The sequence below is a fragment of the Saccharopolyspora aridisoli genome (assembly GCF_004348445.1).
Lineage (GTDB): Bacteria > Actinomycetota > Actinomycetes > Mycobacteriales > Pseudonocardiaceae > Saccharopolyspora > Saccharopolyspora aridisoli.
The window spans coordinates 1-57,399 of record NZ_SMKV01000022.1; the positions used below are offsets into that span (position 1 = coordinate 1).

General features: G+C 69.9%; 54 protein-coding genes and 3 pseudogenes (1 of these 57 only partly in view). 36 read left to right on the forward strand and 21 right to left on the reverse strand.

The features are described from left to right. On the forward strand, positions 1-127 hold a 127-nt coding region (locus tag E1161_RS17580; RefSeq protein WP_132624608.1), incomplete at its 5' end, for an adenosylhomocysteinase. Between the two features lie 45 nt (positions 128-172). Here E1161_RS17580 and E1161_RS17585 read toward each other — a convergent pair. Beyond that, on the reverse strand, positions 173-742 hold the full coding sequence (locus E1161_RS17585) for a dihydrofolate reductase family protein (protein WP_132624610.1): 570 nt from the start codon (positions 740-742) through the stop codon (positions 173-175). A 224-nt stretch (positions 743-966) separates the two neighbouring features. Then, the gene (locus tag E1161_RS17590; RefSeq protein WP_132624612.1) at positions 967-1,968 is read right to left on the reverse strand and encodes a LacI family DNA-binding transcriptional regulator; all 1,002 of its coding nucleotides are present in this window, start codon (positions 1,966-1,968) and stop codon (positions 967-969) included. A gap of 106 nt (positions 1,969-2,074) precedes the next feature. Here E1161_RS17590 and hisD point away from each other — a divergent pair, with 106 nt between their 5' ends. The 3 genes from hisD (at position 2,075) to E1161_RS17605 (ending at position 5,377) form a co-directional block, all read left to right on the forward strand. Further along, the gene (gene hisD, locus E1161_RS17595) at positions 2,075-3,394 is read left to right on the forward strand and encodes a histidinol dehydrogenase (RefSeq protein WP_132624614.1); all 1,320 of its coding nucleotides are present in this window, start codon (positions 2,075-2,077) and stop codon (positions 3,392-3,394) included. Between the two features lie 448 nt (positions 3,395-3,842). Then, positions 3,843-4,742 (forward strand): DivIVA domain-containing protein, encoded by a 900-nt coding sequence (locus E1161_RS17600; RefSeq protein ID WP_132624616.1) that lies wholly within the window; start codon positions 3,843-3,845, stop codon positions 4,740-4,742. Positions 4,743-4,753: 11 nt separating this feature from the next. After that, on the forward strand, positions 4,754-5,377 hold the full coding sequence (locus E1161_RS17605; protein ID WP_235875106.1) for a class I SAM-dependent methyltransferase: 624 nt from the start codon (positions 4,754-4,756) through the stop codon (positions 5,375-5,377). A gap of 1 nt (position 5,378) precedes the next feature. Here the strand turns inward: E1161_RS17605 and E1161_RS17610 are convergent, their stop codons facing one another. The 3 genes from E1161_RS17610 to E1161_RS17620 form a co-directional block, all read right to left on the reverse strand. Beyond that, positions 5,379-5,924 (reverse strand): type 1 glutamine amidotransferase domain-containing protein, encoded by a 546-nt coding sequence (locus E1161_RS17610; RefSeq protein WP_132624618.1) that lies wholly within the window; start codon positions 5,922-5,924, stop codon positions 5,379-5,381. Between the two features lie 81 nt (positions 5,925-6,005). Further along, the gene (locus tag E1161_RS17615; protein WP_132624620.1) at positions 6,006-6,965 is read right to left on the reverse strand and encodes an adenosine deaminase; all 960 of its coding nucleotides are present in this window, start codon (positions 6,963-6,965) and stop codon (positions 6,006-6,008) included. Between the two features lie 23 nt (positions 6,966-6,988). Continuing rightward, positions 6,989-7,738 carry a hypothetical protein gene (locus tag E1161_RS17620; RefSeq protein ID WP_132624622.1) on the reverse strand — a complete coding sequence of 250 codons (750 nt, stop codon included), beginning with the start codon at positions 7,736-7,738 and terminating at the stop codon, positions 6,989-6,991. Positions 7,739-7,829: 91 nt separating this feature from the next. Between E1161_RS17620 and E1161_RS17625 the strand changes: the two genes are divergently transcribed. From E1161_RS17625 to E1161_RS17640, 4 genes are all read left to right on the forward strand, one after another. Continuing rightward, the gene (locus tag E1161_RS17625; RefSeq protein ID WP_207920285.1) at positions 7,830-8,780 is read left to right on the forward strand and encodes a phosphotriesterase family protein; all 951 of its coding nucleotides are present in this window, start codon (positions 7,830-7,832) and stop codon (positions 8,778-8,780) included. Positions 8,781-8,850: 70 nt separating this feature from the next. Then, entirely contained in the window at positions 8,851-10,029 is a 1,179-nt protein-coding gene (locus tag E1161_RS17630; protein ID WP_132624626.1) for a thiolase family protein, read from the forward strand. Positions 10,030-10,038: 9 nt separating this feature from the next. Beyond that, positions 10,039-10,437, forward strand: coding sequence for a Zn-ribbon domain-containing OB-fold protein (locus tag E1161_RS17635; protein WP_132624628.1), 399 nt, complete (start codon positions 10,039-10,041; stop codon positions 10,435-10,437). A 673-nt stretch (positions 10,438-11,110) separates the two neighbouring features. Next, positions 11,111-12,064 carry a pyridoxal-phosphate dependent enzyme gene (locus tag E1161_RS17640; protein WP_132624630.1) on the forward strand — a complete coding sequence of 318 codons (954 nt, stop codon included), beginning with the start codon at positions 11,111-11,113 and terminating at the stop codon, positions 12,062-12,064. Positions 12,065-12,091: 27 nt separating this feature from the next. Here the strand turns inward: E1161_RS17640 and E1161_RS17645 are convergent, their stop codons facing one another. The 3 genes from E1161_RS17645 to E1161_RS17655 all read right to left on the reverse strand — a co-directional run bounded on the left by E1161_RS17645 (position 12,092) and on the right by E1161_RS17655 (position 13,968). Beyond that, positions 12,092-12,832, reverse strand: coding sequence for an SDR family NAD(P)-dependent oxidoreductase (locus E1161_RS17645; RefSeq protein ID WP_132624632.1), 741 nt, complete (start codon positions 12,830-12,832; stop codon positions 12,092-12,094). Positions 12,833-12,928: 96 nt separating this feature from the next. Beyond that, complete coding sequence (locus E1161_RS17650) at positions 12,929-13,525, reverse strand: helix-turn-helix domain-containing protein (protein WP_132624634.1); 597 nt, start codon at positions 13,523-13,525, stop codon at positions 12,929-12,931. A 62-nt stretch (positions 13,526-13,587) separates the two neighbouring features. Further along, a complete protein-coding gene (locus E1161_RS17655; RefSeq protein WP_235875107.1) occupies positions 13,588-13,968 on the reverse strand; it encodes a DUF5313 family protein in 381 nt (126 codons plus the stop codon). 85 nt (positions 13,969-14,053) lie between these two features. Here E1161_RS17655 and E1161_RS17660 point away from each other — a divergent pair, with 85 nt between their 5' ends. Continuing rightward, positions 14,054-14,515 (forward strand): MarR family winged helix-turn-helix transcriptional regulator, encoded by a 462-nt coding sequence (locus E1161_RS17660; RefSeq protein ID WP_132624638.1) that lies wholly within the window; start codon positions 14,054-14,056, stop codon positions 14,513-14,515. A gap of 3 nt (positions 14,516-14,518) precedes the next feature. Here the strand turns inward: E1161_RS17660 and E1161_RS17665 are convergent, their stop codons facing one another. Next, a complete protein-coding gene (locus tag E1161_RS17665; RefSeq protein ID WP_132624640.1) occupies positions 14,519-15,661 on the reverse strand; it encodes an alkaline phosphatase PhoX in 1,143 nt (380 codons plus the stop codon). A 179-nt stretch (positions 15,662-15,840) separates the two neighbouring features. Further along, entirely contained in the window at positions 15,841-16,596 is a 756-nt protein-coding gene (locus E1161_RS17670) for an enoyl-CoA hydratase/isomerase family protein (protein ID WP_132624641.1), read from the reverse strand. Positions 16,597-16,807: 211 nt separating this feature from the next. Between E1161_RS17670 and E1161_RS17675 the strand changes: the two genes are divergently transcribed. From E1161_RS17675 to E1161_RS17695, 5 genes are all read left to right on the forward strand, one after another. Continuing rightward, on the forward strand, positions 16,808-17,008 hold the full coding sequence (locus tag E1161_RS17675; RefSeq protein ID WP_132624643.1) for a hypothetical protein: 201 nt from the start codon (positions 16,808-16,810) through the stop codon (positions 17,006-17,008). 86 nt (positions 17,009-17,094) lie between these two features. Continuing rightward, entirely contained in the window at positions 17,095-17,499 is a 405-nt protein-coding gene (locus tag E1161_RS17680) for a cold-shock protein (protein ID WP_328591283.1), read from the forward strand. A 149-nt stretch (positions 17,500-17,648) separates the two neighbouring features. After that, entirely contained in the window at positions 17,649-18,677 is a 1,029-nt protein-coding gene (locus E1161_RS17685; RefSeq protein ID WP_132624645.1) for an NAD(P)-dependent alcohol dehydrogenase, read from the forward strand. A 13-nt stretch (positions 18,678-18,690) separates the two neighbouring features. Continuing rightward, on the forward strand, positions 18,691-19,695 hold the full coding sequence (locus E1161_RS17690; protein WP_132624647.1) for an amidohydrolase family protein: 1,005 nt from the start codon (positions 18,691-18,693) through the stop codon (positions 19,693-19,695). Beyond that, positions 19,692-20,390, forward strand: a complete 699-nt coding sequence (locus E1161_RS17695) for an iron-sulfur cluster assembly protein (RefSeq protein ID WP_132624649.1) — start codon at positions 19,692-19,694, stop codon at positions 20,388-20,390. Before E1161_RS17690 ends, E1161_RS17695 begins: the two co-directional genes overlap by 4 nt. Before the next feature lie 143 nt (positions 20,391-20,533). Here the strand turns inward: E1161_RS17695 and ligD are convergent, their stop codons facing one another. Continuing rightward, positions 20,534-22,096, reverse strand: coding sequence for a non-homologous end-joining DNA ligase (ligD, locus tag E1161_RS17700; protein ID WP_132624651.1), 1,563 nt, complete (start codon positions 22,094-22,096; stop codon positions 20,534-20,536). Positions 22,097-22,219: 123 nt separating this feature from the next. Between ligD and E1161_RS17705 the strand changes: the two genes are divergently transcribed. The 13 genes and pseudogenes from E1161_RS17705 to E1161_RS17765 all read left to right on the forward strand — a co-directional run bounded on the left by E1161_RS17705 (position 22,220) and on the right by E1161_RS17765 (position 36,894). Next, positions 22,220-22,738, forward strand: a complete 519-nt coding sequence (locus tag E1161_RS17705; protein ID WP_132624653.1) for a VOC family protein — start codon at positions 22,220-22,222, stop codon at positions 22,736-22,738. A gap of 80 nt (positions 22,739-22,818) precedes the next feature. Next, positions 22,819-23,571, forward strand: a complete 753-nt coding sequence (locus tag E1161_RS17710; RefSeq protein WP_132624655.1) for a lipoate--protein ligase family protein — start codon at positions 22,819-22,821, stop codon at positions 23,569-23,571. 775 nt (positions 23,572-24,346) lie between these two features. After that, positions 24,347-24,547, forward strand: coding sequence for a heavy-metal-associated domain-containing protein (locus tag E1161_RS17715; RefSeq protein ID WP_132624657.1), 201 nt, complete (start codon positions 24,347-24,349; stop codon positions 24,545-24,547). A gap of 28 nt (positions 24,548-24,575) precedes the next feature. Continuing rightward, on the forward strand, positions 24,576-26,804 hold the full coding sequence (locus tag E1161_RS17720) for a heavy metal translocating P-type ATPase (RefSeq protein ID WP_132624659.1): 2,229 nt from the start codon (positions 24,576-24,578) through the stop codon (positions 26,802-26,804). 91 nt (positions 26,805-26,895) lie between these two features. After that, complete coding sequence (locus E1161_RS17725) at positions 26,896-27,135, forward strand: hypothetical protein (protein ID WP_235875108.1); 240 nt, start codon at positions 26,896-26,898, stop codon at positions 27,133-27,135. Between the two features lie 132 nt (positions 27,136-27,267). Then, positions 27,268-27,687, forward strand: coding sequence for a CBS domain-containing protein (locus tag E1161_RS17730; RefSeq protein WP_132624663.1), 420 nt, complete (start codon positions 27,268-27,270; stop codon positions 27,685-27,687). A gap of 1 nt (position 27,688) precedes the next feature. Then, positions 27,689-28,345 carry a response regulator gene (locus E1161_RS17735; protein WP_132624665.1) on the forward strand — a complete coding sequence of 219 codons (657 nt, stop codon included), beginning with the start codon at positions 27,689-27,691 and terminating at the stop codon, positions 28,343-28,345. Positions 28,346-28,449: 104 nt separating this feature from the next. Beyond that, positions 28,450-31,500: pseudogene (locus E1161_RS17740) on the forward strand (HAMP domain-containing protein); the annotation flags it as partial. Positions 31,501-31,652: 152 nt separating this feature from the next. Beyond that, positions 31,653-32,849 (forward strand): four-carbon acid sugar kinase family protein, encoded by a 1,197-nt coding sequence (locus E1161_RS17745; protein ID WP_165939845.1) that lies wholly within the window; start codon positions 31,653-31,655, stop codon positions 32,847-32,849. Further along, entirely contained in the window at positions 32,846-33,838 is a 993-nt protein-coding gene (gene pdxA, locus E1161_RS17750; protein ID WP_235875109.1) for a 4-hydroxythreonine-4-phosphate dehydrogenase PdxA, read from the forward strand. The genes E1161_RS17745 and pdxA overlap by 4 nt, the downstream gene beginning before the upstream one ends. A 23-nt stretch (positions 33,839-33,861) precedes the next feature. Next, positions 33,862-34,644, forward strand: coding sequence for a DeoR/GlpR family DNA-binding transcription regulator (locus tag E1161_RS17755; RefSeq protein WP_235875110.1), 783 nt, complete (start codon positions 33,862-33,864; stop codon positions 34,642-34,644). A 202-nt stretch (positions 34,645-34,846) separates the two neighbouring features. Beyond that, positions 34,847-35,971, forward strand: a complete 1,125-nt coding sequence (locus E1161_RS17760; protein ID WP_132624673.1) for an MFS transporter — start codon at positions 34,847-34,849, stop codon at positions 35,969-35,971. Between the two features lie 134 nt (positions 35,972-36,105). Beyond that, a complete protein-coding gene (locus tag E1161_RS17765) occupies positions 36,106-36,894 on the forward strand; it encodes an endonuclease I family protein (protein ID WP_132624675.1) in 789 nt (262 codons plus the stop codon). A gap of 48 nt (positions 36,895-36,942) precedes the next feature. Here the strand turns inward: E1161_RS17765 and E1161_RS17770 are convergent, their stop codons facing one another. The 5 genes and pseudogenes from E1161_RS17770 to E1161_RS17790 form a co-directional block, all read right to left on the reverse strand. Then, complete coding sequence (locus tag E1161_RS17770) at positions 36,943-37,359, reverse strand: nuclear transport factor 2 family protein (RefSeq protein ID WP_132624677.1); 417 nt, start codon at positions 37,357-37,359, stop codon at positions 36,943-36,945. Next, complete coding sequence (locus tag E1161_RS17775; protein WP_132624679.1) at positions 37,356-37,898, reverse strand: PadR family transcriptional regulator; 543 nt, start codon at positions 37,896-37,898, stop codon at positions 37,356-37,358. Before E1161_RS17775 ends, E1161_RS17770 begins: the two co-directional genes overlap by 4 nt. Positions 37,899-37,912: 14 nt before the next feature. Beyond that, positions 37,913-38,911, reverse strand: a pseudogene (locus tag E1161_RS17780) (NAD(P)H-dependent flavin oxidoreductase); the annotation flags it as partial. Between the two features lie 119 nt (positions 38,912-39,030). Further along, positions 39,031-39,807, reverse strand: a complete 777-nt coding sequence (locus E1161_RS17785) for an SDR family NAD(P)-dependent oxidoreductase (protein ID WP_235875111.1) — start codon at positions 39,805-39,807, stop codon at positions 39,031-39,033. Further along, positions 39,804-41,393, reverse strand: a complete 1,590-nt coding sequence (locus E1161_RS17790) for a long-chain-fatty-acid--CoA ligase (protein WP_235875112.1) — start codon at positions 41,391-41,393, stop codon at positions 39,804-39,806. The genes E1161_RS17785 and E1161_RS17790 overlap by 4 nt, the downstream gene beginning before the upstream one ends. 220 nt (positions 41,394-41,613) lie before the next feature. Here E1161_RS17790 and E1161_RS17795 point away from each other — a divergent pair, with 220 nt between their 5' ends. Both E1161_RS17795 and E1161_RS28145 read left to right on the forward strand, forming a co-directional pair. Beyond that, positions 41,614-42,831: an MFS transporter gene (locus E1161_RS17795; protein WP_132624681.1), complete on the forward strand. Its 1,218-nt coding sequence runs from the start codon at positions 41,614-41,616 to the stop codon at positions 42,829-42,831. 45 nt (positions 42,832-42,876) lie between these two features. Continuing rightward, positions 42,877-43,569: an HNH endonuclease family protein gene (locus E1161_RS28145; RefSeq protein WP_235875113.1), complete on the forward strand. Its 693-nt coding sequence runs from the start codon at positions 42,877-42,879 to the stop codon at positions 43,567-43,569. A 46-nt stretch (positions 43,570-43,615) separates the two neighbouring features. Here E1161_RS28145 and E1161_RS17805 read toward each other — a convergent pair whose 3' ends face one another. Both E1161_RS17805 and E1161_RS17810 read right to left on the reverse strand, forming a co-directional pair. Then, entirely contained in the window at positions 43,616-44,596 is a 981-nt protein-coding gene (locus E1161_RS17805; protein WP_132624683.1) for a TAXI family TRAP transporter solute-binding subunit, read from the reverse strand. Next, positions 44,586-46,646 carry a TRAP transporter permease gene (locus tag E1161_RS17810; protein WP_132624685.1) on the reverse strand — a complete coding sequence of 687 codons (2,061 nt, stop codon included), beginning with the start codon at positions 46,644-46,646 and terminating at the stop codon, positions 44,586-44,588. Before E1161_RS17810 ends, E1161_RS17805 begins: the two co-directional genes overlap by 11 nt. Positions 46,647-47,234: 588 nt before the next feature. Between E1161_RS17810 and E1161_RS28715 the strand changes: the two are divergent. After that, positions 47,235-47,462: pseudogene (locus E1161_RS28715) on the forward strand (zinc ribbon domain-containing protein); the annotation flags it as partial. Between the two features lie 207 nt (positions 47,463-47,669). Continuing rightward, a complete protein-coding gene (locus E1161_RS17815) occupies positions 47,670-48,290 on the forward strand; it encodes an L-threonylcarbamoyladenylate synthase (protein ID WP_235875114.1) in 621 nt (206 codons plus the stop codon). 71 nt (positions 48,291-48,361) lie between these two features. On the opposite strand, the gene E1161_RS17820 is transcribed toward E1161_RS17815, so the two are convergent. Beyond that, positions 48,362-49,474 carry an LLM class flavin-dependent oxidoreductase gene (locus E1161_RS17820; RefSeq protein WP_132624689.1) on the reverse strand — a complete coding sequence of 371 codons (1,113 nt, stop codon included), beginning with the start codon at positions 49,472-49,474 and terminating at the stop codon, positions 48,362-48,364. A 349-nt stretch (positions 49,475-49,823) separates the two neighbouring features. Here E1161_RS17820 and E1161_RS17825 point away from each other — a divergent pair, with 349 nt between their 5' ends. Continuing rightward, a complete protein-coding gene (locus tag E1161_RS17825; RefSeq protein ID WP_125088080.1) occupies positions 49,824-50,027 on the forward strand; it encodes a cold-shock protein in 204 nt (67 codons plus the stop codon). Positions 50,028-50,172: 145 nt separating this feature from the next. Here E1161_RS17825 and E1161_RS17830 read toward each other — a convergent pair whose 3' ends face one another. Further along, a complete protein-coding gene (locus tag E1161_RS17830; protein ID WP_132624691.1) occupies positions 50,173-50,730 on the reverse strand; it encodes an FABP family protein in 558 nt (185 codons plus the stop codon). Positions 50,731-50,836: 106 nt separating this feature from the next. Here E1161_RS17830 and E1161_RS17835 point away from each other — a divergent pair, with 106 nt between their 5' ends. From E1161_RS17835 to E1161_RS17845, 4 genes are all read left to right on the forward strand, one after another. After that, a complete protein-coding gene (locus E1161_RS17835) occupies positions 50,837-51,391 on the forward strand; it encodes a hypothetical protein (RefSeq protein ID WP_132624693.1) in 555 nt (184 codons plus the stop codon). A 408-nt stretch (positions 51,392-51,799) separates the two neighbouring features. Next, positions 51,800-51,925, forward strand: a complete 126-nt coding sequence (locus E1161_RS28415) for a hypothetical protein (protein WP_268951405.1) — start codon at positions 51,800-51,802, stop codon at positions 51,923-51,925. Between the two features lie 185 nt (positions 51,926-52,110). Then, positions 52,111-55,266 carry an arabinosyltransferase domain-containing protein gene (locus tag E1161_RS17840; protein WP_132624695.1) on the forward strand — a complete coding sequence of 1,052 codons (3,156 nt, stop codon included), beginning with the start codon at positions 52,111-52,113 and terminating at the stop codon, positions 55,264-55,266. Positions 55,267-55,452: 186 nt separating this feature from the next. Beyond that, complete coding sequence (locus tag E1161_RS17845; protein ID WP_235875115.1) at positions 55,453-56,439, forward strand: AEC family transporter; 987 nt, start codon at positions 55,453-55,455, stop codon at positions 56,437-56,439. On the opposite strand, the gene E1161_RS17850 is transcribed toward E1161_RS17845, so the two are convergent. After that, on the reverse strand, positions 56,379-57,399 hold the 3' end of the coding sequence (locus E1161_RS17850) for a molybdopterin-dependent oxidoreductase (protein WP_132624697.1). It continues 1,256 nt past the right edge of the window; only the last 1,021 of its 2,277 coding nucleotides appear in the window; its start codon lies off the right edge, out of view — the gene reads right to left on this strand; its stop codon occupies positions 56,379-56,381. The two genes, E1161_RS17845 and E1161_RS17850, sit on opposite strands and share 61 nt — an antisense overlap.

Here is a 57,399-nt window from a genome sequence, read left to right on the forward strand (position 1 = left end):
CGAGAAGGTCGCTCGTCTGCACCTGGACGCGCTGGGCGTGAAGCTGACCAAGCTGACCAAGGAACAGGCCGCCTACATCGGCGTCGACGTCGAGGGCCCCTACAAGCCCGAGCACTACCGCTACTGAGCAACCAGCCGTGAGCCTCCTGGTCTCCCACCACTCCCGGGAGGCTCACGGCTGGCCGTGTCCCGCGCAGGCGTAGCGGTGGAAGGTCATGCCGCAATCAAAACGCCTGTGCTCCAAGAAGTTCAGCGGCACCCGGGCTCTCGATGGGAAGATCCGGGTGCCGCTGCCCACCAGCACCGGCGCGGTGTAGACCTGGACCTCGTCCACCAAACCCGCGTCCAGCGCCTGGCCGCCCAGCACCGCGCCACCGATCAGCAGGTCCTCCGCGCAGGACTCCTTGAGGCGCCGGACCGACTCGCGGTCGAACTCCCTCATCAACCTGGTCCGCGTCGTGGAGACACCGGCCAGGGTGCGCGAGAAGACGACCTTCTCCGCCTTGCGCCACAGGTGCGCGAAGTCCTCCATCAGCGGGCCCTCAGCGGTGAAATCCCCGGTTTCCCAAGCGATCATCTCCTCGTACATGCGTCGCCCGTAGAGGTAGGTGCCCGCATCGCGTTCCCGGTCGTTGATGAACGCGAACACCTCATCGCTGGGGACGGCCCAGTCGTAGCGCCCATCGGCGTCGTTCAGGTAGCCGTCGAGCGAACCGATCGCTGAGTAGATCAGCTTCGCCATGCGCACCTCCTCGTGCAGCCCGGTGGCCCATGGTGCCCGAAAACCGAGTTGATGCGCACCCGGCACCAGAGTTCGTCCTCGCGGGTTCCAGGGGCCTCCGGGACCTGCGAGAGAACCGCTCGGCGCGGTGGTACCTCCTGGTCGCCCAGCGCCGTCGGGAAGGAAGTCATCGCCGACCCTCCGACGACTGCCGAACTACCAAGCCGGGCCTGGCACGGGCTCAGCTAGTGCGCCGGACGTGCGGTGTGCGCGGTCGAGCCGCGCACGAGCAGCTCGCTGGGGAAGCAGTCCCTGCGGGTCGGGAGGTCGCGGTCGCCGATGCGCTCCAGCAGCCGCGAGACCGCTGCGCGGGCCATCTCCGCGATCGGCTGGCGGACCGTGGTGATGTCGTAGGAGTCCCAGGCGGTCATCGCGATGTCGTCGTAGCCGATCACCCACACGTCCTCCGGGACCCGGCGGCCCAGCGATACCGCGCCGTCCACGGCTCCCAGCGCGGTCAGGTCGTTGGCGCAGAACACCGCCGTCGGCGGGTCGGCCCGGTCCAGCAGGTCGCGCATCGACGAGCGGGCGATGTCGTGCGCGAAACCGCCTGGCGCGCTGAGGCGTTCGTCCAACGGGTGACCGAGCTCGGCGAGGCGTTCGCGGAATCCGTGCTCGCGGTGCCGGGCGGTGCTCGGCAGTTCGGGCCCGCGCAGGAAGCCGATGCGGGTGTGGCCGGTGGCCACCAGGTAGTCGGCGACCGCCCGTCCACCCGCGGCGTTGTCGGTGGTGACCTGGTCGCAGTCGAGCTCGTCGAGACCGCGGTGCAGCAGCACGATCGGCTCGGCGCGGGAGACCGCGTCGCACAGCGCCGGGGTCGCCTCGGTCACGGTGGTGAAAATCAGCCCGTCCACCGTTCCCTCGTCGAGGGATTCCAGGGCGCCCGAACCGTCCGGGCCGTTCCACAGCACCATGCGCTGCCCGGCCGCGTCGAGAGCCTCGGCCACGGCTTCCAGCAGCTGCGGGTAGAAGGGGTTGGTGATGTCAGCGACGACGACGCCGACCGTCGCGGTGCGGCGGGTGCGCATCGTGCGCGCGGCGGCGTGCGGCCGGTAGCCGGCCTCCCGCATCGCCGCCAGCACGCGTTCCCGGGTCTGCGGGGCGACCTTGCCGTTGTCCTGCAGGACGCGGGAGACGGTCATCTGCGACACGCCTGCCAGCCGTGCCACGTCCCGGCTGGTGACCACCGGGCACCTCCTTGGGGATCTGCATCGAGGAAGGCCATCCTACGGGGTTTACGTAAACATCCGCGCGCTCTATGGTTGATGTGTACGTAAACATCAGGAGGTGCTCATGACGTTCGCTCTGAAGAGGGCCGAGCAGACCTCGGTCGCCACCACGACCTCGCTGCCCGACGTGCAGGAGAAGGTCGCCGCGATCATCGCCGACATCCGCGCGCGCGGTGACGAGGCGGTGCGCGAGCACTCGGCCCGCTTCGACAAGTGGGAGCCGGAGGCGTTCCGCCTCTCCCGGGCGCAGATCAGCGAGATCATGGCCAGGGTGCCCGAGCAGGTGATCGCCGACATCGAATTCGTCCAGCAGCAGGTGCGCGGTTTCGCCGAGAAGCAGCTGGAATCGATGCGGGAGATCGAGGTCGAGACCCTGCCGGGCGTGCACCTGGGGCACAAGCACATCCCGGTCGCGGCGGCCGGTGCCTACGTGCCGGGCGGCCGCTACCCGCTGCTGGCCTCGGCGCACATGACGATCCTGACCGCCAAGGCCGCCGGGGTGCCGCGGGTCATCGCCTGCACGCCGCCGATCCGCGGCGAGGTTCCCGACGCGACGGTCGCCGCGATGCACCTGGCCGGCGCCGACGAGATCTACCTGCTCGGCGGGGTGCAGGCCGTGGTCAGCATGGCGCTGGGCACCGAGACCATCGAGCCGGTCGACATGCTCGCCGGGCCGGGCAACGCCTTCGTCGCCGAAGCCAAGCGGCAGCTCTACGGCGAGATCGGCATCGACTTGTTCGCCGGACCGACGGAGGTGCTCGTCGTCGCCGACGACAGCGCCGACCCGTTCGTGGTCGCCGTCGACCTGCTCAGCCAGGCCGAGCACGGACCCGATTCGCCCGCGGTGCTGATCACCACCTCGGAATCCCTGGGGCGCGAGGTCATCGAGCACATCGACGCGCTGCTGCCGGAGATGCCCACCCGCGACAACGCCGAGCCGGCCTGGCGCGACCACGGCGAGGTGCACGTCGTCGCCGACCTCGACGAGGCCTATCGGATGGCCGACACCTACGCCAGCGAGCACGTGCAGATCCTCACCGAACAGCCCCGCGAAGCCCTGCAGAAGATGCGCAACTACGGCGCGCTGTTCCTGGGGGAGGGGACCTGCGTGTCCTACGGCGACAAGGTGATCGGTACCAACCACGTGCTCCCGACGCGAGGGGCTGCCCGCTACACCGGTGGTCTGTGGGTCGGGAAGTACCTCAAAACCGTCACCTACCAGGAGGTCACCGACCCGGCGGCCAGCGCGCACCTCGGCGAGGTCTGCGGCCGGGCGGCGCGGGTCGAGCTCTTCGAGGGTCACGCCCGCTCCGGGGACGTGCGAGCTGCCAAGCACGGAACGGCCGACCTCCCATGGGCGCCGAACGCCCTGTCCCGTCCCTGAACGCGAAACCGAAAGGCACACCGACGATGTCGGTCAACGCAACGACGCGTGCCCCCAGCCAGTCCGCGTCGCGCGCGCTCGTCTCCAACATCATCGAGTGGTGTGTTCACGGTGTTCATCCTGATCTGCATCGAGCACCTGGGGTTGGCCGAGCAGGCGGGCGCCACCGTCGAGGCCGGGAACGGGCCCTCGCGCATGATCGGCTGCGAAGGTCAGCGGCACGCCGTCGGCCGGACGGCGCGGCTGGAGAGGAGCGGACGGTCTCCGGCTGAAGTCCGCATCGCGGTTACCGCGGTCGGCTCAACGCGAATGGGCTGGGCTGCGCCTTGCTCTGGCGGCCGGGTTTGGGCAAGCTTGAGCCCGCACAACGGGCGGTCGGGGGCCTGGCGGGACAAGCCGGGTATGCGTCCGAGACGAATGATGCGGACGCCCTGTGGAGGCCGGAGAAATGCTCACCCCTGATGACGTGCGGAATGTCGTCTTCGGCCGGGCTTGGCGCAAAGAACGCGGATACGACGAGGCCGAGGTCGATCGCTTCCTCGGGCGGGTCGAGGCGACGCTGCGCGGCAAGCAGCTGGTGACCGCTCGTGACGCGCTGACCGCGAAGTTCAACCCGCGCCGGCGCGGCGGTCGCGCCTACAAGAAGGCCCAGGTCGACGAGTTCCTGGACAAGGTCGCGCTGACGCTGATGAAGCTCGAAGTGCGCGCCGACGAGCGTCGCAAGTCCCGCCCGGCGGAGGAACCCGGCCCGGTGCGCAAGCCCGTCGAGAACCGCGAGGAGCCCGCTGGAGAACCGCTGCCGAAGCGCCCCGCGCCCGAACCGGCCCCGGACGTCGGAGCCGCTGCCGCGGCGACGCCGTCCGAGCAGTTCCGCGGTCTGCAGCCGGCGACCTCGCAGAACTCCGCGTTGGACAAGGCCGAGGTCGACGCCTTCATGGACCGGGTCCAGGCCACGCTGCGGGGCATCGATCACCTCACGCCCACCGACGTGCTCAACGCCCAGTTCAACCCGCCCGCTCCGGGAATGCCGGGCTACGACGAGGCGGGCGTGCTCGCGTTCCTGGAGCTGGTGTCCTCGAGCATCCGCAACATCAACCGCCACACCGGCACCAACATGCGCCCGGTGACGACCACGAGCGCCAACATGCACCCGGTGACCGCGAGTGGAACGCACATGCGTCCGGTGGTCCCCACGGGCACCAACCTTCCCCCGATCGCCGCCCAGACCGGCGCGTTCCCGATGCACGTCGGGGACGACCGGCCGGCACGGCAGCGGATGATCGATCCCCGGACGCCGCCGCCCGCCGAGGCGGTGAAACCACCGGTGCGCGATTCCTCGGTCCGGTAGCGTTACCGGCCGTGAACGGCGATCGCGCGAAGAAGCTGCGGCGGCACTGGGACAAGTCCGCGCCCTCCTACGACGGCGTCATGGCCCGCTTCGACCGCCACCTGGCCGGCGACAGCAGGCAGTGGGTCTGTTCCCGCGTTCGCGGTGAGGTGCTCGAAGTCGCGGTCGGGACCGGTCTGAACCTGCCGTTCTACCCGGCGGGCACGCCCCTGACCGGGATCGAGTGGAGTCCCGCGATGCTGCGGCTGGCTCGGCAACGCCGCGACGCGCTCGGCCTCGACGTCGAACTGCGGGAGGGCGACGCGCGCTCGTTGCAGCTCCCCGACTGCGCGTTCGACACCGTGGTGTGCACGTTCTCCCTGTGCGCCATCCCCGACCACGAGCAGGCGATCGCCGAGATGCACCGGGTCTTGCGGCCCGGCGGGCGGCTGCTGCTCGCCGATCACGTCGTGAGCACCGCGTGGCCGGTTCGGCTGATCCAGCGCGCCGCCGAGGTGGTGACGGTGCCGACGGGCGGCGAGCACTTCCGCCGCCGCCCCTCGCAGCACCTCCGCGCCGCGGGGTTCGAGGTGCAGGAGTCCGAGCGCTTCAAGCTCGGAATCATCGAGCGCCTCGTCGCGGCCAAGCGCGCCTGAGTCAGCTCGACGCGATCGCCTTGATCACCGCTTCCTGGAAGGCGGGCAGGTCATCGGGATTGCGGCTGGTCACCAGGTTGCCGTCGACGACGACCTGCTGGTCGGTGACCTCGCCTCCCGCGTTGCGGATGTCGGTGCGGATGCTGGGGAACGACGTCAGCTGCCGTCCCTTCACCACATCGGCCTCGACCAGCGTCCACGGGCCGTGGCAGATGGCGCCCACGGGTTTGCCCGCGTTGACGAAGTCGCGCACGAACGCCACCGCGGTCCCGTCGCGGCGCAGCTGATCGGGGTTGATGGTGCCGCCCGGCAGCACGAGCGCGTCGTAGTCGGTCACCGAGACCCGGGCGACCTCGTGGTCGACCGGGAAGCGGTCGCCCTTGTCGATGTCGCCGTTCATCGCCTGGATCTCCCCGGCGTGCGGTGACACCACCTCGACCTGCCCGCCCGCGCGTTCGATCGCGTCGCGCGGGCCCTCCAGCTCGACCTGCTCGACGCCGTCGGTGGCCAGGATGGCGACCTTGCGGCCGCTGAGTTCGTCAGCCATGGTTGAACCTCCGTTCACGGGTACCGCTCGATGAGGTACCCGCGAGCGGAGGTGTCCCAAACGCGTCCACTGAGGACGGCGTCAGCCGGCGATCTCCGCCTTCCACGCCTTCTTCTGCTCGTCGGTGGCGAAGCAGGCGTCGAACGAGTTGCGCGCCAGCGTCTTCAGCTGCTCGTCGGTGAGGCCGAGCTCGCTGCGCAGGGCCGCGAAGTTGTCGTCGACGTAGCCGCCGAAGTACGCCGGGTCGTCGCTGTTGACGCAGGCCAGCAGGCCCGCGTCCAGCATCGCCGGAAGCACGTGGTCGGAGAGCTTGTCGACGGTCCGCAAGGCCACGTTCGACAGCGGGCAGACCGTCAGCGGGATCTGCTCGTCGCGCAGCCGCGCCACCAGCTCCGCGTCCTCCATCGCGCGGATGCCGTGGTCGATGCGCTCGACGCCGAGGACGTCCAGCGCGTCGCGCACGTAGTCCGGTCCGCCCTCCTCGCCGGCGTGGGCGACGCGGTGCAAGCCCTCGGCCGCCGCGCGCTGGTAGACCTCGGCGAACGGTGCCGGCGGGTGCCCGACCTCGGCGGAGTCCAGGCCCACGCCGATGAAGCGCTCCCGGTAGGGCAGCGCCAGCCGCAGCGTGTCGGCTGCTGCCTCGGGTCCCAGGTCGCGCAGGAAGCACAGGATGAGGTCGGTGGACACCGGGGAGTCGCGCAGCGCTCCGGTGATGCCCTCGAACACCGCGCCGATCGGCACGTCGTTGTTGAGATGCACCTGCGGGTCGAAGAAGATCTCCGCCCGCCGCACCCCGGCACGGTCCGCTCGCGCCAGGTAGGCGCTGGTGAGGTCGTAGAAGTCCTGATCGGTGCGCAGCACCGGCAGGTTCGCGTAGTACAGGTCCAGGAACGACTGCAGATCGCTGAAGTCGTACTTCGCCCGGAGCTCGTCGAGATCGCTGGTCGGCAGCGCGATCCCGTTGCGCTGGGCCAGCTCGACCAGCATCTCCGGTTCGAGCGTCCCCTCGATGTGAATGTGCAGTTCCGCAGTCGGCAACATGTGAATTCCTCCCCGGCACAAACCTACCGGGGCTCGTCGGCGCCGAGCGGTGCGGCCGGGGGAGCGGGTTCGCCGACGATCTCGGTGCAGGTCAGCCCGTCGGAGGCGGCCGGGACCCCGGTGAGGTCGCGCGCATCGCGCTGGCCGAGGGCGCTGCAGGGCACGAACCGGGCGCCCACCAGCAGCGGGCGGCGGATCTCGCCCAGCGCGCCGTAGGCCAGCACGTTCGCTGCGGGTCCGGTGTCGAGCTCGATGCGCTCGGGACCGTGCAACCGCACCAGCCGGTAGCGCTCGCCGCGCCCCTCGCACTCGTCGAGGACCCGCCGCTGCTCGGCGGTGGCCAGCCACACCGCGTGGTGCTCAACGACGCCGGGAGCCGAGACGAGCACGGCCGGCCGCTGGCCGTCGCGAGCGCGCACCCCCGAGGCCCACACCGCGGACAGGCCCGTGCAGGTGGCGCTGAGGACCACGACCGGGCCTCGGAGGCCGAGCTCGGAACGCAACCAGGTGATCTTGCTCGGGCAGGCGTTGGAGCCGTAGGCCAGCACCGGCCACCGGGCCGACAGCGGCTCGGCGCCCGCGCCGGTCAGGAACTCGTCCAGGCAGCCCGCGCCCACCCGCCAGCCCGAGGGCAGCGAGGCGTCAGGCGTCAGGCACCAACCGGTTCCGTCCAGGTGCAGGTAGGAGTGGGCGGGACGTGCACCGGGGTAGGGATCGGCGGGGAACTCCTCGTCGCGGAACGTCGCGGCGCCCAAGGTGTTGACCACGGTCACCGCTCCAACATGCCCACCACGGACGGGTTCGCGCAAGCCGATCGGGCATCTAGGGTGCCGGGCACGCTGCCGTTCCTCGAGGAGGACGATGATGGTTGAGACAGTGCGCGGACAGGTACGAGCCGATCAGCTGGGCACGGTGCTCATGCACGAGCACGTCTTCGTGCTGAACGAGGAGATCCGCCGCAACTACCCCGAGTTCTGGGACGAGGAGGAGCGGGTCGCCGACGCGGTCGAGCGCCTGCGCGAGTTGGCCTCGCGCGGTGTCGACACCATCGTCGACCCGACGGTGATCGGGCTCGGCCGTGACGTCGAGCGCGTCGCGCGCATCAACGCCGAGGTCGACCTCAACATCATCACCGCCACCGGCCTCTACACCTACGACTCGGTGCCGTTCTTCTTCCGCCTGCACGGCCCCGGGACGCCGCTCGGCGGCGACGAGATGATGGTGCGGATGTTCGTCAAGGACATCACCGAGGGCATCGCGGGCACCGGCATCAAGGCCGCGTTCCTCAAGTGCGCCATCGAGGAGGAGCTGACCCCGGGCGTGGAACGCGTGCTCAACGCCGTCGCCGAGGCGCACCGGAGGACCGGTGCGCCGATCATGGTGCACACCAGTCCCGCCCACCGCACCGGCCTCGTCGCGCAGGAGGTGTTGCGGCGCAACGGGGTCGACCTCGGCAGGGTCGTCATCGGGCACAGCGGGGACACCACCGACACCGACTACCTGCGGGAGCTCATCGACAACGGTTCCTACATCGGCATGGACCGCTTCGGGATGGACGTCCTGCTTCCCACCGACGAGCGGGTGGCCACCATCGCCGAGCTCGCGGAGGGCGGACTGGCCGATCGGATGGTGCTGGCCCACGACGCGTCCTGCCACATCGACTGGTTCCCGTCGGGCGTGGCCGAGCAGGCCATGCCGGACTGGCACTACACGCACATCCACGATGTGGTGCTCCCGGCGCTGCGCGAAGCGGGCGTCACCGACGAGCAGCTGACGAGCATGCTGGTGGACAACCCGCGCCGCTACTTCGACTGAGCCCGCGGGCGTTTACAAACCTGATGCCCTGACCTACTTTCGGATCGAGATCGTTCCGCAAGGGGGGCAGATGAGCAGTCGCAGCGACCTGCCTGCGCGCCGGAGGGCGGCGATCGCCGGTCTCGGCATGACCGACATGGGCAAAGTCTACGGCCGCAGCGCGCAGCAGTTCGCCGCCGAGGCGGTTCGCCGGGCCGTGGCCGATGCCGGGCTGCGGCTCGGCGACGTCGACGGCCTGCTGGTCTCGGCGGGCCTGGCGGGCGGTGTCGACCTGAGCCTCCAGAACGACCTCGGGCTGGAGGACCTCCGGCTGCTCAGCCAGATGCAGTCGTTCGGCTCCACCGCCGGAGCGATGGTCCAGCACGCGACGATGGCCGTCGAGGCGGGCATGGCCGACACCGTGGTCTGCGTGTTCGCCGACGCCCCGCTGCGCGAGGGGACCTCGACCGGTGCGGCGTACGCCGCCGACCGGTACTCGCCGAAGGGCTGGGGCGGGATGGTCGCCAGCAGCGGGTTCATCGGCCCCAACTCGTTCTACGCGCTGGCCGCGCGCCGACACATGCAGGCGTACGGCACCACCAGCAAGCAGCTCGGCGAGATCGCGGTGGCGCAGCGCAAGTGGGCCGCGATGAACCCGCTGGCCCGGTTCCGCGAGCCGGTGGACATCGCAGACCACCAGGAGTCCCGGCTGGTCGCCGAGCCCTTCCACCTGCTGGACTGCTGCCTGGTGTCCAACGGCGGAATCGCGGTCGTCGTGACCCGCGGAGACCGCGCCGCGTCGCTGGCCCAGCCACCGGTGTCGGTGCTGGGCTGGGCCCAAGCCCACCCCGGCGGCTCGCTGCGCCGCGATGACGACCTGGGGCTCGTCAGCGGTGCGGCCCGAGCGGGCCCGCAGGCGCTGCGGATGGCCGGGGTGTCGCTGGCCGACATCGACATCGCCGAGCTCTACGACTGCTACACGTTCACGGTCCTGCTGACCCTCGAGGACTACGGCTTCTGCGCCAAGGGCGAGGGCGGCGAGTTCGTCTCGACCCCCGGCGTTCTCGGTCCCGGCGGATCACTGCCGGTCAACACAGGAGGCGGGCAGCTGTCCTCCTACTACATGTGGGGCATGACGCCGCTGTCGGAGGCGATCATCCAAGCCCGCGGTCAGGCGGGCGCCCGCCAGGTCCCCGACCACGAGCTGGTGCTGGTGTCGGGCAACGGCGGCATCTTCTCCCACCACAGCACGCTGGTGCTGTCCGCCTGAAAGGACTCCATGGCCCTCGTCCCGGTCGCCCGAGACCACGCCAGCGCGGAATTCTTCGACGGAACCCGCATAGGTGAACTCCGCCTGCCCCGCCGCCGCGACACCGGCGAATACCTGAGCCCGCACACCCCGATCGCCCCGGGCGACGACGTCGAGCAGGTCGCGGCGTGCGGAACCGGCCGCGTGGTGACCTGGAGCGCGGTGCACCACAAGCTCCCCGACGGCGGCGCGTTCCGGCTCGTCGTCGGCATCGTCGAACTCGACGAAGGTCCCTGGTGGTGGACCCGGCTCGCTGAGGTCGACCCCGATGCCGACCTCAGCGACCTTCGCGTCCAGGTCGCCTTCGAACCCTCGGGCCCGGAACCGGAGCACGAGGCCATCCCGTACTTCCGCCCGGAGAGGAGTTGACGGTTCCCACCATCGGACGCATGACAGCCCATCCCCTGCGACCGGCACTGGGCGATCCGCGCAGTCGGTGGAAGGCCCGTGATGCCATCGGAGTCGCTTGGCGCCCGTGCTCCCCGGGTGCTGCTCTCCCACGACCCACCGCGTGTCGGCGACGACGGTCCGGCCCCGGCTGCTCGGCAGGACCTCGCGCCGCGACCACGGTTCGGTCGCGGCGCGCACCCCTGTCCTCGCCGGGCCGGACGTCGCGGATCCGCCAGCTCAGCTGCTGATCCCCCACAGCATCGCGGCCGCCCGGCGATCTCGGGCGGAACCGCCGCGTCCTCGCAACCGCCAACCGTCGCCCGACGGCTCGGACGACACGCGTCCGAGCGCGGTCAGCCCGCGGCGGCGTCGATCGAGGCCATCGCGCGGCGCAGTTGTCTTCGAGAGCCTCAGGCGCCCCGAGGGCATTGGGTTGGATGCTGGTGAGATCGTCAGCCCCTCGACACCCTCTCATCGGTGGGAGTTCCGGGCTCGAGATGGCTGATGTGCCATCGCCGATGCCGCGCGATGGTCCGTTCGCGGGAGATCCGACTCGGTCCCAGGTCGTCCACAATGGACAACCCGACCCGATCGCGCGTTGCACCGTGCGAGTGACTAACGTGCGGGGGCAGGAGTGCTGGGGAGGCGCGTTGTGATCGGGATCGAGGACGTCGAAGCCGCTGCGCGGGTCATCGAAGGGCACGTGGTGCGCACACCGACGGTGACCAGTCCGGGGCTGTCCGAGCTGCTCGGCGCACCGGTGACCGCGAAGCTGGAGCTGTTGCAGCGCACCGGGTCGTTCAAGGCTCGCGGCGCGGTGGCCAAGCTGCTGTCGCTGACCGAAGCCGAGCGCGCGGCCGGAGTGGTCGCGGTCAGCGGCGGCAACCACGGCATCGGCCTGGCGGTGATGGCCGGTGCCCTGCACGTCAAGGCGACCGTCGTGATGCCGCGCTCAGCGCCGAAGCGGGCCGTGGAGGTCGCCGAGTCCGCCGGGGCGGCGGTCCACCTGGCCGACGACATGGCAGGTGCGTTCGCGCTCACCGAGCAGCTCCGGGCCGAGGGCAGCACGCTGGTGCACCCCTTCGACGATCCCGCGGTGATCGCCGCGCAGGGCACGGTCGGGCTGGAATTGGCCGAGGACGCCGGTGAACTCACCGACGTGCTCGTCAGCATCGGCGGTGGCGGCCTGATCTCGGGCGTGGTCACCGCGCTGCGCGCGGAGCGCCCCGACGTGCGGATCTGGGGCGTGGAAACCGAGGGGGCCGAGGCGATGACGGCCGCGCTGGCGGCTGGCGGCCCGGTGGCCGTCGAGCTTTCGTCGATCGTGTCGACCCTCAGCGCGCCGGCTGTCTCCGAACTGACCTACCGGCACGTTCGCGAGTTGGTCGAAGACGTCCTGGTGGTGCCTGATTCCGAAGCGGTGCAGGGCGTCCTGGACCTCGCCGGGCACGCGAAGCTGTGGGCCGAACCGGCCGCCGGGTGCCTGCTCCCGGCCGCCCGTCGGATCCTCGCCGAGCGCGGCGACGTCAAGCTCGGCCTCGTCGTCTGCGGCGGCAACGCCACCCCGGCCGATGTCATGGCCTGGGCCGACCGCTTCCGGGGCTGAACGCGCAGCGCCCAGCCCCGGTGCCGGTCACTCCGAGCGGTTGATCACGCGCGCCGAAGTCTGGTCGCGGGCCAGCAGCAGGATCTGGTCGACGTTGACGTGCGGGGGACGGGTCGCCACCCACGAGACCGTCTCGGCGACGTCCTCGGCGGTGAGCGGGTTGGTGCCCTGGTAGACGGCGTCGGCCTTCTCCTGGTCTCCGCGGAAGCGGACCAGGCTGAAGTCCGTCTGGACCAGGCCGGGGTCGATCTCGCACACCCGAATCGGCTCGCCGAACATCTCCAGCCGCAGCACTCGGGTCAGCGCCGCGACCGCGTGCTTGGCCGCGTTGTAGCCGCCGCCTGTGGCGTAGGGCTCGCGGCCCGCGACCGATCCGATGTTGATGACCTGCCCGTCACCGGACTCCAGCAGCTTCGGCAGCAGCGCGCGGGTCACCCGCAGGGTGCCCATCACGTTGGTCTCGTACATCCACTGCCAGTCCTCGTCCTTGGCCTCCAGGATGGTCTCGGAGCCGACCGCCCCGCCCGCGTTGTTCACCAGCAGGTCGCAACGCTCGACGGCGTCGGTGAACGCGTCGACCGAGGACTGGTCGGTGACGTCGAGCTCCAGCGCCCGGCCCCCGGTGGAGTCGGCGACTTCCTGCAACCGGTCCAGCCGGCGCGCACCGAGCACCACCTCGAAGCCGGCCTGGGCCAGGGCCCTGGCGCTGGCGGCACCGATCCCGCTGCTGGCCCCGGTGACCACCGCTACCGGCGTTGGCTTGCCCATCGAAACTCCTCCTCGAACCTCAGCCGTCATCGCTCAACCTAACTCGCGGAGGAAGATCGGGTCGCTCGTGGTGACCGCGGAGGTGGGAGGGCACGATCACTGGCCGTCGGGACCTTGCTTCGGGCGGGCGCGGAGGTGGGCTCGTTCGCCCTGCTTGCCGAACAAGCTCAGGAACTCCACGGCCTGGTCGTCGGCGGCGCCGAACCAGTGCGGGACCCGGGTGTCGAACTCGGCGGCCTCGCCGGGGGAGAGCACCACGTCGTGCTCGCCGAGCACCATGCGCAGACGTCCGTTGAGGACGTAGAGCCACTCGTAGCCCTCGTGGGTCTGGGGCTCGGGCTCGTTGCGGCCGCTCCCGGCCGGGAGGACCAGCTTGTACGCCTGGATGCCGCCCGCTCGCCGGGTCAGCGGCAGCATCGTCAGGCCGCCCCGCTTGACCGGCCGCATGTGCACCCGCGGGTCGCCGGTGGGTGGGGCGTCGACGAGCTCGTCGAGCGTGACCCCGTGCGCCTTGGCCAGCGGAAGCAGCAGTTCGAGGGTCGGTTTGCGCGAGCCGGACTCCAGTCTCGACAGGGTGCTCACCGAGATCCCGGTGGCGTTCGAGAGGTCCGCGAGGGTGGTCTCCCGCTGCCGTCTCAGCGCCCGCAACCTCGGTCCGACGGCGTCCAGCGCTCGCCCGAATTCCGCGTCCACGCCTCAACCTTGCCACTGCGGCAAGCGGGATTGCCACCGGGCTCACCCGGGCGCACCAGCGCTCAGCCGTTGTTGCGGTAGATCTCGTCGTAGCGGGAGGCCCGCTGGGCGCGGGCTTCGGCGTGCGCGGCTTCGCGCGTCGCCCGGCCGGTGCCGATGGGGTAGCCGTGCTTGTGCAGCCGGTACTCGCAGGTGTGCTCCATGTAGGACAGCGAGTACCACAGCGCGAGCATGACGCCGCCGAGCACCGACATCGCCCGGATCCAGAGCGGGCCCGGGAGCAGCAGGAACAGCAGCCCGGGAGAGATCTGGACGAGGCTGCGCGCAGTGTGCCGCAACACCCAGGTCCGGCAGGTGACGTCGTGGAGCACCCACGCGCGATGCCGTGCGGGCAGGCGGCCGCCGAAGGCGTACCAGGTCCACCGCAACGGATCGGGTCGCACGAGTCTGGCTTCGGGGTGTTGGCTCACACCCAATACTTAGCACACCAACTATTAGCGCGTAGTGCAAGGTGAGTAAGCTGACCCCGTGCAGACTCCCGACCTGGGTGAGGACCCGCTCGCCCTCGACCGCCAGGTGTGCTTCGCGCTGTCGGTCGCCTCCCGCAACGTCATCTCGCTGTACCGGCCGCTGCTGGCGCCGATGAACCTCACGCACCCGCAGTACCTGGTGATGCTGGCGCTGTGGGAGCGTTCGCCGCGCTCGGTGACCGATCTCTGCGACGTCCTGCACGCCGACGCGGCCACGCTGTCCCCGCTGCTCAAGCGTCTGGAATCGGTGGGTTACGTGCTGCGGACCCGCAGCCGCAGCGATGAGCGCAGGCTGGAAGTCGCGCTGACCGAGGAAGGCACGCGGCTGCGGGCTGATGCCGAGAAGATCCCGTACGAGATCGTCGAGACCCTGGGCGTGGAGCTCTCCGAGCTCGAAGAGCTCCACGCGGCCTTGACCAAGGTCATCTCGGCCAGCCGTCGGGCCCTGGACGCCAGGTGACGATCACTGCCGGAACGGACCGGAGATCTCGTAGGTGTAGCCGTCGAAGCTGCTGCCGGACGGGCCGCGCTGCGAGGAGAAGTACAGCCGGTCACCCGCGGGGTTGAACGCCACGCCGCACAGCTCGGACTCGTCCTGGCCGACCACTCGCAGGAACGGCGCCACCACGTCGTCGGGAGTGATGATGCAGATCTCCATGTTCCCGCCGTCCTCGGCGACGTAGAGGTCTCCGGTCGTGGTCCCGGTGATGTTGTCGACGCCGGTCAGCGGACCGTCCTGGGTGAGGTCGTCGTCGTAGGCGATGGTGAGCGCGTTGGCCACCGCGTCGTAGGCCCAGACCCGGTTGTCGCCCTTGGTGGTGAAGAAGCAGGTGCCGTTGCGGTAGTAGGCGCCCTCGCCGCCGTCGAAGACGCGCGCGGTGTCGACCTGGTGGCGGGTGCGGACCGTGGCGCCCGTCGGGTCCGGAACGTCGACCCAGGTCAGCGCGCCGTCAGCCTCGGCGAGCACCTGCAGCGTTCCGGCCGACATGTCGCCCCAGGTGGTCGGAACGAAGCGGTAGAAGTTGCCGTCGGACTCGTCCTCGGTCAGGTAGACGACCTCGCGGTCCGGGTCGGCGGCAGCGGCCTCGTGCTTGAACCGGCCCATCGGGTCGCGGCGGACCGCCTCGCCGCCCCACGGGTCGGTCTCGAAGACGTAGCCGCGGTCGGTCTCTTCGCAGGACAGCCAGGTGTTCCACGGGGTCGCTCCACCTGAGCAGTTCTGCGTCGTGCCGGTCAGGATCGGGTAGGCGCCGGTGATGGTCGCCGCGGCGTCGAAGCGCAGCGCGCTGACGCCACCGGCGCCCAGCGGGAGCTCGGAGTTGGACACGTAGATCCAGCCGTCGCCGTCGGCGAAGCAGGCGCCGCCGTCCGGTGCTCCGTGCCAGGTGTGGCCGGTTCCGCTGACGGTGTCGCCGGTGTGGGCGAGCACCCGGCTGGTGAAGTTCGCGGGCAGTTCGAGTCCGTTGGCGTCGGCGGCCTGCAGCGGGCCGTACGGGCTGGGGCCGGTCTGCGCCGGGTAGGCGATGGCCTCGCGGGTCACGCTGAAGCCGAGCGCGACAGCGGCGCCGCCGGTCACGGCGGCGCGCAGGAAGGTGCGACGATCCACGGTTTTCCTCCGGGCGGTGGGAGTGCGTTGTGCTCGGGTCCCGCGACGGTAGATCGGCGTGCGTGGACTGATCACCGCGAGAAGGATGAACAGTGCGTGCAGGGCGCGGTAACGGGCGGTTCCGCTTCACCGTCCACAGAGGAATCGACTGCGATATGGAGCTCGGACGAGGAGTTCGGCTAAGCGAAGGGGAACACCGGCATCCGGCGTTCGAGGAACGCGCCGACGCCCTCGGCGGTCTCGCCGGTGGTCACCGCGACGTCGTGCCAGTGCTCGGCCCGCTCGGTCAGCGGCGCGCCGCGTCCGGCCAGGTCCACCAGCTCCTTGGCGGCGCGCACGCTCAGCTGGGAACGGCCCGCGATGGTCCCGGCCAGCTCGGCCACCCGCTCCGCAGGGTCGGCGACGACCTCGTCGACCAGTCGCATGGCCAGCGCGCGCGGCGCGCTGAAGAGATCCGCTGAGAACAGCAGCAACTTCGCCGCCGACGGTCCGACCAGCTCGGTCAGCCGGGCGATGCTCGAAGGCGGGTACACCACGCCGAGCTTGGCCGGCGTGATGCCGAAAACGGCGGATTCGGCGGCGACGCGCAAATCGCAGGACGCCGCCAGCTGGCAGCCGCCACCGATGCAGAGGCCGTTGATCAGCGCGATCGTCGGCAGCGGGCACTCCAGCAGCGCCCGCTCCGCCGGTTCGGTGACGCTCCCTCCGGGGCCTTCGATCTCGTGCAGCTCGGAGATGTCGGCACCGGCGCAGAACGCGTCTCCGGCACCCGTGAGCACCACGACCCGAACCTCCGGGTCGGCGGTGGCCTCGGCGAGCAGTACGGGCAGCCGTCGCCACATGGCGGCGTTCATCGCGTTGCGCTTGCCGGCGTTGTCGATCGTGATCCGGGCCACGGTCTGATCGACTCCCAGTCGCAGCTCCCCGTTGCTCATGCCACCTCCGCGCCGTTGCCGCCTGCTGCCGGCGGATCGTATCCGCAGATCGTCACGTGACCCCGGGATCGTGGCGGGGCTAACGGCAGCGCGGTCCTCACCTGATCGGGATCGGTCGGGGCTCGGGGCTAGCCTGGCCGTCGGCCGTGCGAAGAACGTGAAAACCAGTGAGGATCTCCGGAGATGTTCACGCGGAAGGATGGCGCACAGGATGGATGAGGAGACCCGCAGCCGGTTGGTGGAGATGCGTTCGCTGGCGGAGGAGCTGCACCCGGAGACGATCGAGGCCGAGATCGGCCGCGCCCGGGTGGAGGCGTACCAGGCGGGGATCAAGTTCGCCGCGGACTTCATCGAGCACGGTCCCAAGGAGCGCAGCCGGCCGGACACCGACATCCCGATGCCGCGCCGGTAGTGCCGAGGCCCGCATCGCCGCTGGGTTCGCCTCGCCGATGTGACCGCGAGTAGAGTGCCTGGCTGCGGTGCGGGTACGGGGTGAAGGTGGGTGCGGCAGAGATGGTCACGGGCAAGGTCGTCCGGTTCGACGAAGTGCGCGGATACGGTTTCGTGGCACCCGACGGCGGTGGCGAGGACGTCTTCATCCACGTCAACGACCTGACCTTCGACAAGCGGCTGGTCGCCCCCGGTGTGGTCGTCGAGTTCGACCTCGAGGACAGCGATCGAGGCCCCAAGGCCTCCAACGTCCACATCCTGCGCCAGTCGTCCCCGCCCGGCGAGCAGCCGCCGGAGGAGGAGCTCTTCGACGTGCTCTCGGCGAAGGAGTTCCACGAGACCGTCACCGAAGCGCTGCTGACCTCCGCGCCGACGATGACCGCCGAGCAGGTCCTGCAAGTCCGCCAGAAGCTCACCCAGATCGCCGTCCGCCACGGCTGGGTCGACGCCTGAACCGCTCTGCGCGGCGAGTGCGCCCACCTCAACGGCATGGCTGATCGCGCGACCTGACCGAGTCAGACGGCACGGCCCGACGGGCGGTCATGGCCGCTTCGGCGCAACCTGGGACGGACCCGTCCTGGTCGAGCCGGAGGTGGTCGGCGGTGCGAGCGGTACGCGTGCACGAGTACGAGCAGAAGCCTGTCGTCGAATCGGTCCCGGACCCCGAGGTCACCGGTCCCTGGGACGTGCTGGTGGAGGTCAACGCCGCCGGGGTGTGCCGAACCGACCTGCACATCATCGAAGGCCAGTGGCAGGACAAGAGCGGCGTCGCGCTGCCCTACGTCATCGGCCACGAGAACGCCGGAACGGTCCGCGAGGTCGGCTCCGCCGTCAGCAACACCGCTCCCGGTGACCGCGTCATCCTGCACCCGCTGGTGACCTGCGGGCTCTGCCGAGCATGCCGCTCCGGCGACGACGTGCACTGCGCGAACTCCAGCTTCCCCGGCATCAACGCCGACGGCGGCATGGCCGAGCTGATGCTGACCAACGCCCGCTCGGTGGTGCGCCTCGACGACGGTCTGGAACCCGCGGACGTCGCGGCGCTGGCCGATGCCGGGCTCACGGCTTACCACGCGGTGCGCAAGGCCGTGCCGCTGCTGCACGCTGGCACCCACGTGATCCTCATCGGCGCAGGCGGCCTCGGCCACATCGGTCTGCAGTCGTTGCTGGCCATGACGCCCACCGAGATCACCGTCATCGACCGGTCGCAGGAGGCGCTGGACCTCGCGACGCAGCTGGGAGCCCACCACGCCGTGCTCGCCGACGGCTCGCAGGTGGACACCGCGCTGGAGATCACCGGAGGTCAGGGCGCCCACGTGGTGCTGGACTTCGTCGGTGAAGGCGGTACCGAGTCCGATGGCGTCGCGCTGACCAGGCAGGCGGGCTCGTACTTCGTCATCGGCTACGGCGGGAGGGTCGACGTCCCGACAATCGACGTGATCTCCCGCGAGATCAACGTGATCGGCAACCTCGTCGGCTCCTACAACGACCTCGACGAGCTGATGGCGCTGACCGCGCGGGGCCAGGTTTCGCTGCGCACCCGCAAGTACGGGCTGGACGAGGCGCTCGACGCGCTCGCCGATCTCGAGGCCGGCCGCATTCCCGGCGGTCGAGCGATCCTCGTGCCATAGGAAGGAAGCGGACATGTACGTCAAGGGCGACGAGCAGTACTTCATCGTGGACGGGCACATCCACTTCTGGGATGGCACGCCCGCCAACCAGGCCAACCGCTACGGCACCGGGTTCCTCAACTGCTTCTACGACTACCACTCCAACCTCAGCCCGGAGGAGGACAAGTGGTCGCTGGAGCACTTCCAGCTGCAGAGCGAGCAGGACGTGCTGCACGACCTGTTCGAGGTCGGTTACGTCGACAAGGCCATCTTCCAGCCGACCTACCTGACCGACTTCTTCGTCAACGGCTTCAACACGACCGAACGGGACGGCACGCTCGCCGAGAAGTACCCGGACCGCTTCATCGTCAACGGCAGCTGGGACCCGCGCGACGAGGAGGATGGGCTGACGGCGCTGGAGCGGCAGGCGGAGCGCTGGAACCTGCGCGGCGTGAAGCTCTACACCGCCGAGTGGAAGGGCGCCTCCAAGGGCTGGAAGCTCTCCGACCCGTGGTCCTACCGGTACCTGGACAAGTGCCAGGAACTGGGCATCCGCAACATCCACGTGCACAAGGGGCCGACGATCTACCCGCTCAACCGGGACGCCTTCGACGTCGCCGACGTCGACGACGCGGCCACCGAGTTCCCGGAGCTGAACTTCATCGTCGAGCACTGCGGCCTGCCGCGGTTGGAGGACTTCTGCTGGATCGCCACGCAGGAGCCCAACGTCTACGGCGGTCTGGCGGTGGCGATGCCGTTCATCCACTCCCGGCCGCGCTACTTCGCCCAGATCATGGGTGAACTGCTGTACTGGCTGGACGAGAACAGGCTGACCTTCGCCAGCGATTACGCGATCTGGACGCCGAAGTGGCTGATCGAGAAGTTCGTGGACTTCCAGATCCCGGAGGACATGCAGTCCGAGTACGGCGTGCTCACCCCGGACATCAAGCGCAAGGTCCTGGGCCTGAACATGGCCGAGCTCTACGACATCGAGGTGCCGGTGCAGATCCCGTCCGCGCGGGAGGTGGTGGTCCGATGACCGCGGCCTCCGCTGTGGACTCCGACGTGGTGGTGCGGGCCCTGGGCTCGGTGGTCGATCCGGAGCTGGACCGGCCGATCACCGAGCTCGGGTTCGTCGCCCGGTGCGAGGTGCGCGGCGATGGGGTGGAGGTCGACCTGCGGCTGCCGACCTACTTCTGCGCGCCGAACTTCGCCTACCTGATGGTCGCCGACGCCCACGACGCGTTGAGCTCGTTGCCCGGGATCGGCCGCGTCTCGGTGCGCCTGCTCGATCACTTCGCGGCCGAGGAGATCAACACCGGCGTGGCGGCGGGGGAGGGCTTCGGCGCCGCGTTCCCCGGTCTTGCCGCCGGTGAGCTCGAGGAGCTCCGCGCGGTCTTCCTTCGCAAGGCCCACGCGGCGGAGCAGGAACGGCTCGCTGGAATGCTGCTGGAATCCGGCAGCACACACGAAGACCTGACCGCCCTCATCCTCGCCGACCTCCCCGACACGACGGCGCTCCGCCGCCTCCGCCGACGTCTCGGCCTCCGCGACGACGACGGGGCACCGCTGCTCACCGACGACACAGGCGTTCCGCTCACCCAGGACGACCTCCCGCTCCGCCTGCGAATCGCCCGCACCACCCGGATCAGCATCGAAGCCAACAAGACCTGGTGCGAAGGTCTCCTCGACACCCGCTACCCGAACGCCTCGGAGCGCACTCGCCAGGAGTGACGCGATCACCGCCGTAAGCCGCTGCCTCTGAGGCTCGAATGAATGTTTTTGTTGTAGCGATGGGTTCAGTGTGGACTGAAGTGAACGTCCCGGACACGGGTGCAGGATGTGCCCTTGCAGGCAGGAACCGCCGCGAGGCGACGTCAGACAGGAGGGAGGCGCTGTGAGTGGTTGAGGAGGTCGGCGAAGGGGTCGCCGGTGGTGGCGACGCGGTCGAGGACCGTGCGGATGGTCCAGCGGTCCGGGGTGAGATCGGGGTCGTCGAGCTCATCCCATTCCAGCGGGACCGAGACCGGGGCGCCGGGCCGGGGGCGGGCGCTGTAGGGGGCGACCAGCGTCTTGTTGAGGACGTTCTGCGTGTAGTCCAGCCGCGCCAGGCCGCGCCGCTCGGTCTTCGTCCACGCCCAGCTGACGAGTTCGGGGACGGTGTTGCCGACGGCGCGTGAGACCTTCTCCACCCACGCCCGGGTTTCGGCGTAGCTGTAGCGCGGCTCGATCGGAACCCAGATCTGGATGCCGCGCTGGCCGGTCACCTTCGGCTTCGCGACGACGCCCAGGTGATCCATCGCCGCCCGGTGCAGCCTGGCCAGCGTCAGCACCTCGTCGAAGCTCGTCTGCTCGCCGGGATCGATGTCGAACAGCGCCCAACTCGGATGTTCCACGTCGCTGGTCGGCGATGTCCACGGGTGCAGTTCCAGTGCCGCGTAGTTGGCCAGCCACGCGAGCGCGGCAGGGCTGTCCGGGACGATGTAGCGCTGCACGTCGTCGGCGTCGGCACCCGGGTACTCCCATGTCGACAGCCACTCCGGGGCGTGGCTCGGCGCCTGCTTGTGCCAGAAGCCGGGGGAGTCCACGCCGTTGGGGAACCGGTGGCTGTTGAGCGCCCGTCCGGCCAGGTACGGCAGCATCACCGGTGCGATCCGCGCGTGGTAGGCGATCAGCTCGCGCTTGGTGATCGGCTCCTCGTCGTCGCGGCCCGGGAAGAGGACCTTGTCCAGGTTGGTCAGCGAGATCCGGTGGCCCTGCAGGTCCCAGGTCCCCTTGGACTTGAGCCCCTCCAGCTCGGAGAGCTCGGAATCGCTCGGCGGTTCCCAGCTCGGGCGGAGCCGGACCTCGGCCTGATCGGCGGGCAGGTCCGCGCGCCACATCGCCTCGGGGTCGGCGGCGACCTCCTCGTTGGTGCGGCCGCTCTTGACCGACCTCGGGTGCTGCTCGGGATCCCAGCCGTCCTCGGCGTGCTCGTCGCGCTTGTGCAGCAGCAGCCACTGCTTCTCGCCGCGCCGGACCAGCACGAACCGCCCGCGCAGCTTCTCGCCGTGCAGCTCGAAGTGCAGGGTGCCTGCTTCGAGCGCGGCGGCCGTGTCGTCCTCTCCTGGCGTCCAGGTGCCGCGGTCCCAGACGACCACGTCGCCGCCGCCGTACTCACCCGCCGGGATGGTGCCCTCGAAGTCGGCGTACTCGAGCGGGTGGTCCTCGACCTGCACGGCCATCCGGCGCACCGACGGGTCCAGCGTCGGCCCCTTGGGCACCGCCCAGCTCAGGAGCGCGCCGTCGAACTCCAGCCGCAGGTCGTAGTGCCTGCGGCGAGCTCTGTGGCGCTGCACGACGAACCGGTCGCCTGTCCCGGTGGTGCCGTCGCCGCGGGGCTCGGTGGTGCGCTCGAAGTCGCGCATCCGACGGTAGGTCGCCAGTCGGCCTTCGTTCACGGGTTCAGCCTGACACGTGCGAGCGCAGGTCAGCGCGTCGTGACGAGCGGCTCGCCGGAGTTCGGCTGATCACCGGGTCGCCGGCGTGGCCTAATATTGGTTGAAACCGAAAGGAGTTTGACCATGCCGCAGCCGCAAGGGGCCGAGCTGGAGGCCATCCGAGCCCGCCGCGACGAGCTTCGCGACCAGTACCTGATGCCGAGCGGGAAGCGTCCGGCGCCGACCGTCAAGGGCTTCCACCACGTCGCGCTGATCTGCAAGGACGTCGAGGAGACCATCCGCTTCTACCAGGAGTTGCTGGGCTTCCCGCTGGTCGAGCTGGTGGAGAACCGCGACTACGCGGGTTCCAGCCACTTCTTCTTCGACGTCGGCAACCGCAACCTGCTGGGGTTCTTCGACTTCCCCGGCCACGACCACCAGCCGTTCGAGGAGACGATCGGCGCGGTGCAGCACATCGCGCTGTCCACCGACGCCGAGAACTTCGCCGCTGCCCGCGAGCGGCTCGACGAGGCCGGCGTCAGCTACGTCGGCCCGGACCGGGGCATCGACGACAGCCTCTACATCCGCGATCCCAACGGGATCGGCCTGGAGTTCTACCGCGAGGAGCTCGCGGTGTTCAACGGAACCCCGCTGCTGGACTGATCGTCCACCGCGTCGAGCGGATGTCGGCCGGCCCGGTTTCCGCTGAGATCGCGGAGTCGTGCGCTGCGTAGACTGTCGCCGTGGAGTTGTTGCGCGGGGCGTTGGGCGTGGGCGGGGATCAAGCGCTGGAGGTGGCCACGGCGCACGCGATGCTGCGGCGGATCAGCGCGGGGGAGACCGGAGCGGCGCTCCGGATCTACCGGCCCGAGGCGCGGGTGGTGGCCTTCGGCCGCCGGGACAGCCTGCTGCCGGGATTCCCGGACGCCGTCGCCGCCGCGCGCGACGCCGGGTTCACGCCGGTGCTGCGGGCGCCTGGGGGCCGGGCCGTCGCCTACACCGAGAACTCCCTGGTCGTCGACCACACCGGGCCCGATCCGGGGCGACTGGCGGGCTTGGAGGAGCGGTTCGTCGGCTACGCCGAGCTGTGGTCCGGGGTCCTCGCCCAGCACGGCATCGACGCGCAGGTCGGGGCGGTGCCGGGGGAGTACTGCCCCGGCGCGCACAGCGTCAACGCCCGTGGGCAGGTGAAGCTCGTCGGCACGGCGCAGCGGATGGTGCGCGGCGCGTGGTTGTTCAGCGCGGTGGCGATCCTCGACGACGCGGACGTGCTGCGGCCACTGCTCACCGAGGTCTACCGCGCCCTGGACCTGCCCTTCGACGACGACTCGGTCGGCTCCATCGCCGATGAGGTCCCCGGCCGTTCGCTGAACGGCTTCGAGGACTCCGTCATCGCCGCCTACGACCAGTGCTTCGGGCTCGATCCGGCGGCGCTGCCGGAGGAGTTGCTGACCCGCGCCAAGGCATTGGCCGAGGACCACCGCGTCACCGCGTGACGGGCATCGCACGGGTCTCCAGCGTCCGAGTGCTGCTCGAACGCTAGTCCACCGGGGGCAGGGCGCCGAGGCTCGCAGTGCACAACCGACCATCGCCGCGCTCCTGCAGCTGCCGGAAGTTCTGTGTCGAGAGTGAACACGCGGCGTCCGGGCGTTCGGTTCGAGAAGGGTGTGGAACCGAACTCGCCGGACTCTCGTGTTCGAGCGCATGACTGATGGCGAACGCTCCCGCCGTAGCGTTCTCGCCGCCGGTGGCGCCCTCGCCGGGTGTCCGTCCTGTCGGCCTGCGGTGCCGAGCCCGGCGCCGCAGCCGCCCGACCAGCCGCTCGCGCCGCCGGGACCGCTCGTGCCTCCGGCGGGGTGCGGTCCCGGTGCAGGCGCCGGAGGACAGGCAGGTCATAGTGGCAGGCCGAAACGACTCCGCGGTGGTGGCCTTCGCCTGCACGCACGCCCGGTCAAGCCGAAGGCGCAGAGCTGGAGCGTCCTTCCCGCGGTTCGGTCTTCGACCCCTGTCGGGGTCGGTGGAGAAGGGCCCGGCTGACCGCCCGCTGGCTCCGGTCCCCGTCCGGGTGGAGGCGAAAAGATCGTCACCGCCTGATTCCGCCGGTGGGCCGGGCGTTACCGACTCCCGGCTTCACCGCAGGTGGCACTACCCCTCTGGGGTATTCTGAATTGACATCGGACCTCGCTTGAAGAGGTACCCCCCGGGGGTATAAGTTGGTGGTGTCGGCGCGACGCGTCGGCGTGCGATCCGCGAACCGAGAGGGATGGACCGATGAGCGAGACGACCTACCACGTGACCGGGATGACCTGCCAGCACTGCGTGGCTTCGGTGACCGAGGAGGTCGGTGCCATCGACGGTGTGACCGACGTGAAGATCGACCTGCCCAGCGGCGCGGTCACGGTCGTCGGCAGCGCGGAGGAGACCGCCGTGCGCGCCGCGGTCGAAGAGGCCGGCTACGAGCTGGCCTCATGACGGACCGGACGGCGCGAAGGGAACTGGCATGACCACGGTAGAGCACTCCGCAGGCCGGACCGTCGAGCTGGCGATCACCGGCATGACCTGCGCCTCGTGCGCCAACCGGATCGAGCGCAAGCTCAACAAGCTCGCCGGCGTCGCCGCCAGCGTCAACTACGCCACCGAGAAGGCACAGGTCACCGCGCCTGACGGCCTGGACCCGCAGCGGTTGGTCGAGGTCGTCGAAGCGGCCGGTTACGGTGCCGCGCTGCCCACCACCGAACCCGAGCAGGACGAACCGGCCGATGCGCTGCGGCAGCGGCTGCTCGGTTCGCTGGCACTGTCGGTGCCGGTCGTGGTGCTGGCGATGGTGCCGGCCCTGCAGTTCACCTTCTGGCAGTGGATCTCGCTGGTGCTGGCCGCGCCGGTCGTGGTCTGGGGCGGCTGGCCGCTGCACCGCGCGGCGTGGCTGAACCTGCGGCACGGCGCGGCGACCATGGACACCCTGGTGTCGATGGGCACGCTCGCGGCGTTCCTCTGGTCGCTCTACGCGCTGCTGTTCGGGCACGCGGGCATGCCCGGCATGACCCACCCGTTCGCGCTGACCATCGAACGCGGCGATGCCACGAGCTCGATCTACCTGGAGGTCGCCGCCGCGGTCACCACGTTCGTGCTGGCCGGGCGCTACTTCGAGGCGCGGGCCAAGCGTCGTGCCGGAGCCGCGCTGCGGGCGCTGCTGGAACTGGGCGCCAAGGACGTGGCGGTGCTGCGCGGTGGCGAAGAGGTCCGGGTCCCGACGGGGCAGCTGGCCGTCGGCGATCGCTTCGTGGTCCGCCCCGGCGAGAAGATCGCCACCGATGGTGTGGTGGAGGAGGGCGGTTCGGCCGTCGACGCCTCGATGCTCACCGGTGAATCCGTTCCGATCGAGGTCGGCCCGGGGGACGCGGTCGTGGGTGCCACCGTCAACGCCGGTGGTCGGCTGGTCGTGCGCGCCACCCAGATCGGGTCCGACACGCAGCTGGCGCAGATGGCGCGGATGGTCGAGGAGGCCCAGACGGGCAAGGCGCAGATCCAGCGGCTCGCCGACCGCGTCTCGGCGGTGTTCGTGCCGATCGTGATCGGCTTGGCGCTGCTGACCCTGCTGGGCTGGCTGGTCGCCGGGCAACCGGTGACCGCGGCGTTCACCGCGGCGGTGGCGGTGCTGATCATCGCCTGCCCGTGCGCGATGGGTTTGGCCACGCCGACCGCGCTGCTGGTCGGAACCGGTCGCGGCGCGCAGCTGGGGGTGCTCATCAAGGGCCCGCAGGTCCTGGAGTCCACCCGGCGGATCGACGCGGTCGTGCTGGACAAGACCGGAACCGTGACCACCGGGCGGATGCGGCTGCTCGACGTGCACACCGCCGAGGGCACCGCCCGCGACGAGGCGCTGCGCGTGGCCGGAGCCGTGGAGAACGCCTCCGAACACCCCATCGCCCGCGCCATCACCACCGGCGCGCTCCAGGAGGTCGGTGAACTCCCGGTGGTCGTGGAGTTCGCCAACCTGGAAGGGCTCGGCGTCCAGGGCGTCGTCGAGGGGCGTGCGGTGCTGGCCGGTCGCGCGGCGCTGCTGGAGCAGTGGGGCCTGCACCTCGACGGACCGCTCGCCGAGTCCAAGTCCGCGGCCGAGTCGGAGGGCAAGACCGCGATCGTGGCGGCCTGGGACGGCGCGGTGCGCGCCGTGCTGGTCGTGGCCGACACGGTGAAACCGACGTCGCAGCAGGCGATCTCGCAACTCCGCGAGCTCGGCCTGACCCCGGTCCTGCTCACCGGTGACAACGCGGCGGCGGCCGCTGCGGTCGCCGCGCAGGTCGGCATCGACGAGGTCATCGCCGAGGTCATGCCCGCCGACAAGGTCGAGGTCGTCAAGCGCCTGCAGGGCGAGGGCAAGGCGGTGGCGATGGTCGGTGACGGCGTCAACGACGCCGCGGCCTTGGCCCAGGCCGACCTCGGCCTGTCGATGGGAACCGGCACCGACATCGCCATCGAGGCCGGTGACCTGACGCTGGTGCGCGGTGACCTGCGCGCCGCGGTGGACGCGATCCGGCTGTCGCGGCGCACGCTGAAGACCATCCGGGGCAACATGTTCTGGGCGCTGGCCTACAACGTGGCGGCCCTGCCGCTGGCGGCGGCCGGGCTGCTCAACCCGATGATCGCCGGCGCGGCGATGGCGTTCAGCTCCCTGTTCGTCGTCGGCAACAGCCTGCGCCTGCGTCGCTTCCGCACCACGGCGCGGTGACCGGCGCTCGTCGCCACAACGCCCACCCGGTCCTTGATCGGGTGGGCGTTCGCGCGTGCTGAGCTTGACCGGGTGGGGTGCAATGGGGGGCATGGCGGAACTCAGCACAGCAGCAATCCTGCAACCAGGGCAGATCGAGTCCAACGACCAGGGCGAGCGCATCGGCAGGTCGGCCGGCGGCCGGATGGTGCAGCTGCGCCGCCGACGAGCCGACCGGGGCTTCGTCGTCACCGTGGACGCCGAGCCGCGTTCGGAGGTTCCCGCGGAGGTGCTCACGCATGAGTGGTCGGCGGCCAACTCCGCGTTCGACCGCCTGATGCACGAGTACTGAGCTCGACCCGCAGGCGTCGGGTCTGCCGCGGGCTCGGCGCCGATGCGGTTTCTGCATCCGATCACGCGGGTTTCGGTCACAGGGGCCTCGGGTAGGGCGGGAGCGACCCCACAACGAAGAGGAGGCCGGATCATGACCACGGCACGCGACATCATGCACCCCGGTGCGCAGTGCATCGGCGAGGACGAGACCCTCTTCAAGGCCGCGCAGATGATGCGTGATCTCGACGTCGGGTCGCTGCCGATCTGCGGGCAGGACGACCGGCTGCACGGCATCATCACCGACCGCGACATCGTGCTGCGCTGCTGTGCGGAGGGCCGAGACCCAGCACAGGTCAAAGCGGGCGAGTTGGCGCAGGGAGCGCCACACTGGATCGATGCGCGATCGGAGGTCGACCAGGTGCTGACGCTGATGGAAGAGCACAAGATCCGCCGGATCCCGGTGATATCCGACCACCGGTTGGTCGGCATGATCAGTCAGGCCGACCTCGCCCAGCACATCGGCGACGACCAGCTCGCCCACTTCGTGGAGACCATTTGCGCCGGGAAGTGAGATGACGACACGGGTGTTCGTGGTCGATGACCACGACGTGATCAGGCGCGGCATCGCCGCGCTGGTCGATGCCGAGCAAGACCTGGAGCTGGTGGGAGAGGCGGGCAGCGTGGCCGAGGCGCTGGCCTGGGTGCCGAAGCGCAACCCCCAGGTGGCGGTGCTCGACGTGCGCCTGCCCGACGGCAACGGCGTCGAGCTGTGCCGCGAGCTGCGCTCCCAGATCCCTGAGCTGCGCTGCCTGATCCTGACCTCCTTCGACGATCACGAGGCCCTGATGGACGCGATCATGGCCGGCGCCAGCGGTTTCGTGCTCAAGGGCGTGGTCAGCCAAGAGCTGGTCAGCGCGCTGCGCACGGTCGGCGCGGGCAAGTCGCTGCTGAGCCCGCAGCGGACCGAGGCCATGCTCAACTGGCTGCGCAAGGAGCAGGAGAAGGCCGATCCGCTGCGGGAGCTCACCGCCCGCGAGCGGCAGGTGCTGGAGCTCATCGGCGAGGGCATGACCAACCGCGAGATCGCCGAGCGGATGGTGCTGGCCGAGAAGACCATCAAGAACTACGTGTCGCAGATGCTGGCGAAGCTGGCGATGCGGCACCGCAGCGAGGCCGCAGTGCTGGCCACCGAGCTGCGGCTGGACCGCGATTCCCGCAACAAGCACTGAGGCGCCGGAGCGGGAGGAGGCTGGCGATGTCACAACCGCCGGACCGCGATGACGCCGAAGAGGTGCTGGCCCGATTGCTGCCCGCTCTGCGGGAGCTGCGCGACGGCAACTTCCGCCGCCGCCTGGTGGTCACCGGAGACGGTGCGGCGGCGGAAGCGGCCGCGATCTACAACGAGGTGGCCGAGCGCAACCAACGGCTGGCCGGTGAGTTGCAGCGGGTGGGGGAGTCGGTGGCGCGCGGCCAGCTGCCGGTCGCCCCGGTCACCCTCGACGGGGAAGTCGAGGGAGGGTGGGCGCTGTCGGCGGACTCGGTGAACTTCATGGCCGACAACCTCACCAGCCAGGTGCGCGACATCGCCCAAGTCGCCACGGCGGTGGCGGCGGGTGACCTGACGCAGAAGATCGACGTCGACGCCCAGGGCGAGATCCTGCAGTTGAAGAACACGATCAACACGATGGTCGATCAGCTCTCGGCGTTCGCGGCCGAGGTCACGCGGGTGGCTCGCGAGGTCGGTACCGAGGGCAAGCTCGGCGGCCAGGCGCGGGTGTACGGCGTGGCGGGGATCTGGAAGGACCTCACCGACAACGTCAACATCATGGCCGACAACCTGACCAACCAGGTTCGCGGGATCGCCCAGGTGACCACGGCCGTCGCGCGGGGTGATCTGTCGAAGAAGATCGACGTCAACGCGCGCGGCGAGATCCTCGAGCTCAAGACGACGATCAACACGATGGTCGATCAGCTCTCGGCGTTCGCGGCCGAGGTCACGCGGGTGGCTCGCGAGGTTGGCACCGAGGGAAAGCTCGGCGGCCAGGCGGAGGTCGCCGACGTCTCGGGCACGTGGCGGCGGCTGACCGAGAGCGTCAACCGCCTCGCCGGGAACCTGACCACCCAGGTCCGCGCCATCGCCCAGGTCGCCACCGCGGTCACCGAGGGGGATCTGACCAGGCAGATCACCGTGGACGCCTCGGGTGAGGTCGCTGAGCTCAAGGACAACATCAACGCGATGATCAGCAACCTCAAGGAGACGACCCGCGCCAACCAAGAGCAGGACTGGCTCAAGACGAACCTGGCCAGGATCTCCGCGCTGATGCAGGGCCAGCACGATCTCGACGCGCTCGCGCAGCTGATCATGTCCGAGCTCGCGCCGCTGGTGTCGGCCCACTACGGCGCGTTCTTCCTGACCCGCACCGCCGAGGACGGCCGCCGCTACCTGGAGCACACCGCGGGCTACGGCAGGCCGCCGGCGCGGGAGGGACCGCCGCTGCGGTTCGACTTCGGGGAATCCCTGGTGGGGCAGGCGGCCGTGGACCGCAGGTCGATCCTGGTGGAGGACGCGCCGCCGGACCACATCTGGATCACCTCGGGGCTGGGCGAATCCGCGCCGACCAGCGTGGCCATCGTGCCGGTGCTGTTCGAGGGCGCGGTGCTCGGCGTCATCGAGCTCGCCGGGATCCACCGGTTCAGCTCGGTGCACCTGGACCTGCTGGACCGGCTCAAGGAGTCCATCGGCGTCGAGGTCAACACCATCGTGGTCAACACGCGCACCGAAGCGCTGCTCGGCGAGTCCCAGCACCTGGCCAGCGAGTTGCAGGCCCGTTCCGAGCAGTTGCAGAACCAGCAGGACGAGCTGCAGCGCTCCAACATCGAGCTGGAGGACAAGGCCGCACTGCTGGCCAGCCGGAACAAGGACATCGAGCTCAAGAACATCGAGATCGAGCAGGCCCGCCAGGAGATCGAAGAACGCGCCCACCAGCTCTCGCAGGCATCGGCCTACAAGTCCGAGTTCCTGGCCAACATGTCCCACGAGCTGCGGACCCCGCTCAACAGCGTGCTGATCCTGGCCAAGCTGCTCGCAGACAACATGGACGGCAACCTCACCCCGCAGCAGGTGGACCTGGCCAAGACCGTGCACCAGGCCGGATCGGACCTGCTGCAGCTGATCAACGACGTGCTCGACCTGTCCAAGGTGGAAGCCGGCCAGATGAACCTGCTGCCCGAGGACGTCGTGCTCGGCGAGCTGGCGCGCAGCCTGGAGTCGATGTACCGGCCGGTCGCCGCTGAGAAGGGCCTGGAGTTCCGGGTCGTCGTCGCACCGGCGTTGCCGTCGAGCGTGCACACCGATCGCAGCCGGCTGGAGCAGATCGTGCGCAACCTGCTGGCCAACGCGGTGAAGTTCACCGACCGCGGCAGCGTCGAACTGCGAATCCGACTGGCTCAGCCAACCGAGGTCAACAGCGGGGCGCTGCGCCGGGCCCGGCAGCGCATCGTGTTCTCGGTGCTCGACACCGGGATCGGCATCCCCGCCGACAAGCTGTCGCTGATCTTCGAAGCGTTCCAGCAGGTCGACGGCACCACGGTGCGCAAGTACGGCGGCACGGGCCTGGGACTGTCGATCAGCCGGGAGCTGACCACGCTGCTCGGCGGTGAGCTGCAGGTGCGCAGCGAACCCGGTGAGGGCAGCACCTTCAGCCTCTTCCTGCCGAGCGAACCCACCGTCGACAACCCGCCACAACCGGTGGAGCCCGCGGCGGTCGAGACGTCTGCGGTGGAAGCGCCCGCGGTCGAGACGTCTGCCGAGGAAGCGCCCGCGGATGAGAAGCCGCCGCTGCCGCGGGTGCCGACCGACGCCGCGAGCACCCTGGACGTCTCCGCCGAAGGCATCGATCCGCCGCTGCGCTCCAGCGAGCTGCTCAACCGGGAGACGCGGCCGCACGCGTACGGCGCCGTCGAGCCCGGACAGCGCGGGGCGCTGCAGTTCAACTCGGAGAAGGTGCTGGTCGTCGACGACGACGAGCGCAGCGTGCACGCCATGCGGGTGCTGCTGGAACAGCACGGGCTGCTGGTCGTCAACGCCGACAACGCGCTGGGGGCGCTCCGGGAACTGCGCACGCACAACGACATCGTCATCGTGCTGATGGATGTGATGATGCCGCAGCTGGACGGCAACGAGGCCATCCGCATGATCCGCGAGATGCCCCGCTACCGCGACCTGACCATCATCGCCGTGACCGCCAAGGCGATGAAGGGCGACCGCGAGCAGAGCATCGCGGCAGGCGCCACGGAGTACCTGACCAAGCCGGTCGACGCCGACCGGCTCCTGGAGCTGCTCTCAGAACACCTACCAGCGGGAATGGTCACGGAAGCCGAATAGCAGGCGGCCCCGCGACAATCGCGCACGACGTTGCGCACTGCGCACTCGCTGGATAAGACTATTGCGTGCTTCGCGCAGCGATCTCTATGGTTGGACCAAGCCCGACGGGGGGTGCTCGTTGGGTGTTTCGGCGAGCAGAAGAGCAGGTGATCATGGGATCGCGAGTCCTGGTCGTGGCCGACGACCTCAGCGGTGCCGGTGATTCCGGAGTCCCCTTCGCGCTGCGCGAAATGCGCACTCTGCTGGCGTTGGACGACACCGGTGACGCCGAGGTGTTCGTGGCCGACACCGACAGCAGGCACATCGAACCCGATCTCGCCGCCAAGCGCGTGCACGAGGCACTGGACGGGCACGCGCAAGGCCGCGTCGTATTCAAGAAGATCGACTCCACGCTCCGCGGCAACGTGGCCGCCGAAGTCGGTGCTATCGTCGAGCACGCCGACGGAGCGGGGGTGCTGCTGTGCCCGGCCTCGCCGGCCACCGGTCGCACCGTGCTCGGCGGAGTCGTGCACATCAACGGGATCCCACTGCACCACACCGATTCCTGGAGCGCCGAACCCGGCGATCCGCCGGTCGACATCGCTTCCGCCCTGGACGGGCTGAAGGTCCGCCACGTCGCACTGGCTTCGGTGCGCGGAAAACCGGCGCGGCTGCGCGAGCGGGTCGCGGAACTGCTCACCGAAGCCGAACTGGTCATCTGCGACGCCGTGTCGGAGAGCGACCTGCGCGCGGTGGCCACCGCGGGCTCTGCCGCGGCCACCCCGCCGCACTGGGTGGGCGCAGCCGGCCTGGCCGACGCGCTGGCCGAGCTGCTGCGCCCGGGATACGACATCGAACCGCCGCCCCCGGTCGAGGGACCCGTGCTGGCCGTCGTCGGCAGCGTCCACCGCGTCTCCCGTCAGCAGGCCGACTACCTCGCCGAACGATTCGGCCACACCCGGCGCCTGTCGGCGCGCGCTCTCGTCGACGCCGAGCCCGCCGTGCTCGCGCGCATCGGCGAACAGCTCAACGACGCGCTGTGCACCGGTGACGTGCTGGTCACCGTGGACGGACCGGTGGAAGCAGGCCTGGCGCGAGAGCTCACCGCCGCGCTCGCGGAGGTCTGCGCACCGGCGACCGAACGGGCAGGATTGCTGGTGCTCACCGGCGGCGAAACCGCCCGCGCCGTCCTCGGCAGACGCGGGGTCAGCGGGTTGCGGCTGCTCAACGAGTTGGAACCGGGCGTGGTGCTGGGTCGGACCATCGAGGAGGAACCCGGCTACGTCATCACCAAGGCCGGCGCGTTCGGCGCGCCGGACACCCTGCACCGCGCCGTGTCCGCGGTGCGCTGCGGAAGGGCCGTCGCGTGACCTTGCCTGCCATCGCCGTCACCATGGGCGACGCCGCCGGAGTCGGACCCGAAGTGGTCGTGCGCGCGCTCGCCGAACCCGAGCTGCGGGGCCTCGCCCGCCCGGTGGTGATCGGCGACGCCGCCCGGTTGACCAGGGCCGCCGAGATCTGCGGGATCGACGTGCGCGTCAAACCGGTCTCCGGACCCGCCGAGGCCACCGAGGACCCGGACACCGTCGAGGTGCTCGACCTCGGTGGCATCCCGCCGGACCTCCCCTTCGGGGAGCTCTCCGCGGTGGCCGGTGAAGGCGCCTACCGCTACGTCGCCAAGGCCGCCGAGCTGGCGATGGCAGGACAGGTGCAGGCGATCTGCACCGCGCCGCTCAACAAGGCCGCGCTGCATTCCGCCGGGCACCGCTACCCCGGGCACACCGAGCTGCTCGCCGAGCTGTGCGGCGTGCCGGAGGTGTCGATGATGCTGTCCACCGGGACGGTGCGGGTCATCCACGTGACCACGCACATCGGACTCATCGACGCCATCGAGCGGATCGAGCCCGGACTGGTCGAGCGCACCGTGCGGCGCGGGCACCGCACGCTGGTGGACTCCGGTGTCGCCGCGCCCCGCATCGCGGTGTGCGGCATCAACCCGCACGCGGGGGAGAACGGCCTGTTCGGGCACGGCGAGGAGGAAGTCAAGATCGAGCCGGCGCTCGCCGCCTGCCGCGCCGACGGCATCCACGCGCAGGGCCCGCTCCCGGCCGACACGGTGTTCTTCCGCGCCGGACGAGGTGATTTCGACCTGGTCGTGGCGATGTACCACGACCAGGGGCACGGGCCGGTGAAGATCCTCGGCCTGGAAGCAGGGGTGAACATCACCGTGGGGCTCCCGGTCATCCGGACCTCGGTGGACCACGGGACGGCCTTCGACATCGCGGGCACCGGCACGGCCGAAGCGGGGAGCATGCTGGAGGCGCTGCGCCAAGCAGCGGCACTGGCCGGAACACCATGATCCGCTTCTGGGAGGATCGCGGCGTGAGCGCGGAAGTCGAAGGACGCCTCTCGGCAGGGCAGCGGCGGGCGTTGATAGAGCGGCTGGTGACCGAGCAGGGCGCGGTCCAGGTCGAGGAGCTGGCCGCGTCGCTGGCGGTCACGCCTTCGACGATCCGGCGCGACCTGCAACTGCTGACCGACCAGGGCAAGCTCGCCCGCACCTACGGCGGTGCCATGCCGGCGACCAGCGCGGAACCCTCGTTGGGGCAGCGCACGGCGCTGGCCTCGGCGGAGAAGGGCCGCATCGCCGCGTGGGCGGCCGACCAGGTCTCCATCGGTGACACGCTGATCCTCGACGCAGGCACCACGACCGGGAAGCTGGCGTGCCGGCTGCGCGATCGCGCAGGCCTGACGGTGATCACCAACAGCGTGATGGCGCTGACCGAGCTGGTCGACGCCGACCCGGTGCAGGTGGTGTCGCTGGCCGGCGAGCTGCGGCACATCAGCCAGGGCTTCGTCGGCCCGCTGGCGGAGCTGACGTTGTCCCGGGTGACCGCCGACAAGGCGTTCCTGGGGGCCGACGGCCTCGATTCCCGTCATGGCATCTGCGAGGCGAGTCTGCTGCAGACCCGCCTCAAGGAGCAGATGATCGCCCAGTCCCGCGAGGTCTTCATCCTCGCCGACAGCAGCAAGCTCGGTGCCAAGCCCTTCAACGCCTGGGCGCCGCTCCCGGCGACGTGGACGCTGGTCACCGACACCAACGCGGACGAGACCGACCTGGCTCCGTTCCGCTGCCTCAGCGGGGTCACCATCATCACCGTCTGACCTCCCGGGATTCACGACGTCGCGACGGTGGTGCGCAGGGGCGGTTCCGGTCCGAACCGACCATGATCGATGTTTGTCATGCCCGGTCGGTGGGACCAGAACTGCTCGCTGCCCGGGCTCTCGGCCACAGTGGACTTCGCGGTCGCGTTCCCGGTGCTACCGTTCGCGCGGCTAACGATCGTCGCGGTGTGGAGGTGGCGCGGTGAACCCGCGGGTCGCGCTGTACATCGGAGGGCTCCTCGGACCCTTCGGCGCCGGCATCGTCGCCGCGATGCTGCCGGAGCTCAGCGCCGACTTCGCCGTGACACCGAGCGTGGCCGCGACCACCACCACCTCCTACCTGTTGCCCTTCGCCCTGGTCATGCTCGTGTCCGGCAACCTCGGCGAGAGGTGGGGGAGCAGCCGCACCATCCGGGTCGCCTACATCGGATACGCCGTGGTCGCGGCGCTGGGGGCCATCGCACCGTGGTTCTGGTTGTTCCAGCTCACCCGCGCGCTGCAGGGCGTGGCCAACGCCTTCACCACACCGCTGCTGCTCTCCAAGATCGCCGCTGGGGCACCCCAGGAACGGCTCGGCCGGGCGATGGGCACCTACGGCGCGATGCAGGCCATCGGCCAGACCACCGCACCGCTGGTCGGCGGGCTCGCCGCGGAGAGCGCATGGCAGCTCGCCTTCGTCGGCGTCGCCGTCGTCGCCGCACTGCTCGCCGTGAGCCCGCTGCCACCCGACTCCGAGCCCGCGGCCACGCGCGCCCCTTCGGCGCTGCGCGACGCCTGGACGCCCGTGGTGATGCTCAGCGGCGGAATCGCAGGCGTCGCCTGGATGTGCTCGGCCGGACTGCCGTTCCTGGTCTCCTTCCGACTCGACGACGCCTTCACCCTCAGCCCTGGCGCACGCGGCCTGGCGCTGACCGCCTACGGCATCGCCGGCGTGCTCGGTGCCCGGCTGACCGGCAGCGCCGTCGACCGCTTCGGCGTGCGAGCCATGCTGATCACCGGGATCCTGGCCGCCGCGATCGCCGTCGCCGCGATCGGCCTGGTCGACTCGCTGCCCGTGGTCGTGCTGGCCTGGGCAGCAGCCGGGGTGTGCGGACAGCTGATCCTGGTCGCCGTGCACTCCACCGTGCTCGGCGGGAGCGGCGGTGGCGGAGCCATCTCGGTGGTCACCGCATGGCGCTTCCTCGGGATGTCGGCCGCACCCGCGGTGTTCACCGGGCTGTACTACCGCGACCCAGCGCTGGGATTCGGCGTCGCGGGTCTGCTGCTGGCACTGATGATTCCCGTTGTTTCCACTTGGTGGCCGCGGACGCCCCGCGCCGCTGACTGACTCATCGCAGCTCGCTGCGGGTTTCGGGCATCGGAGCGTCCACTCCACGCCATCTCGTCACCAGATTTGTGTCACCCAATGGTGATCGTTTCTGTGTCACGCTTCCCGCGACTCGACCACGGGGAGAGGGAGACATGGAGATCACCCGCTGGAAGCCCTTAACGCTGTTGTGCGGAGCGGTTCTGGTGGCCGTGCCCACCGCCGCCGTCGCAGTGGCCTCGCCCGCCCAGCCCGCCGCCGAGGACTACTACCAGGACGCCATCGGCAAGACCGGGCCCGAGCTGGAAGCCGCGCTGCACGGCATCATCAGCAACGGCGTCACCACCCTGAACTACGACGACGTGTGGGAAGCCCTCAAGGTCACCGACGAGGACCCCACCAACACCAGCAACGTCGTCCTGCTCTACACCGGCCGCTCGCAGCCCGAGGACACCAACGGCGGCGACGCCGACCAGTGGAACCGCGAGCACGTCTGGGCCAAGTCCCACGGTGACTTCGACACCGTGCCCGGACCGGGCACCGACGTCCACCACCTGCGGCCCACCGACGTCACCGTCAACTCCGACCGAGGCAGCAAGGACTTCGACATGGGCGGCTCCGAGTCCGCCGAAGCCCCCGGCAACTTCACCGACGACGACTCGTGGGAGCCCCGCGACGCCGTGAAGGGCGACGTCGCCCGGATGATCTTCTACATGTCCGTGCGCTACGAGGGCACCGACGGCTTCGCCGACCTCGAGGTCAACGACCAGGTCGGCAACGGCAGCGCCCCCAACATCGGCAAGCTCTCGGTCCTCAAGCAGTGGAACGAGCAGGACCCGCCGGACGCCTTCGAGCAGCGCCGCAACGAGGTCATCTTCACCGACATCCAGCACAACAGGAACCCGTTCGTGGACCACCCGGAATGGGTCGAAGAGATCTGGTGATTCCCTTCCATTCTCGGTGATCGGCTCGCGCCACTCGTTGTTTCGAGGTCAGCTCGGGAGGACTCCGTCTTGGACGAGGCCTCGGTGGATGGCTTCGCTGACGGCCTGGAGTGAGGACAGGGGCCGGATCATCACCGTGAAGGTGGTGATCCGGTCGTGCGCGTCGAGGTGGATGAGGTCGATGCCCTCGACCTGCTTGCCTTCGACGACCGTGCGAAAGTGCAGGACGTGGGCCCGGGTGTTCTCGCCGTCAGGCCCCTGCCCCTCGCCGGGGAAGTCGCCGACGTAGCGGAAGTCCTCGAAAGTCCGCTGCAGCACCCGGAAGAGCGCGCGCACGGTGTCGATGCCCTCGAACGGCGTGAACTTCACCGGGCTGAATAAGCGGATGTCGTCGGTGAACTCCTCGACCGCTGCGTCGAAGTCGCCCGCTTCGACGGCTGCGCGAAAGCGTTCTGCGGCGTTCATGTCCCTCGATCCTGGTCGTCGTCGAGTGCTCGGATCGTCTCCTCGCACCACTCCAGCAGCGCCTGCTCGGTGCGAATCCCGCCGCTGAGCACCAAGTGCTGGTGCAAGGCCTGGCCGGACAGCTTCGCGATGTCGGGGAAGTCGCGCCGCTCGATCTCGCGGTAGATCGCGATCCGCGCGGCGTGCTGGTCGCGCTGCCGCGCCATCTCCTCCCGCACCCGCGCGACGTCGCCGAACGACGCGCCGCGCAGCTTGACCGTCAGGTCGTTGCGCGTGGAAGCAGGTTCGGCGATCCAGCGCGCGAGCTCGTCGGCGCCGGTCTCGCTGACCCGGTAGACCTTCTTGTCCGGTCGCTTCTGCTGGGCGACCTCGTCGCAGTCGACCCAGCCGAGCTCGACCATGCGCTTGAGACTGCGGTAGATCTGCTGGTGACTCGCCGCCCAGAAGTACCCGATCGACTTGTCGAACCGCCGCGCCAGCTCGTAGCCCGAGCCCGCGCGCTCCCGCAGCGACACCAGGATCGCGTACTCCAGAGACAACGGCAGCCTCCCTCTCAGCCGGCGACGAGCTTCCCGAGCCGGTCGTGGATGAGCTCGCCCGCCTCGGTCACGATGCGGGCGACCAGATCCCCGACGGTTGGAACGTCGTTGATCAGTCCCTGGACCATACCGACGCTCCAGATGCCCAGTTCGGTGTCGCCCTGCTCGTAGACCTGACGGCCCCGGGCACCGGCGACCAGCTCGCGGACGTCCTCGAAAGCGCCGCCGTCGTCGAGCTTGGCGACGACCGCGCGGCTGACCGAGTTGCTGGCCACCCGCGCGGTGTTGCGCAACGGGCGGAAGATCAGCTCGGTGTCGCGCTCGCCCGCCTCGGTGATGCGCTTCTTGACGTCGTCGTGGATCGGCGACTCCTGGGTGCACATGAAGCGGGTGCCCATGTTCACCCCGTCGGCGCCGAGCGTCAGCGCGGCGACCAGGCCGCGGGCGTCGGCGATGCCGCCGGAGGCGATGATCGGGATGGTGAGCACGTCGGCGGCCCGGGGGATGAGCACCAGACCTGGGATGTCGTCCTCGCCCGGGTGTCCGGCGCACTCGAAGCCATCGATGCTCACGCCGTCCACGCCCAGCTGCTGGGCCTTGAGCGCGTGTCGCACGCTCGTGCACTTGTGCAGCACCTTCACCCCGGCGGGCTTGAACGCCGCGACCTGCTCGGCCGGGTTTGACCCGGCGGTCTCCACGACCGTGACGCCGGATTCGATGATCGCCTGCCGGTACTCCGCGTAGGGCGGCGGCGTGATCGCCGGCAGAATAGTCAGGTTGACGCCGAAGGGCTTGTCGGTGAGGTCGCGGCAGCGCGCGATCTCCTTGACCAGATCTTCCGGCGAGGGCTGGGTCAGCGCGGTGATCATGCCCAGGGCGCCGGCGTTGGCGACCGCCGCCACGAGCTCGGCGCGGCCGACCCATTGCATGCCGCCTTGCACGATGGGGTGCTCGACGCCGAACTCCTCGGTGAACCTGGTCCGCAGCACGATGCTCACTGCCCTTCTGAAGTCAGAACACTTCGGCGAAGCTCGACGGTACTATGCACCGAGTTGCAATGCAACGGGTTGCATAGGCGCGATCGAGCGAACTCGGCGGAGGTCGCTCGCCGGACGGTGCGACCCTCCGCGGGCTAGAAGTTCACGTAACCGCCGTCGACGGTGAGCTCGTCGGCGGTGTGGTACGCGCTGGCAGGGCTGGCCAGGTACACCGCCAGCGAACCGAAGTCGCCCGGCTCGCCCCAGCGGCCGGCCGGAACCCTCGGTAGCACCTTGCGGTGGAAGGCGTCCGAGTCGAGCATCGGATCGGCCAGCGGGGTGCTCACCCAACCCGGCAGCACCGCGTTCGCGCGAATGCCGTGGCGGGCCAGCTCGATCGCGATCGACTTGATCATCGACACCAGAGCGCCCTTGCTCGCCGCGTAGGCCTGCCCGCGCGGCTGGCCCTGCCGGGCAGCCAGGCTGGAGGTTCCCACCAGGCTGCCGCCCTCGCCCTGCGCCAGCATCTGCCGCGCCGCCGCCCGCAACGTCAGGAACGCCCCGTCCAGGTCCACCCGCGTGACCCGCCGGAACTCGCTGAGCTCGGTGTCGACGAAACGACTGCCCACCCCGCCGATCCCGGCGTTGGCGAAGCAGGAGTCCAGCCGCCCGAAGGTCTCCACCGTCCGCGCCATCGCCTGCGCGACCTGCTCCTCGTCGCCGACGTCGCACCGCACGGCGAGCACCTTCCCACCGTGCCCTTCGAGCTCACGCACCGCGGCCTCGTTGCGCTCGGCGTTGGTGCCCCAGACGCACACCGAAGCCCCGGCCGCCGCCAGCGCGTCGGCCATCGCCAGGCCGATTCCGGAGTTGCCGCCGGTGACCAGCGAAACGTGCCCGGTCAGGTCGAACGGGTTGGGCTTCTCGCTCACGGGGTGCCGCCTCCCTGCGGGGTGTGGGACTGCTCGCGGTACTGGCTGCGCAGCGTCGTCTTGAGGACCTTGCCGCTGGGGTTGCGTGGCAGCTGCTCGACCACGCGGATCTGCTTGGGCCGCTTGTAACCCGCCAAGCGCGCGCGGCACCAGCTCTCGATGTCCTCGTCGGTCGGCGGATCGGCGGGATCGCGCGGAGCGATCACCGCCAGCGGGGACTCGCCCCATCGCGGGTCCGGGACACCGATCAGCGCCACCTCACCGACCTTGGGGTGTCCCGAGAGCGCTTCCTCGACCTCGGCGCAGTAGATGTTCTCGCCACCGGAGATGATCATGTCCTTCTTGCGGTCCACCACGTAGATGTAGCCGTCGGCGTCCTGGCGCACCAGGTCACCGGAGTGGAACCAGCCACCGCGGAAGGCCTCCGCGGTCTCCTCCGGCTTGTTCCAGTAGCCGCTCATCACCGTCGGTCCCTTGTAGACGATCTCGCCGACCTCGCCGGGTGAGACGTCGTTCATCTCGTCGTCGACGATGCGCACCTCGACGTTGAGCAGCGGCGTTCCCACCGAACCGATCTTGCGCAGCGCGTCCTCGGCCCGCAGCGCCGTCGTCACCGGGCTGCACTCGGTCTGCCCGAACACGGTGCTCAGCTCCGCCTGCGGGAACGTCGCCATGATCTGCCGCAGCAGCGTCGTCGACGCCGGTGCCGCCCCCCAGCTGATCCGCCGCAGCGCTGAGAGGTCGTACTCGGCGATGTCGGGCAGCGAGCAGATCGCCTGCCACTGGGCGGGCACGAAGAAGCAGCCTGAGATCCGCTCCCGCGCCAGCATCTCCACCGTCTCGCGGGGGTCGAACCGACCGGAGGACGACAGCACGATCCGGCCACCGCGCAGCAGCGGCCCCATCAGGCCCGACACCCCGGCGATGTGGAACAGCGGCACACCGACCAGGTACACCCTGTCGTCCTCGGAAACCCCGTTGTGGATGAGCAGGCTGCAGGTGTGCATCAGCAGGTTGTAGTGGGACAGCACCGCGCCCTTGGGACGTCCGGTCGTGCCGGAGGTGTACATGATGAAGGCGGGGGAGTGCAGGTCCACGTCGAGCTCGTCGTGCTCGGGCGAGGCCGCGGCCAACGCCTGCTCGAAGTCCACCGACTCCGCACCGGCGTCGCCGTCGCCGATGACCAGCGCGAACCGCGCCTCCGGAACTCGCTGGCGGGCCTCGGCCACGGTCTCGGAGAGGAACGAGTCGGTGATCACCGCGCTCGCGCCGCTGTCGGTGAGGGCGTAGGCGATCTCGTCGGCCACCAGCCGGAAGTTGACCGGCACGCAGATCGCCCCGATGCGCGAACCGGCCACGAACGCCTCGATGCTCTCCAGGTGGTTGAGCGTCGCGACCGCGAACCGGTCGCCCGCGCCCAGCCCGCGGTCGTGCAGGGCGTTGGCCAGCCGCGTGACCCGCTCGTCGAACTCGGCGTAGCTGCGGGAGATCTCGCCGTGCCGCAGCGCGATCTCGTCGGGGATCTTGCGGGCGTGGCGCGCGAGCTGGTCGCTGAGCGTCATGCCCTGGCCGGGATGTGCGGACATCGTCACCTCGCCGTTGAGGGGATGGGCCAACTCATCGTGCGGGCGCGGCTGGAAGTGGTCAAGGCGATGGCTGGACGTTTTGTCCACACCGGCGTAATGAACTTCACGCCGTGCGAAGGGGTTTCGGCAGCTCCTCCTGTTCCAGGCCTGCTCTCCGGCGTGCGAGGCTGATCGCGGAGCAAGTGGTCGAGCCAATGTCGCGGCGAGGTGTCAACGAAGCGTGACCGAGAGGGAGAAGCCCTTCGAGCTGAGAACCGTTGCCCTCGCGGCATTCGGCCCCACCCTGCTCTTCGCCACCGGCGAGGGCGCGATCCTGCCGGTGCTCCCGCTGGTCGCCGCCGACCAGGGCGCCGGACTCGCCGCGCTCGGCCTGATCGCGGCCATGATCATGGTCGGTGAGCTCATCGGGGACCTGCCCAGCGGCGCTCTCGTGCACCGGCTCGGCGAACGCCCCGCGATGATCCTCGCTTCGCTGGTGTCGATCGCCGGACTGCTCGGCTGCTACTCCTCCACCAACCCGTGGCTGCTCGGCGCCAGCGTCTTCCTCGTCGGGCTGGCCACCGCGGTGTTCGCGCTGGCCAGGCACGCGTTCATCACCACCAGCGTCCCGCTGCGCTACCGGGCCCGGGCGCTGAGCGTGCTCGGCGGGCTGTTCCGCGCCGGCTACTTCATCGGCCCCTTCGTGACCTCGCTGGTGCTGGCGATCAGCCCCGAGAAGCGGTCGGTGTTCCTCATCCACGTCGGCTTCGCCGTCGCCACGCTCGTGCTCCTGCTGTTCACCGGCGATCTCACCCCCGCCGACGACCCCGGCAGGCGCGAAGCCCACCACGGCCTGCTGCCCACCATGGTCCGACACCGCGGCGTGCTGCTGCGGATGGGTTCCTGCGCCGCGCTGCTCGGCGGACTGCGAGCCTCCCGCAACGTGGTGCTGCCGCTGGTCGCCGTCGCGGCGGGACTACCGCCGTCGACCACGGTCCTGGTCATCGGCATCGCGGGCGGTGTCGACTTCGCGCTGTCCTACTCCTCCGGGCAGATCATGGACCGCTGGGGACGCCTGTGGGCGGCGGTGCCGTCGATGACCGGTCTGGCCATCGGGCACACGCTGCTGTTCGTGGTCATCGACGTGCCCACCTTCGCGGCGGTGGCGGTCCTGCTCGCACTGGCCAACGGCACCAGCAGCGGCATCCTGATGACCCTCGGCGCCGACCTCGCCCCGCACCCCGCGCCGGCCCCGTTCCTCGGCGCCTGGCGCTTGACCGGCGACTTCGGCCAGGCCGTCGGACCGCTGGTCATCTCCGGGCTCACCGCGCTGGCCGGCGTCGGGTTCGCCGGTGCCGGCATGGGAGTCCTGGGATTGCTCGGCTCGGGCCTGCTGCTGCGGTACACGCCGCGCTACGTGCCGCGGCAGCCCGCGCTGGGCCTGGAGGGTGATCGTTAGCTGGGACACATGACCCAGGTGGTGGAGTGATCGCTGGACAGCCTGATGATCGAATCATTCGAACACCTCGCCGAGAAGGGAAGTCCGGTGTCGGCCAACGAGAAACCTGTCTGGATGTCGGTCGCGGCAGCGGTGCTGCTGGGCGCGATGTGGCTCGTCTTCGAGTCCGGGCTGCTCGATCCGAAGGTCAGCGCGGCGACCGGTCCCGCGAGCGACCAGCTCGCGGAGCTCACGGTCGCTCCGGCCGGCTCGATGACCGGGTACTCGCGGGAGAGGTTCAAGCACTGGATCCCGCAACCGGACGCCGGGAAGAACTGCAACACGCGCGAAGCGGTGCTGGCACGCGACGGCGAGAGCGTCAAGGCCAATGCGGCTTGCGAGGTCACCTCGGGTTCGTGGACGAGCCTCTACACCGGGGAGAAGGTCGCGCAAGCCAGGGGCGTGGACATCGACCACATGGTTCCGCTGGCCAACGCCTGGCGCAGCGGTGCCAACGAGTGGGACGACGCCAAGCGCCAGCAGTTCGCCAACGACATGAGCCTGCCGCAGCTGGTCGCGGTGGATTCCAGCTCCAACCGCAGCAAGGGCGACCAAGACCCCTCGACCTGGAAGCCCACCGCCCGGGGCCAGTGGTGCGTCTACGCCACGGACTGGATCACGGTGAAGAAGAGCTACGGCCTCACCGTCACCGACGCCGAGAAGAAGGCGCTGACGGAGATGCTCGCCACCTGCAAGTGAGTCGCGCGGGTGGGGGGTTGAGCTGATCTCCCCCCACCCGCTGCGCTCAGCCGCCCAGGGCCTGCTTCGCGCCCGGGTGCAGCGGCACCGGGTCGCTCGCGGTCGCCTGGTCGCGGTTGATCTGCTTCGCGGAGGGGTGCACGGCTTCCAGGTCCGCCTTCCGGTCGAACAGCAGCTTGGTCACCGCGCAGGCGTTGTTGGGCGCGAAGTCGTCCCGCACCACCAGCAGGTTCGGCACCTCGACCGTGGGCACGTCCGCCGGCAGGCCGTAGGTCGCCGCCGGGATGGTGCCTTGCTCGTAGACCGGGCTGATCTTGTTCAGCTCCGGCAGCAGGGGCGTGATGTCGATGAACTTCACCGCACCGCCCAGCGTCGTGGTCAGATCGGTGATCTCCGGCGTTGGCAGACCGCCCGACCAGAACAGCCCGTCGATCGTGCCCGACTTCATCCCGTCCACCGACTTGCCCAGCGCCAGCCGCTGCGCCTGGACGTCGGCGTCCGGGTTCAGGCCCGCGGACTCCAGCAAGCGGTTCGCGATCACCTCGGTGCCCGACTTCGGCGACCCCGTCGAGATCCGCTTCCCGCGCATGTCCGCGACGCTGTTGATGCCCGAATCCGCCTTGACCACGACGTGCGTGGAGTTCGGGTAGATCCTGCTCAGCGCCTGGATCGACTGCTGCTGGCCGTCGAAGGCGCCCTTGCCCGCCACCGCGTCGGCTGCGGTGTCGGCCAGGGTGAAGGCGATGTCGTAGTCCCCGGCCACCAGTTGCTGGATGTTCTGCACCGAGGCACCGGTTTCGGCGGCCGTGGCGCGCAGCTTGGTGTTCTGACTGATCACCTGCGCCAGGCCACCGCCGAGCACGTAGTACACGCCGCCGGTGTTGCCGGTGGCGATGGTCAGCCGGCCGTCACCGGCCTCGCAGGACGCCGCCTGCCCGGCGGGTGCTTCCTGGACCTGCTTGCCGCCGCAGCCGGTGAGCACCAGCGCCGCCGCGGCCGCGGTCGCCAGCAATGCCTCAATCCGCATCGAGCTCCTCCTTGAACTTCGCCTTGCGGCGCAACACCAGCTGGGCGAGCAGGCCCAGCACGCAGAAGCCGAGCCCCGCGGCGACCACCGGGGGTTCGAGGTAGAGAAGGCACAGCGCGCCCGGCGCGAACAGCACCCGCACCAGGGCGGGCACCGGGCCGAACAACCAGCCGCCGGTGACCACGCTTAACGCGCCCACCGCCACGACCGACACCGCCAGCACCCAGAGCACGGTCACCGCATCGGCCTGCAGCAGCAGCGCCGCGCCGTTGTCGGTGAGGACGAACGCGATCGGCACCAGGAACGCCGGCAGCGTGTACTTCCAGGCCTGCATCATCGTGCTGATCACCCGGCCGCCGGTGATCGCGGCGGCGGCCACCGCCGCCAGCGCCGTCGGTGGCGTGACCTCGGACAGCACCGCGTAGTAGAAGATGAACATCGCCCGCTCGGCGTCGGCCACCCCGAGGTCGCCGAGCGCCGGGCCGATGACCACCCAGGCGATGATGAACGACGCCGTCACCGGCACCGCCAGGCCCAGCACGCCGACGGCCAGCGCCGAGAACACCACCGTGAGCACCAGGACCACCGTCGGGTCGGACGAGATCGCGTTGGCCGCCTGCACCAGCGCGTCGGCGAGCTCCTGGCCGAGGCCGGTCTTGGTGATCGTCGAGGTGATGATGCCGGCGGCCGCGCACACCGCCACCACCGGCAGCGCCCCGCGCACCCCGAGCGACAGCGCGTCGACCATCGTCCGCGCCCAGTCCAGCACCGCCCGACCGGGACCGCCGGTGGCGCTCACCAGTTTCGAGACCAGGGCGAACAGCGCCGCGACCCCGGTGGCGTAGACGACGGCGGCGAACGGCGGGATGTTCATCGCCAGGAACACCACGATGATCACCAGCGACAGGAAGTGGTACCCGCCGCGCAGCAGGATCCGCCACGCGCTGCCGTGCCCGGTGTCCACTGCCTCGGCGCCGAAGCGGCGCGCGTCGGCCTCCACCGAGAACACGATGCCGAGGTAGTACAGCAGCGTGGGCACGCACGCCCAGATCAGCACCGTCAGGTAGGAGGTCTGCAGGTACTCGGCGATGATGAACGCCGCCGCGCCCAGCGTCGGAGGCGACAGGATCGCCCCGATCCCTGAGGCCGCGAGCAGACCACCGGCGTTCTCCTGCGGGTACCCGGCGCGGCGCAGGATCGGCCAGGTGATCGATCCCAGGCTCACCGCGGTCGCCGTGCCCGAACCGGACACGGTGCCGAGCAGGAAACCCGACAGCACCGCGGTGCGGCCGGGAGCGGTGCGCGAACGCTTGAACGCCGCGAAGGAGAAGTCCACGAAGAACTGCCCGGCGCCGGATGCCGACAGCACCGCACCGTAGAGGGTGAACAGCACGATGTAGCTGGCGGCGACGTCGAGGGGAGTGCCGTAGAAGCCGCTGGCGTCGTTGTAGAGCGCGTTGACGATTTGGCTGAAGTCCACTCCGGCGTGCGCGATCCCCCAGTGCTGCGGGAGGAAACCGCCGTAGTAGGCGAAACCGACGAAGGCAACGCAGATCACCGGGAGGATCCAGCCGGTGGTGCGCCGGGTCGCCTCCAGCACCAGGAGGAGCAGCAGCGATCCCGCGAGGATGTCCAGACCGGACAGGTTGCCCTGCCGGTCGAGGAACGCGTCGAAACCGCCCGAGCTGAACGGCAGCACCGGGTAGAAGCCGACCAGCAGTGCCAGCGCGGACAGGACCCAGTCGTACCAGCCGGGATCGTCGCGTCCGCCGGAACCGCGCCTGCCGCCGGGGCGGTAGGACAGGAACACCAGCGGCAGCGTGCATCCGAGGAAGATGACCAGGTAGAACTGGTTGCCCTTGGTCAGCGGGAAGAACACCTGCCGGAGCACCAGCAGCGCGACCGCTAGGGCCGCCACGTAGACCAGAAGTTCCGGTCTGCGGGAGAGCCGGCGGGCCGGTTTCTCCTCGTCGTGGGTCGCGGCGATCTCGCCGGGATCGGTGGTGTCTTCGGGGATTTCCTCGCGATCAGGCCGCGTCGCCCGGCTCATGCTTCGCCCTTTCGGCCCGTTTCCTCCGGCGGGATGTAACCGAGGTCACTTCCCAGGGCAACAGGATGCGCGGGCGAACGGGGGATGTCCATAGATCTCTCGGCGAGGGCCCCGCTGCTTCGGCTGCGGGGTGGACCGGCTGCGGTTTGCGACCTTCGGTCGAAACCTGCGCTGGACCGCGCCTCCCCTCCTTGAGCAGTTCTGCCTACGTCGTCCGCACATCGAGGGCGTGTCCGCTGCTGAGGAGTTCCGCGGTTTCCGTCGGCGCGTACGGCTTGGTGCTGCACGTGGTGTGGTGCCCGAAGGCACCGCCGCTGGGTCCTCGGTGGGTGGGTCGCGGAACGCTGGTGTGGGGTGTGACGTTGGTGTCGGCTGGTGAGGCATGAGGATGGGGACGGGTCTTTCGGCGGCACGGCACAAGGTGCGACCAACTCGTCCGCCGACCAGGGAGACCGATGCCCGCTGCCGCGAACCATGCTTGCGCTCGTTCCCAGCACGCGTGGCGGTGGTTTTCGTCTCGCAGGGCAGGGTTTCGGTGTGGGCCACCTCCTGTGATCATGCAGTGGGTGTGCAGGTGACATCAGCGGCATGACCGCCGCGGCGCAACCCGAACCAGGTCTGCATCGGCCTTCCTGCCCAACGGGGCGGCGGGTCCGTATTGAGCGGGTCGATCCTCGACGCGGGTTGGTGGCAGTCCCTCGTGAGGCGGACAAGGCTGGAAGCGCTGGTCGCCGTGTGCTCCGAGTGGACGCCCGCAACACCTCGCGCACGTGCGCCCAGTGCGGGCACGTCACTGAGAACCGGCTCGAACAAGCCGAGTTCGGTCTCCAACGCTGCGGGCGCACAACGGCAGACGTCGAGGCGGCGAGGAACATCAACCAGGGCGGTCCGGGCTGGTCCTCCCCGACCCTGCTTGAGCAGCACCGGAGGAAACCGCGGGTGCGCGCACGTGGGGCGTCGCAGATCGACTCGCCGGGTTCGGTTGCGCTTGGCAACCGCGGTGCGCCTCCTATGCTGGGTCGCATGGCGAAGTACTTCGACGTTCATCCGGACAACCCGCAGCCGCGCTCGATCGGGCAGGTGGTGGACATCCTCCGGGGCAACGGGTTGATCGCCTACCCGACGGACTCCTGCTTCGCCCTCGGCGCCCAGCTGGGCAACAAGGACGGCATGGACCGGATCCGCTCGATCCGCCACCTCGACGACAAGCACCACTTCACGCTGGTGTGCCAGAACTTCGCGCAGCTCGGCCAGTTCGTGATCATCAACAACGCGGTGTTCCGGGCGATCAAGGCGTCCACTCCTGGCAGCTACACCTTCATCCTCCCCGCCACGAAGGAAGTCCCGCGCCGACTGCTGCACCCCAAGAAGAAGACCGTCGGCGTGCGCATCCCCGACCACGTCGCCGCCCAGGCCCTGCTGGCCGAGCTGGGTGAGCCGATGCTGTCGAGCACCCTGCTGATGCCGGGGGAGGAGGAGCCGATGACGCAAGGCTGGCAGATCAAGGACGAGCTGGACCACGTCCTGGACGCGGTCATCGACTCCGGTGACTGCGGTGTCGAGCCCACCACGGTCGTCGACTTCTCCTCCGACGAGCCCGAGGTGGTGCGAGTAGGTGCGGGAGATCCATCGCGGTTCGAGTGATCGAGGACCGCTCAAGGGACCGCGCTGCTCGGTGGTGCGGTCGGCGGAATCCGGAGGGGTAGCTCCCGCTTTCACCTCCGCGCGGCGAGCGGGAGCCGGATCCCCTTGGCCTCCAAGCGCGGTAGCACCTCGGCGACGAAGTCCTCGAGTTCGCTGACGTAGTCCAGGAACGCCAGCGTCATGCCCGAGAGGCCGGCCTGGGCGTAGCGCTCGATCTCGTCGGCGACCTCCTGCGGGGTTCCGATCAGCGGGCAGGTCCCGTGTCCGGCGGCGAAGCGGGTGCGCAGGGTGTCCATGATGTCGTTGGCGAAGGACTGGGCGTACATGCCCTGCAGCCGCATCAGCTCCTCGACCGCGTCCCAGTCGGCGTTCTCCTCGGCGTAGTACCGCAGGAACTCCTCGGCTTCGGCACGGGTCTTGCGGCAGACCACGAAAGCCGGCGCCATCACCCCGACGTCGCGGCCGTGGTGGTCGCGCGCGTCCCGCCGCAGCTCGCTGACCACTTCGGAGCCGTGGTCCGGGTCGCTGAGCGCGGTGAAGACGAAATCGGCGTTGCGCGCGGCGAACGCGCGACCCTGAGGGCTGGATCCCGCGTTGATCAGCGGCAGGGTGCCGTTGACCGGTTTGGGAGTGGCTCCGACTCCCTTGAGGTCGAAGAACCTGCCGGACAGGTCGAACCGACCCTCGCGGGTCCACAAGGCTCGAACGTGGTCCCACCACTCCTGGGCGAAGGCGTAGCGGTCGTCGTGGGATTCGGGCAGTTCCAGGCCCATCGCCTGGTATTCGGGCTGGTTCCAACCGGCGACAACGTTGAGCCCGGCGCGGCCTCCACCGACGTGGTCGAGCGTGGCGAGCTGCTTGGCGCTGACCACCGGGTGGTTGAAGGCGGTGTGGACGGTGGCGAACACGGTGATCCGCCGGGTGGCGGCGAGCAGGCCCGCGGCCCAGGGGATGGGTTCCAGAACGCTCTCGTGGAAGCCGGATCTGCCCGGATAGCCGATGAATCGGGCGATGGGCAGGATGAAGTCGATTCCGGAGTCGTCGGCGAGGCGGGCGAGCCGGAGGTTGTCGGCCCAGCTCGCACCCCACCTGTCGGCGACGTTGGTGATGGCGAGACCGCCGGAGCAGTTGGGGGAGAAGAGGCCGAGCTTGAAGTCCCGGCCGGTGAGCAACGTGCTGGACATGGTTCTCCTCATTCGATTGTGAATGGATTTCACCTCGAACGGGATCGCCGGGACAAGATCCTCTTCTTCCCGTAACAGCGTTCCAGCACGCCTTCGGGCTACCGAGGCAAATGTGACGCCGGTCACCGCACGGCCGGGGGATAGAGGCAGACGTGTCCACGAGGGACCGTGTAGTGTTCGTGGCGGTCGTATTTTTCTGGGGTCGTGTTCGCGCACACTCGCAGGATGGTGATGCGAGCGTGCTGCTTTCTGGTTGTAGCTGGACAAGTCGCCGTTCGATCTGCGGCCCAGGCCGTCACGCAGTGTGACGGTCTGAAGTAGTACCGGCTCCCAGAAGGAGAGAGCAAGCATGGCACAGGGAACCGTGAAGTGGTTCAACTCGGAAAAGGGCTTCGGCTTCATCGCCCCGGACGACGGTGGCCCGGACGTTTTCGTCCACTACTCGGCCATCGACGCCCGCGGCTTCCGCAGCCTCGATGAGGACCAGAAGGTGAGCTACGAGGTCAGCCAGGGCCCGAAGGGCCCGCAGGCGGCCGACGTCCGCGTCATCTGAGCACGGCGTCTCACGTAATACCGGAACGAACTGCCGTCTGAGGTAGGCCGTTCCACTTCAAAGAGCCGGTCACACGGCCCGCAGACAAGAAGCCCCGCACTTCGGAAACGAGTGCGGGGCTTCTTGCGGTTCGACCCGGTTGGCCTCAACTGCGGGAGCGCACCCGGTGCAGGGTCGCGGAGACGTGCGGGGTCATCGGCTCGCCGACCATCTCCCGGCTCTCGGCGTAGTCGAGGACGTCCCCGCGCAGCGCGTAGGAGCGTTGCGCGGCCCGCACTTCCTTGGCGGTGGCCGTCGCCAGCACGGTCTCCGTCTCCAGCGTCCAGCGCCCCGGTCGGGCGCTGCCGTAGAAGGCTTCGAGCAGACCGGTGGCGTGCGTCAAGAGCAGTTCCAGGCGTCCCTCGGCGCCGGGGCGCCACCAGCCGGTCTCCCAGGCGGCCGGGCGCAGGACCTGACCCTCGGCGTCGAGCAGCCACGCCTGCGCCTGGTGGCGCAGGAAGGGGCGTCCGTCGTGGGAGATCGTCACCTGCTGGCCGAAGCGGAACGGGCCGTCGATGGTCGGGTAGTCCACCTCGCCCTCGCCGCGCCACACGCCGACCAGCTCCCGCAGCGGTGCGCACGCGTCGTGCAGCGGCGGTCCGCTGCCCGGCTCGGTGGTGTCGGTGGGGATCGGCAAGCGGGTGAAGTCGTCGGGAGTGCTCACCCCGGCAGCCTAGGAGCCGGTCCGAGCGGTGTTCGCACCGACACGTCGGGTGATCCGCATCCGGGAGATCCGCAGTGGTGACGTCGCTCGTGGTAGGTGATCGTCCTTGTCGTCACGGGCGGCGTTGTGCTTGTCTTCGGGTGTGTACCGGATCTACTGCTTCGAGAAGCTCGCGGTGACCGTGGAAGGCGTCGACTTCGCCGACCCGGCGCTCGCCGATGAACCCGACGTGCGCGAACGGGGTGTTCGCCTCGAACTGCGCGGCCTGTCGGAGTCCGCCGAGGCCGGCTCGATCTACTCCTCCAGGGCGGCGTGGCTCAGTCGTGGCATCTGCCGCTTCGACCTGCTGGAATCGCGGCCGCACGCGGCCGACCGGATGCACTGGCACCCGGAGATGTCCGACGGTGAACCCGGCGAGCGCGTCTTCGACGCCGAGCTGTCCGCCGACCCCATCGCCTGGATGTCGCGCGCCCTGCGCGACGTCGGCCCGCTGCTGCGCCGCGCGGGGCTCGATCCCGCCGCGCACGCCGACGACGTGATCGCGATGGCCGAGTCCGCCGGCGAGATCACCGACGTGGTCGCGAAGATCCTCGCCGAAGCCCGCAAACCGTGGCCCGAAGTGGCTCGTGACGAACGCGGATTGGCGCAGTTCACCATGTGACCGGCCGTTGCATCGCGCATTTCCGGTTCTGAGCGGAAGGTCAATTCCGAGCGCTTTTCGCGATGCTTTCCCGAGAGGGTGACATCACTCAACCGGTTGCGAAATGTCCGCATGAGAGGCACGGCTTCGGCCGGGTGGCGGTCTGGTCCCGAGACCGGATCTCGCGCATGCGGGCAGCTCACCGAGGTCCTTCGCCGCACGCCCCATCGGGCACCGACTACTTCGTTCGCGGGTCGACGAGATGACCGACCGTGATCGAATGCTTGCGAGGGGTGGCGTGGTTGGTCGTTTAACTGCCGGTTATCGTTCGTGCAACGGCGCTGCCACCCGACGGGTTGAGCATTTCCCCATGAGAAGCAGGTAGTCGGGTCCAGTGGATCAGGCGCCGCCGAGAAGAGGAAACCTCCCATGGTGCGTGCTGTCGGAACGTTGGCTGTCCTCGGTGCCGGAGTCATCGGGTTCTGGGTCGGATACTTGTTCGACGCCCGGCGCAACCCGGTGACCGGCGACGTGGAACCGGCCCTCGCGGCCTGATCCACCGCTCGTTCCGGTGGCCGGTCCGCTCGTCGGTCCTCGGCGGGAGCCGGGTGACGAGGATGCGCCCTCGATGCTCGCCTGACCACGCAGGCTCCCTGTTCTTCACCCGCCAGGGGTAAGGCGACCGCCGTCACCGTTTAAGCTCTGCGAGGAGCAGTCCTGCGAGGTTAGGTGGCGAGCGCGTGAGTCAGCGTTCGACGCGGTTCACGCGTCGCGACCCGGCGCGGCGAGGCGCGCGCATCGTGGCCGCGGTACTCGGTCTGCTGTCAGCACTGCTGGCGGTCGCGGTACCGCTGCTCCCGGTGAACCACGAGGTCACCACACTGAAGTGGCCCACGGCCGAAGGCACCCGTTCGGTCTCGGCTCCGCTGCTCACCCACGAACCGCTCTGGCTCAACGCCACCGTGCCCTGCGCGTCGGCCCGCAGCCTCGACGACCGCACCAACGGAGCCGGCGAACTGCTGGCCACGAACGCGCCATCGGGCACCTACGGCGGCCTGACCGGCATGCACCTGCAGATCGACAACGGCCAGCTCAGCTTCTTCTCGCGCGGCCACCAGATCGGCTCGGCAGCCCTGCCGGCCGGGGACTGCGCGATCACCGTCAACTCCGACGCGGGGCAGACCCGGGCCGACGTCGCGGGCGTGCCGCTGGGTTCCGCGGGCGGCGACCAGCGGCCCCAGCTCACCGGGATCTACTCGCAGCTGGACGACCAGCGCGACGACGTGCGCGGGCTGGACTTCCGAGCCGGGGTCGACACCCGCTTCGCCACGACTCCGACGGCAATGAAGACCACGGCCATGGTGCTGGCCGTGCTGTGCTTCATCGGCTCCCTGCTCGCGCTGCGCGAGCTGGAGATCCGCGCACCCGTGCGGCGGCTGCCGGTGGGCTGGTGGCGGCTGGGAGCGCGCGACGTCGTGGTGTTCGCGGCGCTCGCGGTCTGGTGGCTCGTCGGCGCCATGACCGCCGACGACGGCTACATCCTGACGATGCTGCGCGCCGCCCCGGACGCCGGTTACGTCACCAACTACTTCCGCTGGTTCGGGAACCCGGAATCGCCCTTCGGCTGGTTCTACGAGATCTACGCCCTGTGGGTGCACATCTCCGCGGCCACTCCGTGGGTGCGACTGCCCGCGCTGTTCCTCGGCGTCGTCAGCTGGCTGCTGCTCAGCCGTGGTGTGCTGCCGCGGCTCGGCCGGCAGGTCCGGCGCAGCGGATCGGCTGGATGGGCCGCCGCTGCGGTCTTCCTCGCGTTCTGGCTGCCCTACAACAACGGCCTGCGGCCCGAACCGGTCGTGGTGGTGTTCTTCCTGCTCTCGGTGTGCGCCGTGGAACGCGCGGTGGCCACCGAGCGGCTGACCCCGGCGGCGCTGGGACTGCTGGCCGCGGCCCTGGGGTTGGGCGCGAACCCGCACGGCATGGTCGCGTTGCTGCCGTTCCTCGCCGCGGCCAAACCGCTGCTCCGGCTGCTGTGGCGGCGCATTCGAGAGGTCGGCGCGCTGCCGGTGCTGGCACCGATCGCCGCGGCCGGTCTGGTGATCCTGGTCGGGGTGTTCTTCGACCAGACGCTGCAGTCGGTGCTGGACTCCGTGGAGCTCAAAACGGAGTTCGGTCCCAACGACTCCTGGTACGAGGAGCTCGGCCGCTACGAGAAGTTGTTCGACAAGTGGCCGGACGGCTCGCTGACCCGCCGCTTCCCGGTCCTGCTGCTGATGCTGTGCATCGCGGCCAGCGGTGTGGTGTTCCTGCGCCGAGGCAAGATCCGGGGAGCCGCTGTGGGGCCGAGCAGGCGGATGCTGGGCATCGCGGTGCTGTGCTTCGTGGTGCTGGCCGCCACCCCGACCAAGCACACCCACCACTTCGGCGTTTTCGCCGCCATCGGAGCGGTGCTGGCGGCGCTGACCGCGCTGGCCACCAGCGCCGCCGTCCTGCGCTCCCGTCGCAACCGGGCCGGGTTCTTCGCGGGGTTGATGGTGGTGTGCGCCTACTCGGTGACCGGCACCAACTCCTGGTGGTACGTCTCCGGCTGGGGCGTTCCGTGGTTCGACAAGGCACCCAGCCTGGACGGTCGGCACGCCAGCACCGCGTTCCTGGTCGTCGGGTTCCTCGCCCTGGTCGTCGCCTTCGTCGAGCACGTGCGCCACCGCGAGCCGCCGGTGGTGACCCCGACCGCGCGCCAGCGCGTGCTGAGCTTGGGTGCCGCGCCGCTGACGATCACCTGCGCGCTGTGCTTGGTCGGCGAGGTCGGGCTCTTCGCAGTCGGCGTCGAGAAGCAGCGCGGCAGCTACAGCCTGGGTCCGGACAACGTCAAGCAGATCGCCGGGAACAGCTGCGGGCTGTCGGACTACATCAACGTCGAAGCCGACCCGCGCCGCGGGGTGCTCACCCCGTCGGCCAGCCAGCCGCGCGTGTCCAGCGACCCCGCGCAGCCCGCCGACTACCTGCGCGCGGAGCAGCAGGGCTTCCACCGCTTCGGCTATCCCGGCAGCGCGCAGTTCACCCCGCCGTTCGGCTACGGCGGTGACGACGCGCCGGTCTGGGGGACCTTCGACTCGGACGCGACCGGCACCGGCGAGATCCGCACGCCCTGGTACGACCTGCCGCCGAAGGCGACCGAGGGCACCACGCCGGTGGTGATGCAGCTCGCCGGCTCGTCGACCAGCGGGAACTCGCTGCGCGTGGAGTGGGGCCGCGAACTTCCCGGCGGCTTCGAAATCAGCGGGCACCGCGACTTCTCGCTCAACAGCGTTGCCTGGCAGGACGTGCGGTTCGACGCCCCCGGAGCTGAAAAGGTCCGGATCGTGGCGGCCGACCAGCGCGACGACGAGGGCGGGTGGCTGGCCTTCAGCGCACCTCGGGTGCCGGTGCTGAGCACCATGACGAACCTGATCGGCAGCCAGCCGACGTTCGTGGAGTGGCCCGCGGCGCTGGTGCACCCGTGCCTGCAACCGGCGAAGATCCGCAACGGCGTGTTCGAGATGCCGCGCTTCCGCATCGCGGGCGGCGGCATCATGCGCGACATGGGGCAGACCTGGTCGGCCCCGGCCGGCGGCGGCCCGTTCGGTTGGCTCAACGTCGGCGCAAGCGTCCGGCAGCTGCCCGCCTACCTGCGGGGATCGCCGAACCGGGACTGGGGAGCGATCTACGTGGTCGACCCGTACAACTCGGACACCGTCGGTGCCGAGGCGGCGATGCAGGTGCGGCGCGAGACGCACTGGGGCGACTGGAGCCCGGGTCCGCTCACCGACGCCGTTGAGCTCCCAGGCCGGGTGCCCACCTCCGACGGCCGGACCGACCTGCGTCCGGTGGAACCGGCGATCACCGGCAACGAGAGCTGACCCGAGCACGTCGCGGTGTGAGAGTGGCCATTGGGGCACCGCCCCGCCAGATGTGATCGATTAGGATCGCTAACGGGTGGGCGCCCGGGCGATGACGCCGCGGTGAGCGCCGAAAACCTCGTTGAGGGACCGCAATGGCTTAGTGCGCGCCTCCACAGTGGACCGCGCGCCGGGGGTGGAGGCGTCGTGTCGGGTGTGATCCAGGGCTTCGGCGTCATCGGCGCCATCGTTCTGGTCGGTTACGTGCTGGGGCGAACCGAGGTGCTCGGCGACAACGGGCGCGACGTGCTCGCGAAGATCTCGTTCTACGTCGGCACCCCGGCGCTGCTGCTGCAGATGCTCTCCGAGTCCGACGTGCGGGTCCTGTTCTCCGCTCCGCTGCTGGTCACCGCGCTGAGCACCTTCGCGGCGGCGGCGCTGTTCGTGCTGGTGGCGCTGTGGCGGCGGTGGAACATACGGCGCACCACCATCGGCGCGCTGTGCTCCAGCTACGTCAACGCGGGCAACCTGGGCATCCCCGTCGCGGTTTACGTCCTCGGCGATGCGACCCTCGTCGCTCCGGTCATGCTGTTCCAGCTGCTGGTGATGACGCCGATCGGGCTGAGCGTCATCGACTTCGCGCAGGCCGGGGAGAAGGCCTCGGCGTGGTCACGGCTGCTGGCGCCGTTCAAGAACCCCATCGTGATCTGTTCGCTGCTGGGCGTCTCGCTGTCCCTGCTGGGCTGGCGGATCCCCGGGCCGGTCTCCGAACCGCTGACGCTGCTCGGGCACCTCTCGGTGCCCACCGTGCTGCTCGCATTCGGCGTGTCGCTGCGCGGCTCGCAACTCCCGGCAGGTGGGGCCGAGCGGTGGCCGGTGCTGGTCTCGGTCGGGTTGAAGTCGTTCGCGCACCCGGTCATCGCCTGGGCGATCGGCGCGGGGCTGTTCGGCATGGAGGGCGCCCCGCTGTTCGCCGCGGTGGTCATCTCCGCGCTGCCCGCCGCGCAGAACCTGTTCGTCTACGCCTCCCGCTGCTGTCGGGGTCCGGCTGGCCCGGGAGTCGATCCTGCTCTCCACGATCCTGTCGGTCCCCGTTCTCGTCACGGTCACGGCCCTGCTGGGCTGAACCGCCCTCAGGCCCGGTGCACCTGCGGAGGGGTGTGGGCGGCGACCTCGGGGAGCGGGCCGGTGTAGGGCTCGACGTCGACGTGGGTGCGCTGGCCCGCGCACCCCTGCGAGAGGCGTGAAGCGGGGACGTCCTCGGTGAGGACGTTGGGGTTGCCGTGCGCGCACAGCTCCTGGCCCGGGTGCTGCGGATCGGGCTGCGGATCGAACCACGCGCCGGTGGGCAGCACCGCGACACCGGGACGCACCCGCTCGCTGATCCGGGCACCGGCCAGGCACGAACCCCGATCGTTGAACACCCGCACCACCGAGCCCTCGCTGATGCCGCGCGCGGCGGCGTCGTCGGGGTGCAGCGTGATCGGTTCCCGGCCGGCGACCTTGGACTCGCGGCTGACCGCGCCGACGTCGCCCTGCCCGTGCAACCGGGTCGGTGGCTGGTTGGCGATCAGGTGCAGCGGACCGCGACGCTCCTCCGGCAGCCAGACGGGGTGGCCCGGGCAGTCGTCGTAGCCGAACGACTCGACCTTCGCCGAGTGCAGCTCGATGAGTCCGCTGGGCGTGTGCAGCGGGTCCCCGACGGGATCCTCGCGGAACCGCACCAGCGGCGGGTTCTCGGGCATCGCGGGAAGCCGCAGCTCACCGTCGGCCCAGAAGGTGTCGAAGTCCGGCAGTTCGTGGCCCTGGGCGCGCAGCTGGTCCCGCCACTCGTCGTAGAGGTGCTCCAGCCAGCCCCGGGCGCTGCGTCCCTCGGTGAAGCGCTGCCGCACCCCGAGCCGTTCGGCGAGCCCGCTCAGGATGCTGTAGTCGTCGCGCGCATCGCCGACCGGGTCCAGGACCCGGTGCATCGCGGTGAGGTGCGTGTCGCGGCGCCCGGCTCCGAGGTCTTCGCGTTCCAGCGTCGTGGTCGCCGGGAACACGACGTCGGCGTGCCTGGCGGTGGCGGTCCAGTGCGTCTCGTGCACCACCACCGTTTCGGGCCGGGCGAACGCGCGGCGCAGCCGGTTGAGGTCTTGGTGGTGGTGGAACGGG

Coding starts and splice junctions, on each gene's coding strand:
- E1161_RS17630 (WP_132624626.1), top strand. CDS start 8,851: ATGAGCAGTCGCAGCGACCTGCCTGCGCGCCGGAGGGCGGCGATCGCC.
- E1161_RS17695 (WP_132624649.1), top strand. CDS start 19,692: ATGACCGCGGCCTCCGCTGTGGACTCCGACGTGGTGGTGCGGGCCCTG.
- E1161_RS17585 (WP_132624610.1), bottom strand. CDS start 742: ATGGCGAAGCTGATCTACTCAGCGATCGGTTCGCTCGACGGCTACCTG.
- E1161_RS17625 (WP_207920285.1), top strand. CDS start 7,830: ATGGTTGAGACAGTGCGCGGACAGGTACGAGCCGATCAGCTGGGCACG.
- E1161_RS17770 (WP_132624677.1), bottom strand. CDS start 37,359: ATGAACGCCGCAGAACGCTTTCGCGCAGCCGTCGAAGCGGGCGACTTC.
- E1161_RS17825 (WP_125088080.1), top strand. CDS start 49,824: ATGGCACAGGGAACCGTGAAGTGGTTCAACTCGGAAAAGGGCTTCGGC.
- E1161_RS17745 (WP_165939845.1), top strand. CDS start 31,653: ATGGGATCGCGAGTCCTGGTCGTGGCCGACGACCTCAGCGGTGCCGGT.
- E1161_RS17790 (WP_235875112.1), bottom strand. CDS start 41,393: ATGTCCGCACATCCCGGCCAGGGCATGACGCTCAGCGACCAGCTCGCG.
- E1161_RS17610 (WP_132624618.1), bottom strand. CDS start 5,924: ATGGCTGACGAACTCAGCGGCCGCAAGGTCGCCATCCTGGCCACCGAC.
- E1161_RS17765 (WP_132624675.1), top strand. CDS start 36,106: ATGGAGATCACCCGCTGGAAGCCCTTAACGCTGTTGTGCGGAGCGGTT.
- E1161_RS17690 (WP_132624647.1), top strand. CDS start 18,691: ATGTACGTCAAGGGCGACGAGCAGTACTTCATCGTGGACGGGCACATC.
- E1161_RS17720 (WP_132624659.1), top strand. CDS start 24,576: ATGACCACGGTAGAGCACTCCGCAGGCCGGACCGTCGAGCTGGCGATC.
- hisD (WP_132624614.1), top strand. CDS start 2,075: ATGACGTTCGCTCTGAAGAGGGCCGAGCAGACCTCGGTCGCCACCACG.
- E1161_RS17600 (WP_132624616.1), top strand. CDS start 3,843: ATGCTCACCCCTGATGACGTGCGGAATGTCGTCTTCGGCCGGGCTTGG.
- E1161_RS17810 (WP_132624685.1), bottom strand. CDS start 46,646: ATGAGCCGGGCGACGCGGCCTGATCGCGAGGAAATCCCCGAAGACACC.
- E1161_RS17675 (WP_132624643.1), top strand. CDS start 16,808: ATGGATGAGGAGACCCGCAGCCGGTTGGTGGAGATGCGTTCGCTGGCG.
- E1161_RS17715 (WP_132624657.1), top strand. CDS start 24,347: ATGAGCGAGACGACCTACCACGTGACCGGGATGACCTGCCAGCACTGC.
- E1161_RS17705 (WP_132624653.1), top strand. CDS start 22,220: ATGCCGCAGCCGCAAGGGGCCGAGCTGGAGGCCATCCGAGCCCGCCGC.
- E1161_RS17725 (WP_235875108.1), top strand. CDS start 26,896: ATGGCGGAACTCAGCACAGCAGCAATCCTGCAACCAGGGCAGATCGAG.
- E1161_RS28145 (WP_235875113.1), top strand. CDS start 42,877: ATGATCGAATCATTCGAACACCTCGCCGAGAAGGGAAGTCCGGTGTCG.
- E1161_RS17730 (WP_132624663.1), top strand. CDS start 27,268: ATGACCACGGCACGCGACATCATGCACCCCGGTGCGCAGTGCATCGGC.
- E1161_RS17820 (WP_132624689.1), bottom strand. CDS start 49,474: ATGTCCAGCACGTTGCTCACCGGCCGGGACTTCAAGCTCGGCCTCTTC.
- E1161_RS17735 (WP_132624665.1), top strand. CDS start 27,689: ATGACGACACGGGTGTTCGTGGTCGATGACCACGACGTGATCAGGCGC.
- E1161_RS17635 (WP_132624628.1), top strand. CDS start 10,039: ATGGCCCTCGTCCCGGTCGCCCGAGACCACGCCAGCGCGGAATTCTTC.
- E1161_RS17805 (WP_132624683.1), bottom strand. CDS start 44,596: ATGCGGATTGAGGCATTGCTGGCGACCGCGGCCGCGGCGGCGCTGGTG.
- E1161_RS17815 (WP_235875114.1), top strand. CDS start 47,670: ATGGCGAAGTACTTCGACGTTCATCCGGACAACCCGCAGCCGCGCTCG.
- E1161_RS28415 (WP_268951405.1), top strand. CDS start 51,800: ATGGTGCGTGCTGTCGGAACGTTGGCTGTCCTCGGTGCCGGAGTCATC.
- E1161_RS17645 (WP_132624632.1), bottom strand. CDS start 12,832: ATGGGCAAGCCAACGCCGGTAGCGGTGGTCACCGGGGCCAGCAGCGGG.
- E1161_RS17670 (WP_132624641.1), bottom strand. CDS start 16,596: ATGAGCAACGGGGAGCTGCGACTGGGAGTCGATCAGACCGTGGCCCGG.
- E1161_RS17615 (WP_132624620.1), bottom strand. CDS start 6,965: ATGTTGCCGACTGCGGAACTGCACATTCACATCGAGGGGACGCTCGAA.